Source organism: Cellulomonas sp. Root137 (genome assembly GCF_001426725.1).
Classification (GTDB): Bacteria; Actinomycetota; Actinomycetes; order Actinomycetales; family Cellulomonadaceae; genus Cellulomonas.
Genome location: NZ_LMFG01000002.1, coordinates 280,734 through 338,404 on the forward strand (window position 1 = coordinate 280,734; position 57,671 = coordinate 338,404).

The following is a 57,671-nucleotide window of genomic DNA, read 5'->3' on the forward strand; positions in this document are numbered from 1 at the left end:
GTTCGGGCAGCTGGTCGAGGTCCGCGGAAGCGCGCTCCAGCTCGGCATCAACATCGTGGGCATGGCCCTCGCCGGCTGGCTGACGCTGGTCTTCCAGAAGACCGTGTGGAACCGCTTCGCCGACCGGCGCGAGCGCCTGCGCGCGAGGATCCTGCGCCGCGACTGAGCCCGGGATGTATCAGGGCGAATCGCCCAGGGTCTTGTTCAGGGACTGTTTCCCCGACACCCCTGGGAGATCCCCCCATGAGCAGGATCCTGTTCACCCTCACCCCCGTCACCGGCCATGTGCGCCCTGCGCTGCCGCTCGCCCGTGCGCTCGTCGCCGAAGGCCACGAGGTCGTGGTCTACACGGGCACCAAGTTCGCCGAGGCGGTCCTGGCGACCGGTGCCAAGCACGCACCGATCGTGCAGGGCCGCGACCTCGACGACGCGGAGTTCGACGCGTGGTCGGTCGCGCAGGGCGCACCGCCCCCGGGCATCAAGCGGCTGCAGTGGGACGTGCGGCACCACTTCGTCGGCACGGTCCCGGGCTTCCTGGCCGACCTGGACGGCATCGTCGCCGCCGAGCGGCCCGACGTCCTCGTCATGGACAACGGGTTCATCGCGGGAGCGATCGCCGCGCGCCGCAACGACCTGCCGTCCGTGCTCTTCTCCGTCTCGCCGCTGGCGATCTCGAGCAAGGACACCGCCCCGTTCGGCCTGGGTCTGCAGCCGCCGCGGACCGGGTTCGACGGTCTGCGCTACGCGGCGCTGGGCTGGTTCATCGAGAAGGTGCTGTTCCGGGACTCGCAGAAGGCGGCGGAGCGTGTGGTTGCCGACGCCGGCCTGCCGGTGCCCGACGGGTTCTTCCTCGACTGGGTGCAGACGGCCGCCACGCGGGTGCTGCACACGTCGGTGCCGTCGTTCGAGTACCCCCGCAGCGACCTGCCGGAGAACGTCGAGATGGTCGGACCGTTCCTGCCGGCGGGCGTCGACCGCTTCGCACCGCCCGCCTGGTGGGACAACGTGCGCGAGGCGCGCGCCACGGGTCGTCCCGTCGTGCTCGTCACGCAGGGGACGGTCGCCACCGACCCGGAGCGGCTGCTCTGGCCGGCGATCGACGGACTCGCCGACGAGGACGTCCTGGTGATCGCGACCGCCGAGCCCGCCGACTACCCGGCGAACGTGCGGGCCACCCCGTTCGTACCGTTCGACCGCCTCCTGCCGCTGGTCGACGTGATGATCACCAACGGCGGTTTCGGCGGTGTCCAGCAGGCGCTCGCCTCCGGGGTCCCCGTGCTCGTCGCGGGCCGGTCGGAGGACAAGGCCGAGGTGGGTGCGCGCGTGGCGTGGTCCGGCGTCGGCCTCGCGCTCCCGACCGACAAGGTCACGGACGCGACGACGTCGGAGGCGGTCCGGCACGGTGTGCGGCGGTTGCTGGACAACCCGTCGTTCGCACGGCGGGCCGGCGAGCTCGCGGCCGAGTACGCGGAGCACGACGGCGTGGGCCGCGCGGTGTCGGTCATCACGGAGGTCGCGGGTCTCGCTCGATGACGGGACGACCGGCGTGGGCGGTCCCACAGCCTCTCGGCTTGGGACCGCCGCCCGCCGTGGCGTAAGGTCGAGGGTCGCCAGCGTGCGGTCGTCGGCCCGTTCTCGGGCGTGCGACGGCGCGCGGCCCGAAGCACCGGAGATCGCCGGAGTCGCCGGCGCCCGCCCCGATCAGTTGGAGACCATCGAAGTGAAGAGCGCCGTCGAGACCCTGGAGCCCACCAAGGTCAAGCTGACCGTCGAGGTGACCTACGACGAGCTCAAGCCCAGCATCGAGCACGCGTACGAGCACATCGCTCAGGACGTCGTCGTCCCGGGCTTCCGCAAGGGCAAGGTGCCGCCGCGCATCATCGACCAGCGCGTCGGTCGTCCCGCCGTCCTCGAGCACGCGATCAACGAGGGTCTGTCCGGCTTCTACGCCGAGGCCGTCCGCGAGAACAAGCTGCGCCCGCTGGGCCAGCCCGAGGTCGAGGTCACCAAGATCCCCGGCCTGACCGCCGCGCCCGCCGGCGAGGAGGGCGAGCTGCACTTCACCGCCGAGGTCGAGGTCCGCCCCGAGATCACCGTCCCGGCGCTCGACGGCATCGCCGTCACGGTCGACGACGTCGAGGTCTCCGACGAGGACGTCGCCGCCCGCCTGGACGCCCTGCGCGAGCGCTTCGGCACCCTGGTCGGCGTGGACCGCCCCGCGGCCGAGGGCGACTTCGTCGTCATCGACCTCACCGCCACCATCGGCGACGAGCCGGTCGACACCGTGTCCGGCGTCAGCTACCAGATCGGCTCGGGCAACATGCTCGAGGGCCTGGACGAGGCGCTCACGGGTCTGTCGGGCGGCGAGACCACCACGTTCGAGACGGCCCTCGCGGGCGGCGAGCACGCCGGCGAGACCGCCCAGGTGAGCGTCACCGCCACCACGGTCAAGGAGCGTCAGCTGCCCGACGCCGACGACGACTTCGCCCAGCTGGCCAGCGAGTTCGACACGCTCGAGGAGCTGACGGCGGACCTGCGCACGCAGGCGTCCAGCATCAAGGCGTCCAACCAGGCCGTGCAGGCCCGCGACCTGCTGCTCGAGCAGCTGCTCGCCGCCACCGAGATCCCCGTCCCGTCGGGCGTCGTCGAGGCCGAGGTGCACCGCCACCTCGAGGGTGAGGGCCGGCTCGAGGACGACGAGCACCGCGCCGAGGTCGGCGAGCAGGCCACCACCGCGCTGCGCAACCAGATCCTCCTGGACACCCTCGCCGAGCAGCTGGAGATCAAGGTCAGCCAGAACGAGCTGCTCGACTACCTGGTGAACGCGTCGCGCCAGTACGGCATGGACCCGAACACCTTCATCCAGACCATCGACCAGCAGGGCCAGATCCCGACGATGGTCGCCGAGGTCGCCCGCTCGAAGGCGCTCGCCGTCGCGCTGCGCCGCGTCGCCGTCACCGACGGCTCCGGCCAGGCCGTGGACCTGTCCGAGTTCATCGGGTCCGACGCCGAGGACGCCGCCGAGGCCGCAGAGGTCACCTCGGCCCCGACCGACGCCGCGGCCGACATCTCGGCGTTCGACGTGTTCGACGACGCCGAGCCCACCGAGGACGCCAAGGCCTGACGCCGCGCTCCGGAAGGCCCCGCACCGATGCCCGGTGCGGGGCCTTCGGCGTTCTCCCGGGTCGACGGCGCCGGGCTCTGCCGTCAGCGAAAACGCTCGGTGCGGGGCCATGGACGGGTGCCGCTGCGCGTTAGGGTCACTGCATCGCGCGGGTCCCCGACAGGGAGACCGCGCGGTGCAGGACAGACGTCACCGTCAGATGAGGGAGCCTTCGTGAACGAGCTAGTGCCGATGATGGCCAGGGCGGACGGCCCGGCCTTCGGCCTCAATGACTCCATCTACAACCGACTGCTCCGCGAGCGCATCATCTGGCTCGGTTCCGAGGTGCGCGACGAGAACGCCAACGCCATCTGCGCGCAGATGATGCTGCTGGCCGCGGAGGACCCCGACAAGGACATCTGGCTGTACATCAACTCGCCCGGTGGCTCGATCACCGCGGGCATGGCGATCTACGACACCATGCAGTACATCCAGCCGGACGTCGCCACGATCGCGATGGGCATGGCCGCGTCGATGGGGCAGTTCCTGCTCTCGTCGGGCGCCCAGGGCAAGCGCTACGCCCTGCCGCACGCCCGCGTGATGATGCACCAGCCCTCGGGCGGCATCGGCGGCACCGCGACCGACGTGCGGATCAACGCCCAGCTGATCCTCCACATGAAGAACGTGCTCGCCGAGCTCACCGCCGCCCAGACCGGCAAGACCGTCGACCAGATCAACGCCGACGCCGACCGTGACCGCTGGTTCACCGCCCCCGAGGCGCTCGAGTACGGCTTCGTGGACAAGGTCGTCACGAAGGCCGACTCGGTCGCCGGCGGCGGCGGCACGGCCTGACGGCGTCCGACTTTCAGATCGTTGAGGAGAAGCTCATGAGCATGGAGTCCCAGTTCATGGCGCGCGCCGGGATGCTGGCGGGGCCGGGCGGCCTCGCGCCGTCCTCGCCCGCCGCCCGGTACGTGCTGCCGCAGTTCGAGGAGCGCACGGCCTACGGGTTCAAGCGCCAGGACCCGTACACCAAGCTGTTCGAGGACCGCATCATCTTCCTCGGCGTGCAGGTGGACGACGCCTCGGCCGACGACGTCATGGCCCAGCTGCTGGTGCTGGAGAGCACCGACCCGGACCGCGACATCATCCTGTACATCAACTCGCCCGGCGGATCGTTCACGGCCCTGACGGCGATCTACGACACGATGCAGTACATCAAGCCGCACATCCAGACGGTCTGCCTCGGGCAGGCTGCCTCGGCGGCGGCCGTGCTGCTCGCGGCGGGCTCGCCCGGCAAGCGCCTGGCCCTGCCCAACGCGCGCGTGCTCATCCACCAGCCGGCGATGGAGGGTGGCGGCTACGCGCAGGCGTCCGACATCGAGATCCACGCCAACGAGCTGATCCGGATGCGCGAGTGGCTCGAGCTCACCATCGCGCACCACACGGGCCGCGACATCGAGCTGGTCCGCAAGGACATCGAGCGCGACAAGATCCTCACCGCCCAGGCGGCGCTGGAGTACGGGATCGTCGACCAGGTGCTGGCCAGCCGCAAGGGCGTCATCCCGACGACGGTCCAGCCCAAGTAGTCCTCCGGGGAGCCGGGTCCGCGGCCTGCGGACCCGGCTCTTCTGCTGGGCGACGGGTGACGCCAGTGACAACCGGTGCTGACGCGTGCCGTGTGTTCGGCTGACATCCCGGCCCCGGTGGTGTGCAATGGGGGAGGACGCGCGCCCCGCGGGGCGACGCACGTACGACGCACCGCCCGACGGGCGGAGGGCGACACGAGGAAGGGGATCGACGTGGCTCGTATCGGGGACGGGGCCGATCTCCTCAAGTGTTCCTTCTGCGGCAAGTCGCAGAAGCAGGTCAAGAAGCTGATCGCGGGCCCGGGCGTCTACATCTGCGACGAGTGCATCGAGCTCTGCAACGAGATCATCGAGGAAGAGCTGGCGGAGGCCACCGAGGTCGGCCTGGTCGAGCTGCCCAAGCCGAAGGAGATCTTCGACTTCCTCGAGCAGTACATCATCGGCCAGGAGTCGGCCAAGCGGGCCCTCGCGGTCGCGGTGTACAACCACTACAAGCGTGTCCAGGCCGGTGAGGCGCGGACGTCGACGACCGACGACCACATCGAGATCGCGAAGTCGAACATCCTGCTGGTCGGCCCCACGGGCACCGGCAAGACGTACCTCGCGCAGACCCTGGCCCGCATGCTGAACGTCCCCTTCGCGATCGCGGACGCCACGGCCCTCACCGAGGCGGGCTACGTCGGCGAGGACGTCGAGAACATCCTGCTCAAGCTCATCCAGGCCGCCGACTACGACGTCAAGAAGGCCGAGTCGGGGATCATCTACATCGACGAGATCGACAAGATCGCCCGCAAGAGTGAGAACCCGTCGATCACGCGTGACGTCTCCGGCGAGGGTGTCCAGCAGGCGCTGCTGAAGATCATCGAGGGCACCACGGCCTCGGTCCCGCCGCAGGGCGGCCGCAAGCACCCGCACCAGGAGTTCATCCAGATCGACACCACGAACGTGCTGTTCATCGTGGCCGGCGCGTTCTCGGGCCTCGACGACATCATCGCGGCCCGTGCGCGCAAGCGCGTCGTCGGCTTCGGCGCCCCGCTGCTGGACTCGGTGGACGAGGGCGACCTGTTCGCGGAGGTCCGCCCCGAGGACCTGCAGAAGTACGGCCTGATCCCCGAGTTCATCGGCCGGCTGCCTGTGGTCGCTGCGGTCTCCCGTCTCGACCAGGACGCGCTCGTGCGGATCCTCACGGAGCCCAAGAACGCGCTGGTCAAGCAGTACCAGCGGATGTTCCAGATCGACGGCGTGGAGCTCGAGTTCGACGAGGAGGCCGTGGCCTCGATCGCCGACCAGGCCCTCCTGCGCGGCACCGGGGCACGTGGGCTGCGGGCCATCATGGAGGAGGTCCTCCAGCAGGTGATGTTCGAGGTGCCCAGCCGCGACGACGTGGGCCGCGTGGTCATCACGCGCGAGGTGGTGCTCGAGAACGTCAACCCGACGCTCATCCCGCGGGACACCGAGCAGGAGAAGCGCACACCCCGCGAGAAGAGCGCCTGACCGTCCGGGGTTCCCGCCTAGGATCGCGTCCGTGAGCGACCTGCCGACCCCGATCCCCGCCGACCTGGCCCGCCTGCGCGGGAGCATCGACAACATCGACGCCGCGCTCGTCTACCTGCTCGCGGAGCGGTTCAAGGCGACGCAGCAGGTCGGCGTGCTGAAGGCGACCAGCGGCCTGCCGCCGTCGGACCCGGCGCGTGAGGAGCAGCAGGTCGCGCGCCTGCGTGAGCTCGCGCGCACCGCGGACCTCGACCCCGTGTTCGCGGAGAAGTTCCTCGCGTTCATCGTCGAGGAGGTCATCCGGCACCACGAGGCCATCGCCGAGGACCACGCCCGAGGCGCCTGACTATTCGGGGTGGCGCCGGGCCCTCCGGGGGCGGAGGGTAGGAGGGGTCAGCTCCGGCAAGCCGCGCGGGGGCGGATCACGCGTGCGCGGTCGCCGGGGACGATCGACACCGGAGGTACTTGCCCATGGATCTGCACTGGCTCAAGCCGCTGCTCGGACGCCCGGCACCGTTCACGACCGTCTACCTCGACGCGACGCGCAACGGTGCGACCGGTGACGCCGAGGCGGCTGACCGCTGGAGGGCCGTCCGACGCTCTCTCGAGCGCGACGGCGCACCGGCCTGGGTGCTGGACCAGATCGCCGACGTGGTCTCGGTCCCCACCGGTGTGCGCGCCCCCCACGGGCGGGTGATCGTGGCCGACGCCCAGGGAGTGGTGGTCGACCGAGTGCTCTCCGAGCCTCCGGCCCAGTCCCACGCGGTGTTCGGCCCTGCGCCGGCCCTGCTCCCGGCCGTGCGCGCCGCCGACGAGACGGTGTCGTACCTGCTGGTCGAGGTGGACCGCAACGGAGCGGACCTCACCTGGGCCGCCGGTGGCACCGTGCGCACCGAGGGCGGCCCGGAGACCGAGACCGTCGACGGTGGGCACGACGACGTGCACAAGACGCGCGAGGGCGGTCTCGACCGGCGCAGTCAGACGCGTGCGGAGGACTCCTGGGGTCGCAACGCCGAGGCGGTCGCGGCCGTGCTGGACAAGCGGGTGGCGGAGCGCAAGCCCGACCTCGTGGTGATCACGGGCGACGTGCGGGCCACCAAGCTCGTGTGCGAGGCCGTCGGTCAGCAGGCGCGTGAGCTGGTGGTCGAGGTGCAGGGCGGGTCGCGCGGTGAGGGCGTCAACCAGGGCGCGTTCGCGGCGCGGGTCACCGAGACGCTCGAGGCGTTCCGGACCCGGCGTCGGCAGGCGGTGCTCGACCGGTTCCGGGAGGCGCAGGGCCGCGGCGACGGTGCCGTCACCGCGCTGGGCGACGTGATCGAGGTGCTGCGGCGCGGCCAGGTGGCGGAGCTGGTGCTCCAGGTCAGCGTGCTCACCACCGGACTGGCGGAGCGGACCCTGTGGGTGGGGCCCGAACCCCTGCAGCTGGCGACGAGCGCGGGGGACCTCCAGTCGATCGGCGTCACGGAGAACGCGCGCGAGATGGACGCGAACGTGGCCCTGGTGCGTGCTGCCCTGGCGCAGGACGCGGGCGTCACGTTCGCCGAGGACGGCGCGGTCGACCTGGTGGACGGCATCGGCGCGGTGCTGCGCTGGTCCGACGACTCCACGCCCAGCGAGGCGGTCCCCACCCAGTCCGCCGACCAGGCCCGCCTCCGCACGGTCGTCTAGACACCGCGACGTCCGCACTCGAGCGGGTCTGAGCCCCCTCGAGTGCGGACGTCGCGTGTGGTCAGTCGGTGCTGCGGGTGTCGGTGTAGAGGGTGTCGATGTCCGCGGCGAAGTCCTTGAGCACCAGGGCGCGCTTCACCTTCATCGACGGGGTGAGGTAGCCGTTCGTCTCGGTGAAGTCCGTGGTGAGCACCCGGAGCTTGCGGATGGACTCGGCGCGCGAGACGGCCTCGTTGGCGCGCTCGGAGGCACGGTCCAGCGCCTCGAGGACCGCGGGGTTCGTCGCGGCCTCGTCGACCGACATGGCCGGGAGACCGTGGTTGGACAGCCAGCCGGGGAGCATGTCCGCGTCGAGCGTGACGAGCGCGCCGATGAACGGCCGCTGGTCGCCGACGACGACGACCTGGCTGACCAGCGGGTGCCCGCGCAGGCGGTCCTCCAGCACGGCGGGGGCCACGTTCTTGCCGCCCGCGGTGACGATGATCTCCTTGGTGCGGCCGGTGATCCGCAGGCACCCGGCCTCGTCGATCGTGCCGAGGTCGCCGGTGCGGAACCACCCGTCCACCAGCGCCTCGGCGGTGGCCTCGGGATCGTGCCGGTAGCCCCGGAACACGTGCGGGCCGGAGACGAAGATCTGGCCCTCGTCGTCGACCCGCACGGCCGTGCCGGGGTATGCCGGCCCGACGGTGCCGATCGTCGTGACGCCGGGGCGGCTGACGGTCGTGGCGGCGGTCGTCTCGGTGAGGCCGTAGCCCTCGAGCACCTCGACGCCGATGCCCCGGTAGAAGTGCCCGAGCCGCTCGCCCAGGGGTGCGCCGCCGGAGATCGCGAACTCGGCACGCCCGCCCAGCGCCGCCCGGAGCTTCGAGTGCACCAGCCGTCCCGCGAGGGCGTGCCGGGCTCGCAGGCGAGGGCCCGGGCCGCCGGTCTCCAGCGAGCGGGAGTAGTCCTCGGCGGCCTTGGCGGCCCAGCGGAAGAGCTTCAGCTTGGTCCCCGAGCCGGCCTTCTGCTCCGCCGAGTTGTAGACCTTCTCGAAGACGCGGGGCACGGCCAGGATGAAGGTCGGCTGGAACGTCCCGAGGTCCGCGAGCAGGTTCTTGGCGTCCGGCGTGTGACCCAGGACGGCGCCGGAGGGCACGCAGAGCACCTGGATGAACCGCGCGAACACGTGCGCGAGCGGCATGAACAGCAGGGTGCGCGAGTGCGGCATCGCGACGACGTCGCCCAGCCCGGCGACCCCGTTGCGGGTGATCGCGACGAAGTTCCCGTGCGTGAGCTCGACGCCCTTGGGCCGGCCGGTCGTGCCCGACGTGTAGATGACGGTCGCGAGGTCGTCCGCGCGGGCCAGCGCGCTGCGCCGCCGGATCTCCTCGTCGGGGACCTCGGTCCCGGCCTCGACCAGCGTCGCGACCGCGCCCTCGTCGATGACCAGGACCTCGCGGAGGCCCGGGAGGTCGTCACGGACCTGGGCGACGACGGCGGCGTGCTTCGCGGTCTCCACGAGCGCGAGCCGGACCCCGGCGTCGGCCATGATCCAGCGGACCTGCTCGGCCGACGACGTCTCGTAGACCGGCACGCCGAGCGCGCCCGCCGCCCAGCAGGCGAAGTCGAGCAGCGTCCACTCGTAGCGCGTGCGGGACATGATCGCGACGCGGTCGCCGGGCTGGACGTCGCGCGCGACCAGACCCTTGGCCACCGCGGTGACCTCCGCGTCGAACTCGGCGACCGTCACCGCGGTCCAGGCGTCGCCCACCAGTCGCTCCGCGAACACCCCGGAGGGGTCGCGCAGCAGCCGCGCCGCGAGCATGCCGGGGATGCTGTCGGCGGGGTCCAGCTCCACCAGGGACTCGGACCGTGACTCGCGCACGTCAGGCCTTCGGAGCCGGCGGGACCAGCACGGCGTCGCGTGCCACGCACGTCTCGCCGTCACCGTCCACCAGGGTCAGGGTTCCGGTGACGCGGCCGGCCGCCCGGATGTCGTCGAGCGACGCCTCGATGCCGGGTCGCAGCCCGGCGGGCACGACGAGCTCGACCGAGGTGATCTCGGTGCGCATCGACAGCTTGGCCTCGGACTTCACCTTGCGGAGCGCGGTGAGCGCCGAGCCGGCGGCACCGACGACGGCGGGGTCGGCCGAGGTGCGCAGCGGCTCCGCGGACGGCCATGTGGCCCGGTGCACCGATCCCTCGCGCCACCACGACCAGACCTCCTCCGTGGCGAACGGGAGCACCGGCGCGAACAGGCGCAGCAGCACGTCCAGGGCGATCGCGAGGGCCGCACGTGCGGACTCGGTCTCCGGCGACGGGTCGCCGTACGCGCGGTCCTTGACCAGCTCGAGGTAGTCGTCGCAGAACGTCCAGAAGAACGTCTCGGTCAGCTCCAGCGCGCGCGTGTGGTCGTACGCGACGAGGGCCGCGGTGGACTTGTCGACGACGTCCGCGAGGCCGGCCAGCATCGCGCGGTCGATCTCCACGGTGACCAGCGACGGGTCCAGGGCGAGCGGCTCGTCGGCGGCACCGAACGAGAGCGCGAACTTGGAGGCGTTGAGCACCTTGATGGCCAGGCGGCGGCCGATCTTCATCTGGCCGATCTCGAACGCCGCGTCGGTGCCGAGCCGAGCCGAGGCCGCCCAGTACCGGACCGCGTCGGACCCGTGCTCCTCCAGCAGGCCCATGGGGGTGACCACGTTGCCCTTGGACTTCGACATCTTCTTGCGGTCCGGGTCCAGGATCCAGCCGCTGATCGCCGCGTCCGACCAGGGCAGCGAGCCGTGCTCCAGGTGCGAGCGGACCACCGTGGAGAACAGCCAGGTGCGGATGATGTCTTGGCCCTGGGGGCGCAGGTCCATGGGGAACACGCGGCTGAACAGGTCCGGGTCGGTGCGCCAGCCGCCGACGATCTGCGGGGTCAGGGAGCTGGTGGCCCAGGTGTCCATGATGTCGGGATCGGCCGCGAACCCGCCGGGCACGCCGCGCTGCTCGGCCGTGTAGCCGGCGGGCAGGTCGGAGGACGGGTCGATGGGCAGCTGGTCCTCGGACGGCAGCAGTGGCTTGTCGTGCTGCGGCTCGCCGTGCTCGTCGAGCGGGTACCAGACCGGGAAGGGCACGCCGAAGAACCGCTGGCGGGACACGAGCCAGTCGCCGTTGAGGCCGCTGACCCAGTTCTCGTAGCGGACCTTCATGAAGTCGGGGCTGAACCCCAGCTGGGCGCCGCGGGCGAGCAGCTCGTCGCGCAGGGCCTCGTCGCGCCCGCCGTTGCGGATGTACCACTGGCGGCTGGTGACGATCTCGAGGGGCTTGTCGCCCTTCTCGTAGAAGTTCGCCTTGCGCTGGGTGGTGACGGGCTCCCCGTCCAGGTCCCCGGTCTCGCGGAGCCCGGCGACGACGGCCTCGCGGGCGGAGAACGTGGTCTTGCCGGCCAGCTCCTCGTAACGGGCGCGCGGGCCGTCGCCCACGAGCCAGTCCGGGGTGTCGCGCAGGATGCGGCCGTCGCGGCCCACCACCGAGCGCGTCGGCAGCTGGAGCTCGCGCCACCACTGCACGTCCGTGAGGTCACCGAACGTGCAGCACATCGCGATGCCCGCGCCCTTGTCGGGCTCCGCCAGCGTGTGCGCCAGGACGGGGATCTCCACGTCGAACAGGGGGGAGCGGACCGTGGTGCCGAACAGGTGCTGATAGCGCTCGTCGCCGGGGTGCGCGATGAGGGCCACGCAGGCCGGGAGCAGCTCCGGACGGGTCGTCTCGATGTAGACCGGACCGTCGGCACCGTGGAACGCGACCCGGTGGAACGCACCCGGGTAGTCGCGGGCCTCGAGCTCGGCCTGCGCGACCGCCGTCTGGAACGTCACGTCCCAGAGCCCGGGGGCCTCGGCCTGGTACGCCTCGTCGCGCGCGAGGTTGCGCAGGAACGCCTGCTGCGCGACGGCCCGGGACTCGGCGGACACCGTCTGGTACGTGCGCGACCAGTCGACCGAGAGGCCGAGCCGGCGCCAGAGGGCCTCGAACAGCCGCTCGTCCTCGACGGTCAGGCGCTCGCACAGCTCGACGAAGTTCTTGCGGCTGACCGGCAGCTGGGGACCGGACTTGCCCTCGCCGCCCTCGAACGGGGGAGTGAACTCGGGGTCGTACGGCAGCGACGGGTCGCACCGCACGCCGTAGTAGTTCTGCACGCGACGCTCGGTGGGCAGGCCGTTGTCGTCCCAGCCCATCGGGTAGAACACCTCGCGGCCGCGCATCCGCTGGAACCGGGCGACGACGTCGGTGTGCGTGTACGAGAAGACGTGGCCGACGTGCAGCGAGCCCGACACCGTGGGCGGGGGCGTGTCGATCGAGTAGATCTGCTCGCGCGTGGCCGTGCGGTCGAACGCGTACAGGTCCTGGGCGGTCCATGCCTCGTCCCAGCGGTCCTCGACACCGTCGAGGGAGACCCGGTCCGGTACCTGCCGCGTGCCCGTGAGAGTCGTGGGTGCGTCGGGCAGGGTGAAGGCGTCGGAGCTCATGGTCCGACATCTTCCCAGATCGGCGGGCCTCCACGCTCCGGCGACGATCAGGCGAACAGTCGGTGAACGAGGGCGGTCCGGGTGCGGCGCGCCGCCGCGCCGGTGCGAGGATCGCCACTCGCCGGGTCGTGAGCGCATGATCGGGAGGACACGAGCGGGCGGGGAGGCTGGGCGATGTCTGCCGAGGGGTTCCTCCGGTCCGGCCGGGCACCTGCACCGCGCACGCTGCTGGACGTCCTGGAGGGCACCGTCGCCGTGCACGGGGACGCGCAGGCCGTCGACGACGGCAGCACGGTCCTGACCTATCGGGAGCTGTCCGAGGCTGTCCGGGCGTCCGCGGCCGGTCTCGCGGGCGTGGGCATCGGGCCCGGCGACCGCGTCGGTGTGCGCATCCCGTCGGGCACGGCGGAGCTCTACACGGCGATCCTCGCGGTGCTGGCGGCGGGGGCGGCCTACGTGCCGGTCGACGTCGACGACCCCGACGAGCGCGCCCGGACCGTGTTCCGGGAGGCCGGGGTCGCCCGCGTGCTGACGGAGGGGGACCTGGCGACCCTGCGGACGCGCGCGGAGCGACGCCGTCCGGGGCTCGACGACGACGCGTGGATCATCTTCACCTCGGGCTCGACCGGCGCACCGAAGGGGGTCGCGGTCACGCACCGGTCGGCCGCCGCGTTCGTGGACGCCGAGGCGCGGCTGTTCCTCCAGGAGGCGCCGCTCGGCCCGGGAGACCGCGTGCTGGCGGGGCTGTCCGTGGCGTTCGACGCGAGCTGCGAGGAGATGTGGCTCGCGTGGGCGCACGGCGCCTGCCTCGTCCCGGCGCCGCGGGCGCTGGTGCGCACGGGCATGGACCTCGGCCCGTGGCTGGTGGCGCAGGGCATCACCGTCATCTCGACCGTGCCGACGCTCGCGGGGCTCTGGCGGTCCGAGGAGCTGGCCGGTGTGCGGCTGCTCATCTTCGGCGGCGAGGCCTGCCCGCCCGAGCTCGTGGCGCGGCTGGTGGGGGAGGGTCGCGAGGTCTGGAACACCTACGGGCCGACGGAGGCGACCGTCGTCGCGTGCGCGGCGCTGCTGACCGGCGACGGCCCCGTGCGCATCGGGCACGCGCTCGACGGGTGGGACCTCGCCGTCGTCGCGCCCGACGGGACCCAGGTCGAGGAGGGCGGGCTGGGCGAGCTGATCATCGGCGGCGTCGGGCTCGCGCGGTACCTCGACCCGGTCAAGGACGCGGAGAAGTACGCGCCGGCCGAGCCGCTGGGTTGGGGGCGGGCGTACCGCAGCGGGGACCTGGTGCGGTACGAGGCCGAGGGGCTGCTGTTCGTCGGGCGCGCGGACGACCAGGTGAAGGTGGGTGGCCGCCGGATCGAGCTGGGCGAGGTCGACTCCGCGCTGCTCGGGCTGCCCGGCGTGGCGGGTGCGGCCGCGGCCGTCCGGCGGACCCCCGCAGGCACCTCGGTGCTCGTCGGGTACCTGGTGCCCGAGCCCGGCATCACGCTGGACCTGGCCGACGCCCGGCACCGGCTCGTGGGGTCGCTGCCGGCCGCCCTGGTGCCGCTGCTCGCACCGGTGGAGTCCATCCCGACGCGCGGCTCGGGGAAGGTCGACCGCGACGCGCTGCCGTGGCCGCTGGAACGGGCTGCCACCGGCTCGTCGGCGTCGGCGCCGCCCGTCGGCCTCACCGCGACCGGGGAGTGGGTGGCGGAGCGCTGGACGGCGGCGCTCGGCGTCACGGTCGCCGGCCCGCGCGACGACTTCTTCTCTGCCGGCGGCGGCAGCCTCGTGGCCGCGCAGCTGGTCAGCGCCCTGCGCGAGCGCTTCCCGACGGTCACGGTCGCCGACGTGTACGAGTACCCCCGGATCGGGGACCTGGCGCGCCGGCTCGACGAGTTCGAGCCGACCGCCGCCGCGGAGACGCGCGTGGTCGCGCCGACCCCGCTGCGGGCGCAGGTGCTGCAGACGGTGCTCGGCCTGCCGCTCGCCGCGCTCGTCGGGCTGCGCTGGCTCACCTGGCTGCTGGTCGCGGACGCGGTGCTCGTCGCGACGACGGGCGCCGCGTGGGTGCCGGTCGTGCCCGGGGTGTGGTGGTGGGTGGCGCTCGGCTGGCTGGTGCTCCTGAGCCCGCTCGGGCGGATGGGGACCACCGTGCTCGTCGCCCGGACGCTGCTGCAGGGACTGCGCCCCGGCCGGTACCCCCGGGGCGGGTCGGTGCACCTGCGCCTGTGGTTCACCGAGTCCTGGGCGGCCGCGGCCGGCGCCGAGAACCTCTCGTGCGCCCCCTGGACCGCGACGTACGCGCGGGCGCTCGGGGCGACCGTCGGCAAGAACGTCGACCTGCACGCGCCGCCGCCGGTCACCGGGCTGCTCACGCTCGGCAACGGGTGCTCGGTCGAGCCCGAGGTGGACCTGCGCGGGCACTGGCTCGACGGCGACGTGCTCCGGGTCGGACGCGTGCGGATCGACAAGCGCGCGACGGTCGGCACCCGCAGCACGCTCGCGCCCGGCACCCGCGTCGGCGCCTGGTCCGAGGTCGCCCCCGGCTCCGCGGTCCTGGACTCCGTGCCGCCCGGCGAGCTGTGGGTGGGGTCTCCGGCGGTGTTCGACGGGCCGGCCCGGCGGCACTGGCCGCGCGACCGCGCGCCACGGGCGCGCCGCTGGGTGGCGATCTACGGGGCGACCGCCGCGGCGCTCGCGGCCCTGCCGGTCGTCGCCGTGCTGTGCGGGCTCCTGGTCGTCGGCGTGGCGCTGCGCGGGGCCACCACCCAGGCCGAGGCGGCGGTCGACGCGCTGCGCGCGGTGCCGCTGGCCGCGGTCACGGTGGTCGTGGTGCTCGCGCTCGTCACGCTCGCCGCGGTGCGGCTGCTCGGACTGGGGTTCCGCGAGGGGTACCACCCGGTGCACAGCCGCGCGGGCTGGCAGGTGTGGGCGACGCTGCGGTTGATGGACGACGCCCGCACCACGCTGTTCCCGCTCTACTCCAGCCTCGCGACGCCGGTCTGGTTGCGGCTGCTCGGGGCGGACATCGGCAAGGACGTGGAGGCGTCGACCGCCCTCATGCTCCCCACCCTCACGACGGTCGGCGAGGGCGCGTTCCTCGCCGACGACACCCTGATCGGCTCCTACGAGCTCGGGCACGGCTGGCTGCGGGTCGAGCGGAGCAAGGTGGGCAAGCGTGCGTTCCTGGGCAACTCGGGGATGATCGCCCCCGGCCGCACGGTGCCCAAGCGCGGTCTGGTCGCGGTGCTCTCGGCGACGCCGGAGGACGCCCGGGCGGGCACCAGCTGGCTCGGCTCGCCGCCGGTGCGGCTGCGACGGACCGCCGGCGAGGCCGACGACGCACGGACGTTCGCTCCGCCGACGCGCCTGCGGGTGGCCCGTGCGCTGGTCGAGCTCTGCCGGATCGTGCCCGTGATCTGCACCGTCGGGCTGGGCGTGCTCGTCCTGCTGGCGCTCCAGGCGGTGCTCGACGCCCGCGGGCTCGGGGCGGCCGCCGCGCTCTCCCCGCTGGTCGTGCTGGCCGCCGCCCTCGTCGCGTGCGCGCTGGCGACGGTGACGAAGTGGCTGCTCGTCGGCCGGCTGCGACCGGGCGACCACCCGCTGTGGAGCTCGTTCGTGTGGCGCAACGAGCTGGCCGACACGTTCCTCGAGGTGGTCGCGGTGCCGTGGCTCGGACCGGCCACGATCGGCTCACCGGCGCTCACGGTCTGGTTGCGGACGCTCGGCGCCCGGATCGGCCGCGGGGTCTGGTGCGAGACGTACTGGCTGCCCGAGGCGGACCTGGTCAGGCTCGGCGACGCCGCCACGGTCAACCGCGGCTGCGTGCTGCAGACACATCTGTTCCATGATCGGGTGATGAGCATGGACACGGTGGAGCTGGGACGCGGCGCGAGCCTCGGCCCGCACGGGGTGGTGCTGCCCGCGGCGAGCCTCGACGACGGCGCGCGGGTGGGGCCGGCGTCCCTCGTGCTGCGCGGCGACACCATCCCCGCGGGCTCGCGCTGGACCGGGAACCCGGTGGCCCCGGCGTGACGCAGCCGCCCGAGGACCCCTACCTGCCCGGCAGGCCCGACGGGGGTCTGAACGTGGACCGGTACGAGCTCGACCTCGACTACCGCGTGGCCACCAACCGGCTGGACGCCCGCGCGGTGCTGCACGCCCGCGCCACCCGTCCGCTGGACCGCGTCTCGGTGTCCCTGCACGGGTTGCGCGTCACCGGGGTCCTGGTGGGCGGGAAGCGGCCGGAGCGGTGGACCCATCGCGACGGGCGGATCGCGATCCGGCTGGGTCGGGCGGTCGACGCGGGTACGAGCCTGCCGATCGAGGTGCGCTACAGCGGGCAGCCCGGTCCCGTGCGCGGGCCGTGGGGCGAGGTCGGCTGGGAGGAGCTCGAGGACGGGCTCATCGTGGCGGGCCAGCCCGACGGGGCACCCACCTGGTTCCCGTGCCACGACAGCCCGGCGGACAAGGCGAGCTTCACGGTCACGGTCACGGCGGAGGCCGGCTACGAGGTGCTCGCCAACGGGTCCCTGGTCTCCCGCACGCCGCGCGCCGGACGCACCCGGTGGGTGTACGACCAGCCGGAGCCCATGGCGCCCTACCTCGCCACGCTCCAGGTCGGACGCTACGAGCGGGTGCCGACGAGCCTGTCCACGCAGGTGCTGGTTCCGCCCCGGCTGCGCGCCGCCGCGCTGCACGACCTCGACCGGCAGCCCCAGATGATGGCGCTCTTCGAGCATCGGTTCGGCCCGTACCCGTTCGCGGGGTACACGGTCGTGGTCACCGACGACGACCTCGAGATCCCGCTCGAGGCGCAGGGGCTCGCCGTGTTCGGGGCGAACCACATGGACGGCCGGCGAGGCTCGGAACGGCTGGTGGCGCACGAGCTCGCGCACCAGTGGTTCGGGAACAGCCTGACCGTCGGGCGCTGGCGGGACATCTGGTTGCACGAGGGCTTCGCGTGCTACGCCGAGTGGCTCTGGTCGGAGCAGTCGGGCGGGTGGAGCGCCGACCGTCACGCCCGGTCCGCGCGCGCCCGTCTGGCGGCGCTCCCGCAGGACCTGGTCATCGGCGACCCCGGACCCGACGGCATGTTCGACGACCGGCTCTACAAGCGCGGCGCGCTCACCCTGCACGCCCTGCGGCTCGCGGTCGGGGACGACGCGTTCTTCGCCGTCCTGAGGACGTGGACCGCGCGCCACCGGCACGGGACGGTGAGCACCGAGCTGTTCGTCGCGTGCGCGTCGGAGGTGTCCGGGACCTCGGTGGCCCTGCTCGTGGAGGCCTGGGTCTACCGGCCGGCCCTGCCCGAGCTCAGTGCCGTCCGGCCAGGTGCACCTGCGTCACCCGCACGCTGACCGGGCCGGCTGCCCGCACGGCCAGAGCGCCGATCGCCCCGTCGGTCGGGTCGAGGTCCTGCAGGTGCCACGGTCCGGCCGGTCCTCGCGCGATGCGCGGGGGCTCGCCGCCGGGCCCGAGCACGAGGCTGCGCGGGTCGACGTCGAGCCCGCGGCCGACGGCCTTGAGCACGGCCTCCTTGCGCACCCAGGTGCGCAGTCGTGCCTCGTCGTCGACCCCGCGGGCCTCGTCGGCGGCGAGCACGACCTCGTCGAACCCGTCGAACACGTGGTCGGTCCGGCGTTCGACGTCGATGCCGACCTCGTCCGTGCGAGTCGTCACGACGACGACGGTCCCCGCGGTCCGGGCGAGGCTCAGGTGGGGGACTGCGGTCCAGTGCGCGTCGTCGGGCACGCTGCGCCACGACGCGCTCGGCCGACCGTGCGCGCGGCTCCCGCAGCGGGGGCAGCGCCGGTGCAGCTCGACCGATCCGGCGGTCACCCCGGTCCACGAGCCGACCGCGGTCCGCGCCAGCAGCAGGGACGACGCGATCCCGTCCCGCGCCTCCGCGGTCCGGAGGGTCCCGACGCGGTCGCGCTCGCCGGGCGTCAGGGCGCCGACGAGCTCGTCGACGGGGACGGTGTGCGCCCAGTGCACCTCGATCGGCAGGGCGTCCTCGCTCACGGGCATCATCCTGCCTGGTCCCGCGGTTAGGGTGATCGACGACGAGGGCCCACGAAGGAGCAATGGATGGCAACGGTCACGGCGGACGGCCTCACGGTCGGGTACGCGGCGATGCTCGAGCAGTTCCACCCGACCGAGGCGGTCGCGCTGTCCGCCCACGCGGAGGCCCACGGGTTCTCCGGGGTCATGGCGGCCGACCACTACCAGCCGTGGGTGCCGGCGCAGGGTCAGGCGGCGTTCGTCTGGAACGTGCTGACCGCCCTGGGCGAGCGCACGACGGGCGACATCGGCCCCGGCGTCACCGCACCGACGTTCCGGTGGCACCCCGCGATGGTCGCGCAGGCGTCGGCCACCCTCGCCGCCATGTACCCGGGCCGGCACTGGCTCGGCCTGGGCTCCGGTGAGGCGCTCAACGAGCACATCATCGCCAGCTACTGGCCAGAGGCCCCCGAGCGGATCAACCGCATGTTCGAGGCCATCGACATCATCAAGAAGCTGTTCGCGGCGTCGATCGCGGGCAAGGACGTCAAGCACGCCGGGCAGTTCTACAAGCTGGAGTCCACGCGCCTGTGGACCATGCCCGAGGTCGCCCCCGAGATCCTGGTCGCGACGGCCGGTCCCGTGACCGCCAAGCGCGCGGGCCGGCTGGCCGACGGTCTGATCACGGTCGGTGCACCGCTGGAGAAGATCTCCGGCCTGTTCGGCAAGTTCGACGAGGGCGCGCGCGAGGCCGGCAAGGACCCCGAGTCGATGCCGAAGGTGCTGCAGCTGCACCTGTCGTGGGCCGAGACCGACGAGCTGGCCCTGGCGCACGCGATGCACGAGTGGCCCAACGGCGGCATGAAGTTCCCCAAGGCCGACATCCGCTCGCCGTTCGACTTCGAGCAGATGGCCAAGCTGGTGCGCCCCGAGGACTTCGAGGGCCGGATGGTCATCTCGGCAGACCCCGACAAGCACCGCGCGGAGATCCAGAAGTACGTGGACCTCGGCTTCGACCGCATCTACCTGCACAACGTCGGGCGCAACCAGCGCGAGTGGATCGAGACGTTCGGGGCGGACGTGCTGCCCAACCTGGTGCGATGAGCTCGCGCCTCGAGGTCTGGGCGCCCGACGGCCTGCGGGAGATCGCTCCCGGCGACGACCTGGTCGCGCTGCTGGCGGAGCTGCTCCGCGACGACCCGCCCGTCGACGGCGACGTCCTCGTGCTCACGTCGAAGGTCGTCTCCAAGGCCGAGGGCCGGGTGGTGTCGGCCGACGACCGCGAGCAGGCGATCACCGACGAGACCGTCCGCGTCGTCGCCACCCGCGAGCACGCCTCGGGCGTGACGCGGATCGTCGAGAACCGGCTCGGCCTCGTCATGGCCGCAGCCGGCGTGGACGCGTCGAACACCCCCGAGGGCACCGTGCTGCTGCTCCCGCTCGACCCGGACGCGTCCGCGCGGCGGCTGCGCGCAGGCCTGGCGGCGACGTTCGGCGTCCGGGTGGGCATCGTGATCACGGACACTGCCGGGCGGCCGTGGCGGCAGGGCGTCACCGACATCGCGATCGGCGCGGCGGGGCTCGTCGTGCTCGACGACCTGCGCGGTCAGGTGGACTCGTTCGGCCGGCCGCTGATCATGACGCAGGCCGCGGTGGCCGACGAGATCGCGTCGGCCGGCGAGCTGGTCAAGGGCAAGGCCGAGGGGCGGCCGCTGGCCGTCGTCCGAGGACTCGGGCACCTGGTGACCGACGACGACGGTCCGGGTGCGCGCGTGCTGGTGCGGCTCGGCGACGAGGACATGTTCCAGCAGGGCAGCGCCGAGGCGTACTCGCAGGGCTGGAAGGACGCCCTCAGGGGCCAGCCGTAGCCTTCGCGGCCGCCTTCGCCGCCTGCTTGGTGGCCCTGACCTCGCTCAGCGAGACCGGGTCGGTGACGTCCGCGATGGACCGCCGCGCCCCGGGCTCCCCGTAGGCGCCGGCGGCCTCGGCCCAGCCGGTGGGCTGGACGCCACGCTGCTTGCCGAGCAGCGCCAGGAAGATCCGCGCCTTCTGGTCCCCGAACCCCGGCAGCGCCTTGAGGCGCTTGAGCACGGTCGGACCGTCCGGGTCGCCGTCGGTCCACAGCCGCGTGACGTCGCCGTCGTAGTCGCGCGCGACCGCGGCGGCCACCGCCTGGATCCGGCCGGCCATCGAGCCCGGGTAGCGGTGCACCGCGGGCGGCGTCGCGCAGAGGGCGGCGAACGTCTCGGGGTCGGCCTCCGCGATGCGGTGCACGTCCAGGCCGTCCATGCGGGCCGCGATCTTGGCGGGTCCCGCGAAGGCGGACTCCATGGTGACCTGCTGGTCCAGGAGCATGCCGATGAGCAGCGCGAACGGGTCGTCGGTCAGGAGCTGGTCGGCGGTCGGGTCGCCGGTGAGCCAGAGAGTCATGACGGCATCCTCTCGCGAGTAGGGGAGGATGCGCCGGTGCGATGGGTCGTGGTGGTGCCGGTGAAGCCGGCGGCGGACGGGAAGACGCGGCTGGCGGGCGTGCTGTCCGCGTCCGCCCGGGAGCGGCTGGTGCGGGCGATGGCGCTCGACACGATCGCGGCCGCCGTCGCGACCCCCGGTGTGGTCCGCGTGGTCGTGGTGACGGGCGACGTGCCGCTGCGGACGCTGCTGGCCGGGACGGTCAGCCTCGTCGACGAGCCCGGCAGTGGGCTGAACGGTGCCGTCCGCGCAGGGATCGAGCGCGCGGCAGGCGCCGACGTCGGCATCGCCGTGCTCCTCGGTGACCTGCCGGCCCTGAGGCCCGACGAGCTCGCGGACGCCCTGAGCATGGCGAGCGCCCACGAGCGCGCGTTCGTGGCCGACGCCGACGGGACCGGGACGACGGTGCTCGCCGCGCTGCCCGGCGTGGTGCTCGACCCGCAGTTCGGGTCGGGGTCGGCGGCGGCGCACGAGCTGGCCGGGCACGTCCGCCTGGCGGTCGTCGCGACGTCCTCCGTCCGTCGCGACGTCGACGTCCCGGACGACCTGACCGAGGTGCAGCGGCTCGGCGTGGGTCCCGCCACCCGTGCCGTGCTCTAGCGTCGACGCGTGCGCCTCTTCCGTTGCCCCCGCTGCGGGAACGTGGCATTCATCGAGTCCCTGGCCTGCGACGGCTGCGGGCTCGAGCTGGGCCTGCACCCGCCGACGCTGACGATGCGCGCGGCGCCCGCACAGGGCACCGACGTCGACGGCTCGTGGTGGTTCCCGTGCGCCAACAGGCTCTGGGAGTGCAACTGGCTCGCGGCGGCCGACTCCGGCTCGGGGCAGTGCATCTCCTGTCGGCTCACCCGCACCCGGCCGAGCAACGACGACACCCTCGCGCTCGAGAAGCTCGCGACCGCGTCCGGCGACAAGCGCCGGCTGCTCGTCCAGCTCGCCGACCTCGGGCTGCCGATCACGCCGTGGTACGACCGGACGGGCGGGCTCGGGTTCGACCTGCTCTCGTCGCGGTCGAACGGCGCCCGGGTCACCATCGGGCACGCCAACGGGATCGTCACCATCGACCTGGCGGAGTCCCTCGACGCGCATCGCGAGGCCCTCCGGATCAGCCTCGGCGAGCCGTACCGCACGATGCTCGGGCACTTCCGGCACGAGGTGGGCCACTACTACGAGTGGATCCTCGTCGAGCAGACGGGCTGGATCGACGAGTGCCGGACGATCTTCGGCGACGAGCGCACGTCGTACCGCGACGCGATCGCCCGCCACTACGCCACCGGAGCGCCGCGCGACTGGGCGGAGAGCTTCATCTCCGAGTACGCCACGATGCACCCCTGGGAGGACTTCGCGGAGTGCTTCGCCCACTACCTCCACCTGACCGGCACGCTGCAGACCGCGGCCGGCGGCCGGCTGACCGTGCAGATGGAGGGGGTGCCGCAGATCGCCGACGGTGAGGTGAGCCCGCGGCCGAGCTACGCGGACGCGACGATGGCGGAGATCCTTGCCGACTGGCTCCCCGTCTCGACGTTCCTCAACCGCGTCAACCGTGCGATGGGCAAGAGCGACCTGTACCCGTTCACGATCGCCGAGCCCGTCGCCCGCAAGCTGGACTTCGTGCACCGTGTCGTCACCGCGTCGCGCGTCCAGCAGCCGCTCGGCTAGCGCAGGGCGCCGACCAGGGCGAGCGCGTCCGCGGCGATGCGGGCGGTCGTCGGCACGTCGGTCATGAGGGTGTTCGCCGAGCCCGCCGCCCAGCCCTCGGACTCCAGCGCGTGGGCCGCGTCGGCGTCCCTGTCGTCGACGAGCCACGCGTCCAGCACGCCGTCCGGCCGCCGACCGTAGTGCCGCGCGACGGCGAGCGCGCTGGTCTCGACGCCGATCGCGGTCAGGCAGGCATCGGCCATCCCGCGCACCGGCGCGCCGCCGATCACCGGGCTGATGCCGACCACCGGCGCGGCCGTCGTGCGCAGGGCGTCGCGGATGCCGGGGATCGCGAGGATCGTGCCGACGGAGACCACGGGGTTGGACGGCGGCACGACGACCACGTCGGCGTCGGCGATCGCGGCGAGGACACCGGGGGCGGGGGTGGCCGTCGCGAGATTCGTCTGGACGAAGCGTGCAGCGGGCAGCGCCGCACGGTGGCGGACCCACCACTCCTCGAAGTGCAGGTCGCGGCCGTCCGCGGTGAGGACGTGCGTCTCGACCTCGTCGTCGGTCATCGGCAGGAGCGTCACGCCCGGTGCCCAGCGCTCGGCGAGGCGGGCCGTGACCTGCGACAGCGGCAGCCCGCCGCGGAGCAGCTCGGTCCGGGCCAGGTGGGTGGCCAGGTCGAGGTCCCCGAGCGTGAACCACTCCCAGCCGAGGCCGTACGCGGCCAGGTCGTCGCTGGTCCGGCGGCTCTCGTCGCGCCGACCCCAGCCCTGCTCCTCGTGCACCGCGTCGCCGAGCGTGTACATGAGCGTGTCCAGGTCGGGGCAGACGCGGACCCCGTGCAGCCACATGTCGTCGCCGGTGTTGGCGATCACGGTGATGCCGGCGGTCGGGACGAGGGCGCGCAGGCCGCGGGCGAAGCGTGCGCCGCCGACCCCGCCGGACAGGACGGTGATCTTCATGGGGACCTCGTCGGCTCGTGGAACGCGATCACCGGTCTACCGGTGCGCGGGTGCTCGAGGATGTCGGCCTCGACGCCGTAGACCGCCCGCAGCAGGGCCGGGGTCAGCACCTCGCGCGGGTGCCCGGCCGCGGCGAGGTGCCCGTCGGCGAGCACGAGGACGTGCTCGCAGAACGCGGCGGCGAGGTTGAGGTCGTGCAGCGCGGCGACCGTCGTCGTGCCGAGATCCCGGACGAACGCCAGCAGGCTCAGCTGCGCGCTCACGTCGAGGTGGTTGGTGGGCTCGTCGAGCAGCAGGAGCTCGGGCTCCTGGGCCAGCGCACGGGCGATCTGCACCCGCTGGCGCTCACCGCCGGACAGCGAGGACCAGGGACGCTCGGCCAGGTGGTCCGCCTGCGCGCTGACCAGAGCGCGGTCGATGGCGGCGTCGTCCGGGTCGGTGCCCCACAGGCTGCGGTACGGGATCCGGCCGAGCGAGACGACCTCGCGGACCGTGAGCGGGACGGTGCTGGTCGACTCCTGCTCGAGCACGGCGATCCGGCGCGCGCGCGCCTTGCGCGGCAGCTCGTGCACGGCGGCGTCCTCGACGAGCACCGCGCCCTTCTCCGGCGGCAGGAGGCCCGCGATGAGGCGCAGCAGGGTCGTCTTGCCGGCGCCGTTGGGGCCGAGCAGGCCGGTCAGGTGACCGGCGGGCGGGGTGGCGTCGATGCCGTCCACCACCCAGCGACCGCCGAGCCGGGTGCCGACGCCGTCGAGGGTCAGGTCCATGCCGACCCCTTCCCGCGCCGCAGCAGGTAGGCGAAGACCGGGACGCCGATCAGCGCGGTGACGATGCCGACGGGCAGCTCGCGCGGGTCGAACACCGTGCGAGCGAGGGTGTCCGCCCAGATCAGGAAGACCGCGCCGCTCAGCGCCGCGACCGGGAGGAGCCGGCGGTGCGCGGGACCGGTCAGCGAGGACACGGCGTGCGGGAGGATCAGGCCGACGAAGCCGATGGCGCCGCTGACGGCCACCATCGCGCCGGTGAGCAGGGCGACGACCGTCATCAGGGTCCAGCGCGTGCGGTCGACGTCGATGCCGAGGGCCGCCGCGGAGGTGTCCCCGAAGGCGAACGCGTCGAGCCGCGTGGCACTGACCACGAGCACGCTGCCCACCGCCAGCACCGCGACGCCGGCGATGGCCACGGAGCTCCAGGTCGCGCCGGCCAGCGAGCCCAGCAGCCAGTTGAGGATCTCCCGGTAGGAGTCGCCGGTGGCGGTCCAGAAGATGACGAAGCTGGTGCCGGCGGCGGCCATCTGGGATACCGCCAGGCCCGCCAGGACGGTCCGACCCGGGGACAGGGTGCTCCCGGAGCGGGCGAGCGCCAGGGTCGCGACGAGGGCCAGGAGGGCACCCGCGAAGGCCGCGACGGGCAGGAGCAGGCCCACGCCGACGACGAGCACGGCCACCGCACCCAGCGACGCGCCCGACGACAGACCGAGCAGGTACGGATCAGCCAGCGGGTTGCGCGTCAGGCTCTGCATCACCGCGCCGGCGAGGGCGAGCCCCGCACCCACGGCCGCGGCCGTGAGCACCCGGGGGAGGCGCAGGTCCCAGACGATCGCGTCGTGCAACCGGGGAACGGCCTCGACCGGCAGGCCGAGGTGGCCGGCGACGCTCCGGGCGACCTCCGCGACCCCCAGGTCTGCGGGCCCGATGGTGACCGTGACCAGCACGGTCACGACGAGGGCGGCCAGCCCCGCGAGGACGAGCAGGGCCAGGGGCGTCCGGGCCTTCACCCCAGCTCGGCGAGCTGCTCGTCGAGCGACGCCACGGCCTCCGCGTTGCGCACCCCCGCCTCGCCCGCCGCGAACGGGACGGTGAGGTACCGCTTCTCGCGGACGGCGGTGAGCTGGCTCGTGGCGGGGTTCGCCTCGAGCAGCCCGATCTTCTTCTCGGCGGTGTTCCAGGCGGCGTCGACGAGCACGATGACGTCCGGGTCCGCCGCGACGACCTGCTCCCAGCCGGCGGACGTCCACGTGTCGTGCACGTCCGCGAAGATGTTGGTGAGGCCGGCGGCGTCCATGATCATCTGCGGTGCACCGATGCCGGCGCCGACGTACGGGGTGTCCGAGCCGGAGCTGTACCAGAGGGCGGTCGTCTCCTCGGCGGGCTGCTGCGCACCGTCGAGGGTGGCCTCCTGCTGGGCGATCAGCTCCTCCGCGCGCTCCGGCACCCCAAAGACCGCCGCGACCTCGCGGATCTCGTCGGCGACCTCGTCGAACGTGAGGGGGTCAGGCATGTAGCCCTCCTCCTTGCACGCCGCCGGGGACACGTACGTGCCGATGCCGAGGTCGTGCAGGGCGGTGCGCTCGCCGGCGCCGTCGGCCGAGAAGTTGGACTCCCAGCCGGCGTAGACGAAGTCCGGCTCGAGCGCGAGCAGCGCCTCCTGGCCGGGCACCTTGTCCGAGACCACCGGGATCGCCTCGTACGCGGCCGAGAAGTCCGCCGGGACCGGGCCGTCGGCGAACGCCGTCCCGATGATCAGGTCCTCCAGCCCCAGCGCCAGGAGCATCTCGGTGGCGGTCGACTTGATCGTGACGACCTTCGTCGGCGGGGTCTCGATCGTGACCTCGGTGCCGCAGTTGTCGAGCGTGACCGGCGAGAACGTGGCGCTGGCGCTCGCGGTCTCGGTCGGCACCGACTCCGGGGTGCTCTGGGCCGAGCACGCCGAGAGCGTCAGGGCGACGACGGCGAGGGCGAGGACGGGACGGGTGCTGCGCATCGAGAAGGCTCCGGGGGTCGGCGACGGGCGCGCGGCAGCGGGATGCACGCGAGCGGGGGTGGGGTGCACGTCGCACCTCCGGAGGGCCGCCCACAGCCGGGCGGCGCGACCCGACCACAACCGGTCGGGTTCCGCGCACAGAGTAGGCCTGCGAGGTGGCGTCGGGGCAAGTGTCGTCGATCACGGTCCCGCGGCGAGCGCGAGGGCGCGCCCGACGTCGTCGACCTCGGAGCCGAGGAGGCCGACCGTGACGCGTACGTGGTCGCCGGCCGGGCTGTCGGCGGAGAACGGGGTGCCCGGCGCGACGCGGATGCCCGCGGCCTCGAGGCGCACCAGGGCGGTGCGCTCGTCGTGCACCGGGAGCCACAGGTTGATCCCGTCGCCGGGGTCGAGCGCGATGTCGTGCGTGGCCAGGACCTCGCGCAGGGCCCGGCGGCGGGCGAAGTAGACGCGGCGGGCGTGGGCGACGGCCTCGATGGCGGCGCTGTCGGTGAGCAGGTCGACCAGCACGTGCTGCAGCAGCCGGCTGGTCCAGCCGGGGCCGAGCATGCGGCGGGCGACCAGCCCGTCGAGCACGGCGGCCGGGCCTCCGACGGCGGCGATGCGCAGGTCGGGACCGTGCGACTTGGAGTAGGAGCGCACGTGGACCACGCGATCGGGCAGGAGCGCACCCAGGCTGACATCGCGGGCGGACGCGATCTCCCCGGAGTGGTCGTCCTCCACGACGAGGGCGTCGTGCCGGCGCAGGACCGCGGCCAGCTCGCGGGCGCGGGTCGACGTCATGCTCACGCCGGTCGGGTTGTGCGCGCGGGGCTGCAGGACGACGACGCGGGCACCGCCGTCGAGGGCCTTCCCGAGCTCGTCGGGGCGCATGCCCTGCCGGTCGAGCGTGACCGGGACGCGTTCCAGCCCGAGCTGGTCGAGCAGGTCGAACAGCGGGGGGAACCCGGGGTCCTCCACGGCCACCCGCGAGCCGTAGCCCGCGACCTGCTCGAGGGTGCGGCTGATGGCGTCGAGCGCCCCGTCGACGACGGTCACGCGCTGGGGCGCGAACGGCCAGGAGTCGCGGAGCAGGATCTCGAGGGACGGGACCACCGGCGACGCCACGTAGGCACCGGTGTCCGCGGCGGGTCGCTGGACGGCGACCCGGGAGAGGGCCGGACCGATCTGGGGGAGCAGCTCGGGGTCCGGGGTCCCGGTCGAGAGGTCGAGGCGGGCCGGTGCGCCCCCCGCCAGGTCGCGGTAGCGCGGCGGCAGCCAGCTGGCCGGTGGCGGCAGGACGACGGTTCCCGCTCGTCCCCGCGACGTCACGATGCCGACGGCCGACAGCGCCTGCCACGCGCCGCTCACGGTCGCCGGGCTGACGCCGAGCTCGGCCGCGAGGCCCCGCACCGTCGGCAGGCGGTCGCCGGGGCGCAGGTCACCGCCGCGGACCAGGCGCGCCACGGTGGCGGCGATGCCACGCGGGCTGCGGTCGTCGACGTGGGCGGCCAGGTCCATGCGCGCCAGGATGCCCGCACTCCGGTCCACAGCCGCGCGTCCCCGGACATCGGTCCAGATGTTTACGTGCGCGTCATCGATCTTCGCGCCACGGTAACGCGGGGTAACACCGCAGAAATGTTCAACCCGGACAGTCACATTCCAGGCTACGGTGCCAAGAACGGGCACTCCGGCGCCGGTGAAGGCTCCGAGGCCGTTCTGATACGAAGCGGAGGAGCCCCTATGACGGTCGTACGCGTCGCGTTCACCCAGGCCACCTGGACGGGCGACAAGGAGTCGATGACTGCGCTGCACGAGGCGTGGACCCGAGAGGCGGCCTCGCAGGGTGCGCAGATCATCGCGTTCCAGGAGCTGTTCTACGGCCCGTACTTCGGGATCACGCAGGACACCGCGTACTACGACTACGCCGAGTCCGTGCCGGGCCCGACGACCGAGCGGTTCGCGGCGCTGGCCAAGGAGCTGGGCATCGTCATCGTGCTCCCCGTGTACGAGGAGGAGCAGCCCGGCGTCCTCTACAACACCGCCGCGGTCATCGACGCCGACGGCAGCTACCTCGGCAAGTACCGCAAGCACCACATCCCGAACCTGCCCAAGTTCTGGGAGAAGTTCTACTTCCGCCCCGGCAACCTCGGGTACCCGGTGTTCGAGACCGCGGTCGGCAAGATCGGCGTGAACATCTGCTACGACCGGCACTTCCCCGAGGGCTGGCGGGTGCTGGCGCTCAACGGAGCCGAGATCGTGTTCAACCCCAACGCGACCGCGCCCGGCATCTCCAACAAGCTCTGGGAGATCGAGCAGCCGGCCGCGGCGGTGGCCAACGGCTACTTCGTCGTCGCCAACAACCGCGTGGGCCTCGAGGACAACGAGTACGGCGACGAGGCGGTCAACTTCTACGGCTCGTCGTACGCGGTCGGTCCCGACGGCAACTACGTCGGCGAGGTCGGCTCGTCCAGCGAGAACCAGCTGATCATCCGGGACCTCGACCTCGACCAGATCCGGATCGTGCGGGAGCGGTGGCAGTTCTTCCGCGACCGCCGGCCGGACGCCTACGGCCCGATCGTGGCGCCCTGAGCGAGGAGGGACGGTCATGAAGACGCTCATCAGCGGCGGCACCCTGGTCAGTGCGACGGGGCGGACGGCCGCGGACGTGCTCGTCGACGGCGAGACCGTCGCGGCGGTGCTCACCCCGGGCTCGACCCTGCTCGGCTTCGACCTGGCGGCGAACGTCGACCAGGTCGTCGACGCGACCGGCAAGTACGTGATCCCCGGCGGCATCGACGCGCACACCCACATGGAGCTGCCGTTCGGTGGCACCAACGCCTCGGACACGTTCGAGACCGGCACCCGCGCGGCGGCGTGGGGAGGCACCACGACGATCATCGACTTCGCCGTGCAGCGCACGGGGGAGCGGGTCATGGACGGGCTCGGCGCCTGGCACGACAAGGCTGCCGGCAACTGCGCGATCGACTACGGCTTCCACCAGATCGTCGGCGGGGTCGACGAGGACTCGCTCAAGGCGATGGAGGGCCTGGTCGCCGAGGGCGTGTCCAGCTACAAGCTGTTCATGGCCTACCCGGGCGTCTTCTACTCCGACGACGCGCAGATCCTCAAGGCGATGCAGAAGGCGGCCGACCTCGGGCTGCTCACCATGATGCACGCGGAGAACGGGCCCGCCATCGACGTGCTCGCCGCCCAGCTGGTCGCGCAGGGCAAGACCGACCCGTACTACCACGGCATCGCGCGCGCCTGGCAGCTCGAGGAGGAGGCCACGCACCGCGCGATCATGCTGGCCGACGTCACGAACGCGCCGCTCTACGTGGTGCACGTGAGCGCCAAGCAGGCCGTGGCGCAGCTGGCGTGGGCGCGGGACAACGGCAAGAACGTGTTCGGCGAGACGTGTCCGCAGTACCTGTACCTCAGCCTCGAGGAGCAGCTGGGAGCACCAGGCTTCGAGGGCGCCAAGTGGGTGTGCTCCACGCCCCTGCGCTCGCGGGCCGAGGGTCACCAGGAGCACATGTGGCAGGCGCTGCGGACCAACGACCTGCAGATGGTCTCCACGGACCACTGCCCGTTCTGCATGAAGGGCCAGAAGGACCTGGGAGTCGGTGACTTCCGGGCCATCCCCAACGGGATCGGCTCGATCGAGCACCGGATGGACCTCATGTACCAGGGGGTCGTGACCGGGCAGATCACGCTGGAGCGCTGGGTGGAGCTCACCTCGACGACTCCGGCGCGGATGTTCGGGCTGTACGGGAAGAAGGGCGTCCTCGCGCCCGGGGCCGACGCCGACGTCGTCATCTACGACCCGGCCGGGCACACGTCGATCGGGGTGGGCAAGACGCACCACATGAACATGGACCACTCCGCGTGGGAGGGCTACGAGATCGACGGACACGTCGACGTCGTCCTCTCGCGGGGGTCCGTCGTGGTGGACGAGACCGGCTACCACGGGCGCGCCGGGCACGGGAAGTACGTGCCGCGCGGCCTGTCCCAGTACCTCCTGTAGAAGGGCTCACCACATGGACTTCGGCGTCGTGCTCCAGACGAACCCGCCCGCCTCGCGCACGGTCGAGCTGGCCCGCCTGGCCGAGACCCACGGGTTCAGCCACGTCTGGACCTTCGACTCGCACCTGCTCTGGCAGGAGCCGTTCGTCATCTACTCGGCGATCCTGGCGGCCACCCGCAAGGTGATGGTCGGGCCCATGGTCACCAACCCCGCCACGCGCGACTGGTCCGTGATCGCGTCGCTGTTCGCCACGCTGAACGAGATGTACGGCAACCGGACCATCTGCGGGATCGGGCGGGGCGACTCCGCGGTGCGGACGCTGCACGGCAAGCCGTCCAACCTGGCGACCCTGCGGCAGTCGATCGAGGTGATCCGGGAGCTGGCCAACGACCGGCCCGCGTACCTGCACGGCGCCAAGGTGCAGTTCCCGTGGTCGCGCGGGTCGGCTCTGGACATCTGGGTCGCCGCGTACGGCCCGCTGGCGCTCAAGCTCACCGGCGAGGTGGGCGACGGGTTCATCCTGCAGCTCGCCGACCCCGACATCGCCGCGTGGACCATCAAGGTGGTGCGCGACGCCGCCGAGCAGGCGGGCCGGGACCCCGACGCGATCCAGTTCTGCATCGCCGCCCCCATGTACATCGGCGACGAGGGCTCCCGTGAGCACATGCGCGAGCAGTGCCGCTGGTTCGGCGGGATGGTCGGCAACCACGTGGCCGACATCGTGTCCCGGTACGGCGCGGACTCGTCGGTGCCGAAGGCCCTCACCGACTACATCGAGGGCCGGCAGGGCTACGACTACAACCAGCACGGTCGCGCCGGGAACACGCACGCCGCGTTCGTGCCCGACGACATCGTCGAGCGGTTCTGCATCCTCGGCGACGCGCAGGAGCACATCGAGAAGCTCGAGGCCCTGCGCGCCCTCGGCGTCACGCAGTTCGCCGGCTACCTCCAGCACGACAACAAGGAGGAGACGATGCGCGTGTACGGCGAGCACGTCATCCCCGCTCTCGCGACGCCGGTCGTGGCGACCGCATGACGGATCTCGCGACGACGCTCGCGCCGGAGCGCACCGCCCCGGTGCCCGTGCGTCCGCGCGAGCGGTCCGCCGTCGGGCGCCGGATCCTCGTCGGCGTGCTCGCGATCCTCCTGCTCGCCGCTCTCTGGGAGCTGATCAAGGTCGTGGTCCCCGACGCGGGCGGGCACCTCGGCGAGGCGAGCGTGCTGCCGCGGACCGACGACCTGGCGATGCCGCACGTGTGGACGATCGTCGACCGGGTGCTCGAGCCCGAGACGTCCGCGACCGGCTCGCCCACCGTCCTGAGCGCGATGCTCTCCGCCTGCTGGTTCACCCTGCGGGTCGCGCTCGCGGGCTGGCTCGTGGGGTCGGTCGGTGGGCTGGTGCTCGCCGCGTTCATGCAGCGGTGGCAGCTGGCCGAGTCCGCGCTGGTGCCCTGGGTGGTGCTCAGCCAGACGGTCCCGTTGATCGCGCTGGCGCCCCTGGTGGTCGGCTGGGGCGGTCGCATCCACCTCGGCGAGCTCGAGTGGCAGCGGTGGATGTCGGTGGCGCTCATCGCGAGCTACCTGGCGTTCTTCCCGGTCACCATCGGCGCGCTGCGCGGGTTCCAGTCGCCCCCGGCCGCCCAGGTGGAGCTGTTCCGGGCGCAGGCCGCCAGCTGGACCCGCACGATGCGCTCGCTGCGCCTGCCCGCCAGCGTCCCGTACCTCCTGCCGGCGCTGCGCCTCGGTGCCGCGACCGCGGTGGTCGGCGCGATCGTCGCCGAGGTGTCCACGGGCACCAAGGGCGGGATCGGGCGGCTGATCATCGGCTACGCCCAGTCCGCCAGCGGTGACCCTGCCAAACCGTGGGCGGCGATCATCGCGGCCGCCCTGCTCGGGTTGGTCGCCGCCATGCTCGTCTCCCTGCTCGGGCTCGGCCTGGGTCGCTACCGCTATGCGGAGGTCACGTGAGTGCCGTCGAAGCCCGAGGTATCGGGAAGGTGTTCGCGTCACGGTCCGGGGACGTCAGCGCCCTGGAGGGCATCGACCTCACGGTCGCGGCCGGTGAGTTCGTCTCGCTCATCGGTCCCTCCGGCTGCGGCAAGTCGACGCTCCTGCGCCTGATCGCCGACCTCGACGTCCCCACCTCCGGCGAGCTCACCGTGTTCGGCAAGACCCCGCAGCAGGCCCGCGAGGCCCAGGACTACGGCATCGCGTTCCAGCAGGCCGGGCTCCTGCCGTGGCGGACCGTGACGGCCAACGTCGAGCTGCCCTTGGAGCTGCACGGCATCGGCAAGGCCGAGCGGGCGACCCGCGCGGCCGAGCTGCTGTCGCTCGTGGGCCTCGACGAGTTCGCCGGGCACTTCCCGCACCAGCTGTCCGGCGGCATGCAGCAGCGGGTGGCCATCGCGCGGTCGCTGGCGGAGCGGCCGAGCCTGCTCCTCATGGACGAGCCGTTCGGCGCACTCGACGAGATGACGCGCGAGCGCATGCAGACCGAGCTGGTGCGGATCTGCGCGGAGAGCGGCGCGGCCGTCGTGTTCGTCACGCACTCGATCCCCGAGGCAGTGTTCCTGTCGCAGCGGGTGGTCGTCATGTCGCCCCGGCCCGGCCGCATCAGCGCGGTGATCCCGGTGAACCTCGGCGACGAGCGCGGGGAGGGCCTGCGGGAGGACGCCTCGTTCTTCGCGGCCGTCACCGCGGTGCGCGAGGCGCTGCACGGCACCCCGGTGACCGCGCGAGGGGTGGACCTGCGATGACCGCCGCCTCCGTCCGCCGATGGGCCGCGCCGGTCGTGGTCGGTGTCGTCGCGCTGGCGATCTGGCAGGCGTTCGTCGTCGGCGCCGGCATCAAGCCGTATCTGCTGCCGAGCCCGACCGCGATCGTCGAGCAGCTGCTGCTGGTGGTCCCGCTGGTGTGGTCCGCCGCGCTGGCCACGGGCATGAACGTGCTGGTCGGGCTGGTGGTCGGTGCGGTGGTGGCCATCGGTGCCGCGATCGTCGCCGCGCGCAGCCGGATGGCGGACACGCTGCTGTCGCCGACCGCGGCGGCGCTGTCGGTCATGCCGATCGTGGCGCTGGCTCCCGCGCTGAACACGATGTTCGGGACCACGTCGACCACCCCGCGCCGGGTCGTGGTGTCGGTCGTGGTGTTCGCGCCGGTGTTCGTCAACACGCTCCGCGGCCTGCGCCAGGTCCAGCCGGTGCACCGCGACCTGCTCAAGGCGTATGCCGCGACCCCGCGCCAGATCACGCGCACGGTGACCATCCCCGGGGCGCTGCCGTACCTGTTCACCGGGCTGCGCATCGCGTCGTCGACCGCCGTCATCGCGGCGATCGTCGCGGAGTACTTCGGCGGTCTGCAGAACGGCCTCGGCTCCCGGATCACGTCGGCGGCGTCGAACAGTGCCTACGCCCGGGCTTGGGCGTTCGTGCTCGGCGCCATCCTGCTCGGACTCGTGTTCTACCTCGCGACCCTCGCGCTCGAGCGCGCCGTCGCGAGGCGTCAAGGGGGCTAGAACGTCCGCCTGCCACCGCAGCCAGGCCGGCCGATATCCGCACAGCCAACGAGAGGGAGAACGATGAGACTCACCAGGCGTACTGCGTGGGGCGCGGCCGCGGTCGGCGTGACTGCCGCGCTCGTCCTGTCCGGATGCAGCTCGGACAGCGGCGAGGAGCCCGAGGAGGAGACCTCGATGAGCTCCGAGGTGCTCATCCCCGTCAAGCTCCAGCTCCAGTGGTTCACCCAGGCCCAGTTCGCCGGCTACTACGCGGCGGTCGACCAGGGGTACTACGTGGACGAGGGGCTCGACGTCCAGATCATCGAGGGCGGCACCGACATCGTGCCGCAGTCGGTGCTGGCCGACGGCTCGGTGGACTACGCGATCGCGTGGGTGCCCAAGGCGCTGGCGTCCCGTGAGCAGGGCGCCGGGATCACCGACGTCGCCCAGATCTTCCAGAAGTCCGGCACCCTGCAGGTCTCGTTCGCGGACAAGGGCATCTCCACCGCGGCCGACCTCGAGGGCAAGACGGTGGGCAACTGGGGCTACGGCAACGAGTTCGAGCTGTTCGCCGGCATGACCAAGGCGGGCCTCGACCCGGCCACCGACGTCACGCTGGTCCAGCAGCAGTTCGACATGAACGCGTTCCTGGCCGGCGACATCGACGCGGCCCAGGCCATGACCTACAACGAGTACGCGCAGCTGCTCGAGGCCGAGAACCCCGACACCGGCGAGCTGTACACGGCCGACGACTTCACGGCGATCAACTGGAACGACGAGGGCACGGCGATGCTCCAGGACGCCATCTGGGCGAACTCGGAGAAGCTCGCGTCCGACGAGGAGTACCAGGAGACGACCGTCAAGTTCATCAAGGCGAGCATCAAGGGCTGGATCTACGCGCGGGACAACCCGGAGGAGGCCCGGGACATCGTCGTGGCCCAGGGCTCACAGCTGGGCAACAGCCACCAGCTGTGGCAGACCAACGAGATCAACAAGCTGATCTGGCCGTCCCCGGACGGCATCGGCATGATCGACGAGGACGCGTGGACGCAGACCGTCGACGTGGCCCTCACCACGAAGAACGACCAGGGGGCCACGGTCATCACGACCGAGCCCGATGCCGAGGCGTACACCAACGAGTACGTGGAGAAGGCCCTGGCCGAGCTGGAGGAGGAGGGCGTCGACGTGTCCGGCGAGGGCTTCGAGCCCATCGACGTCACACTCGAGGCCGGCGGCAACTGACCCGTCGCGCGCGGGCGCCTTCGCACGGCGCCCGGAGGAGAAGCACCATGAGCACCGACGACGACGCCACCGCGCTGCGTCTCGACCGCGACCACGTCTTCCACTCGTGGTCGGCGCAGGCGCACCTGAACCCGCTGGTCATCGCGGGCGGGCTCGGGTCGACCGTGTGGGACCACGCGGGGCGGCGGTACCTGGACTTCTCCAGCCAGCTGGTGAACACCAACATCGGGCACCAGCACCCCAGGGTGGTCGCGGCCATCCAGGAGCAGGCGGCGACGCTCACCACCGTGGCGCCGGCGACCGCCAACCTCACGCGCGGGCGGGCCGCCGAGAAGATCCTGGGCCACGCGCCGGCGGGCTTCTCGTCGGTGTTCTTCACCAACGGCGGCGCCGACGCCAACGAGAACGCGATCCGCATGGCGCGGCTGCACACCGGCCGCGACAAGGTCGTGTCGGCCTACCGGTCGTACCACGGCAACACCGGCGCGGCCGTCGTCGCGACAGGGGACTGGCGTCGCGTGCCCAACGAGTACGCCCGCGCGCACGTGCACCACTTCGGTCCGTACCTGTACCGCTCGGAGTTCTGGGCGACCACGCCCGAGCAGGAGAGCGAGCGCGCCCTGCACCACCTGGAGCGCGTGATCCAGGCAGAGGGCCCGACGTCCGTCGCCGCGATCCTGCTGGAGACGATCCCCGGCACCGCCGGTGTGCTCGTGCCGCCGCCGGGGTACCTGGCCGGCGTCCGCGCGATCGCCGACCGGTACGGCATCCTGCTCATCCTCGACGAGGTCATGGCGGGGTTCGGCCGCACCGGGCAGTGGTTCGCGTTCGACTCCTTCGACGTGGTCCCCGACCTCATCACCTTCGCCAAGGGCGTGAACTCCGGCTACGTGCCCGCGGGTGGTGTGATCCTCAGCGAGCCGATCGCGACGACGTTCGACGACCGCGTGTTCCCCGGCGGGCTCACCTACTCGGGGCACCCGCTCGCGATGGGCTCGATCGTGGCCGCGCTCGACGCCATGGCTGAGGAGGGGATCGTCGAGAACGCCGACGCGATCGGCCGCGACGTGCTCGGACCGGGGCTCGCCGAGCTGGCCGAGAAGAACCCGCTGGTGGGAGAGGTGCGCGGGCTGGGGGTGTTCTGGGCCGTCGAGCTGGTCAAGGACCAGGAGACCCGCGAGCCCGTCGACGCCGCCCTCATGGGTCGCATCAAGGCCGGGGCGCTGGCCCGCGGGCTGCTCCCGTTCCTCGCGGACAACCGCGTGCACGTCGTCCCGCCCTGCGTCGTCACCCCCGACGAGGCCGCGTCCGGGCTCGCCCTCCTGACCGAGGTGCTTGCCGAGGTCGCCTAGCCTTCTGCCCAGTCCGCCACCACCACTGGAGTTCCTGCATGAGCACAGCCACGCCCCGACCCCGTCGCGCCCTCGTCACGGGGGCGTCCTCCGGGATCGGCGCCGCGACCGTCCGCCGCCTGCGTGCGGAGGGCTGGGACGTCGTCGCGACCGCCCGCCGCGCCGACCGCCTGGCCGCCCTCGCCCAGGAGACCGGGGCGGACACGATCGTCGCGGACGTCACCGACGACGCGGACGTCGCGCGCCTCGCTGCCCAGGTGGCCGAGGGCGGTCCGCTCGACGTGCTCGTGAACAACGCGGGCGGCGCGTTCGGCCTCGACCCGGTGGAGTCCGCCGACCTCGCGCACTGGCGGCAGATGTACGAGCTGAACGTCCTGGGCACGCTGCGCGTCACGCAGGCCCTGCTCCCGCAGCTGCGCGAGGGCGACGGCGGGGACATCGTGGTGGTGACCTCGACCGCCGCGCACGGCACCTACGAGGGCGGTGCCGGGTACGTGGGGGCCAAGCACGCCGAGCGCATGCTCGCGACGACGCTGCGCTGGGAGATCCTCGGCGAGCCGATCCGGATCATCGAGATCGCGCCGGGCGCCGTGGCCACCGAGGAGTTCTCGATGGTCCGCTTCGACGGGGACAGCGAGCGGGCCGCGGCCGTCTACGCCGGGTACGAGCCGCTGGTCGCGGACGACATCGCCGACGCCATCGCGTGGTCCCTCAGCCGACCCGCGCACGTCAACGTGGACCTCCTGGTGGTCCGTCCGCGCGCGCAGGCGAGCAACAACAAGGTGGCCCGCACCGGCGTGTGAGATGGGCCGGGCAACTGTCGGAGGTCGTCCGTAGGGTGGGGAGGTGCCCTCCCCAGAATCCACCACCCGGGTACTCCTGCGCCTTCGCCGCTGGGCGCGGCCGGCGCTGCCGCGCATCGCGCTCGGTGGGCTGACGGCCCTCGGTGCGAGCCTCCTCGCGCTCGCCGTGCCGCAGGTGCTGCGCGTGATCGTCAACGGTCCGCTGCTCTCCGAGGGGTCGCGGCGCGGCGTGGTCCTCGGCGCCCTGGCGATCCTCGGGCTCGGGGTGCTGGAGGCGTTCCTGGTCTGGTGCCGCCGCGCCCTGATCCTCGCGCCGGGCACGTCGGTGGAGCGCGACATGCGCACCGACCTGTTCCAGCACCTGCTCGACCTGCCGGTGGAGTTCCACGACCGCTGGTCGGGCGGCCAGCTGCTGTCGCGGATCATGTCGGACCTGGGCACCATCCGGCGCTGGACGGTGTTCGGCCTGGTGATGCTGCTGGTCAGCGCCACGACCGTCGTCGTCGGGATCGGGCTGATGCTGGCCACCAGCTGGGTGCTCGGGCTCGTGTACCTGGTGGGCGCGGTGCCCATGATCTGGCTCGGCTTCCGGTTCCGCGAGGACTACAAGGTGGTCGCGCGGCAGGCCCGGGACCAGGCGGGCGACCTGGCGACGACCGTCGAGGAGTCGGTGCACGGCATCCGCGTGCTCAAGGCCTTCGGGCGTGGCGACGACGCGCTGGACGACTTCGCGCGGCAGGCCGACGAGCTGCGCACGACCGAGGTGCACAAGGCCAGGACGCTCTCGCGCGTCTCGTTCGCGCTCGGTGCCATCCCGGAGGCGATCCTCGCGGTCTCGCTCGGCATCGGCGTGGTGCTCTCGTCCCGCGGCGAGCTCAGCGTCGGCGCGCTCGTCGCGTTCTTCGCCACCGCGGCGGTGGTGAACAGCCCCGTGGAGCGGCTCGGCATGCTGCTCGCGATGACCCTCGACGCCAAGGCCGCGACCGACCGGTACCTCCAGGTGATGGACACGGGGTCGACCGTCCAGGACCCGGAGACTCCCGTCGAGCTGCCCGCCCCCGACCCCGCCGGCTCGCGCGTCGAGCTCTCGGGCGTGCACTTCGTCCACCCGCGCGGCGGCGCGGACATCCTCGCGGGCATCGACCTGGTGCTCGAGCCGGGGGAGACCATGGCGCTCGTCGGGCTCACCGGCAGCGGCAAGACGACCCTGCTCCAGCTCGTCCCGCGCCTGTACGACGTCACCGCGGGCAGCGTGCGGATCGACGGCGTGGACGTCCGCGACCTCGCGCGCGCCGACCTGCGCTCGGCCGTGTCGATCGCGTTCGAGGACCCGATCCTGTTCTCGGCGTCCGTGCGGGAGAACGTCCTGCTCGGCTCGGACCGCACCGGCCCGGCGGCCGACGAGCTGGTGCGCGAGGCCCTCGACGTCGCCCGCGCGCGGTTCGCCTACGACCTGCCTGACGGCCTCGACACCGTGATCGGGGAGGAAGGGCTGAGCCTGTCGGGCGGCCAGCGCCAGCGGGTCGCGCTGGCGCGCGCGATCGCCGTCCGACCGCGGGTGCTCCTGCTCGACGACCCGCTCTCGGCTCTCGACGTCACCACGGAGACGGCGGTCACGGTCCGGCTGCGCGAGATGCTCACCGGCACCACGACGCTCGTCGTCGCGCACCGCCCCTCGACCGTCGCGCTCGCGGACCGCGTCGCCGTGCTCGAGGACGGCCGGATCACGGGGGTCGGCCGGCACGCGGACCTGCTGTCGACCCACCCGCACTACCGGTACGTGCTCACGGCCCTGTCGGCGCTGGACGACGCGCAGTCGGACGAGCTCGCGGAGGTGCGGCCGTGAGCGTCCTGACCTCGGAGGCCTTCGGTGTCGAGACCACCCGCGAGGAGTCGCGGCGGATCCGGCGGCGGTCGCTCGGCCTGCTCCGGTCGCTGCTGCGGCCCGTCGCGGGTGCCGCGTGGGCGACCGCGGCACTGGTCGTCGGCTCGCAGCTGGCCGCCGTGGCCGGTCCGGCGCTCGTCGCCTACGGGATCGACCAGGCACTGCCCGCGCTGACGGCCGGCGACGCGCGGCCGATCTCTGTGGCCACCGCTGCCTACGTCGCGGCCGCGCTGCTCGGCGGGCTGCTCACGGCTGCGACCGTCCGCGCGTCGGCACGGGTGAGCCAGACCATGCTGCTGGACCTGCGGCGCCGGGTGTTCCGGCACACCCAGCGGCTCAGCCTGGAGTTCCACGAGAAGTACACGTCGGGGCGGATCATCTCCCGGCAGACCTCGGACGTGGACGCGCTGCGCGAGCTCCTCGACGGAGGCGTCACCACGCTCGCGTCCGGTGTGCTGGCCATGCTGTTCACGGCCGTCTCGCTGGTGCTCCTCGACTGGCGAAGCGGGCTGGTCCTGCTCATCGCGGTCGTGCCCGGCGTCATCCTCACGCGGTGGTTCCAGGTGCGTTCGCAGGTCCAGTACCGCAAGCAGCGGACCGCGGCCGCCCGGCTCATCGTGCGCTTCGTGGAGACCATGACGGGCATCCGCGCGGTCCAGGCGTTCCGCCGGGAGCCCCAGGTCGGCGGCGTCTACGGCGAGCTGGCCGAGGACTATCGGGAGACGAACGCCCGGTCCATCCGGCTCAACGGCGTCTTCGACACGGGCCTGACCCTGATCGGGAACGTCACGGTCGCGGCCGTGCTGCTGGTCGGCGGTCTGCGTGCTCTCGACGGCGGGCTCGAGGTGGGTGTCCTGGTGGCGGCCGTCCTGTACGCGCGGCGCTTCTTCAACCCGCTGCAGCAGATCGGGATGTTCTACAACTCCTTCCAGTCGGCGACGGCGGCGCTCGAGAAGGTCGCGTCGCTGCTCGCCGAGGAGCCGACGGTGCCCGAGCCGGTGCACCCGACGCGGCTCGCCCAGGCGCGCGGCGACGTGCGGTTCGAGGACGTCGAGTTCGGGTACGGCACCGGCCCGACCGTCCTGCCGCACGTCGACCTGCACGTGCCGGCGGGCCAGTCGATCGCCCTGGTGGGGGAGACGGGCGCGGGCAAGTCCACGATCGCCAAGCTGCTCGCGCGGTTCTACGACGTGCGCACGGGAGCGGTCCGGCTCGACGGGCTGGACCTGCGCGAGATCGACCCGGGCGACCTGCGCCGGGCGGTCGTCATGGTGACGCAGGAGGCGTACCTGTTCTCCGGCTCCGTCGGCGCGAACATCGCGCTCGGCAAGCCGGAGGCGACCGCGGCCCAGATCGAGGCGGCCGCCCGCGCGGTGGGCGTGCACGACCTCATCGCGTCCATGCCCGACGGGTACGCCACCGAGGTGGACAAGCGCGGCGTGCGGCTCTCCGCCGGGCAGCGCCAGCTGGTGTCGTTCGCCCGCGCGTTCCTGGCCGACCCCGCGCTGCTGATCCTGGACGAGGCGACCAGCTCGCTGGACGTGCCGGGGGAGGCACTGGTGCAGCGCGGTCTGCAGACCCTGCTCGACGACCGCACGTCGGTCGTCATTGCGCACCGGCTCTCCACCGTCATGGGGTCGGACCGCGTGCTGGTGATCGAGGGCGGCCAGATCGTCGAGGACGGCTCACCGGACGCGCTGGTCGCGGCCGGCGGCCGGTTCGCGGACCTGCACGCCGACTGGCAGCGCTCGCTGCGCCGGTCGACGTAGCGAGCGCTGCCGGGTCTCTACAGGTGGCGCGCCGCGTACTCGTGCAGCGCGTCGCGGACGAACGTCGCCCCCTGCTCACCGCCGTAGTTCTCGGCGAACCTGGGGTCGGCGACGTACATCTCCGCGAGCCCGACCACGTAGTCCTTCACCGGGGTCGACCCGTGCCCCGGGGTCCCCGGGATGCTGCCGAGCCAGGCGACGTGCCGCGCGGCGAGCTCCTGCGCCACGTCGGACGCCGGGTCCGCACCCGCGGCGGCCGCGGCGCCCCACTCGGTGGCGAGCCGTGCGGTCGTCGCCTTCCACTCCGCCCGCTCGGCGTCGGTCATCCCGCGCCACCAGGCGTCGGACGTCGCGTACGCGTCGGCGCCCCAGCGGCGCTCGACCTCCTCCTTGTGCTGGGTGTGGTCGAACCCGTCGAACATGTCCTCGGCCATGAGTGGCCCTCCGTTCTCTCGTGCGGTGATGGTCCGTTCGACCGAGGCGGCCTGCCGCTCCAGCCGGCGCTGCTCGCTGCGCAGCCAGTCGAGGTGGTGACGCAGGGCGACCGTCTCGTCCTGCTCCCGCTCGAGCACGCGCCGGATGTCCGGCAGCCCGAGCCCGAGCCGGCGCAGCAGGAGGATCCGCTGCAGCCGGACCAGTGACTGGTCGTCGTACCAGCGGTACCCGTTGTCGCCGACGCGGCTGGGCTCGAGCAGCCCGATCGCGTCGTAGTGCCGCAGGGTGCGGCTGGTGGTGCCCGTCAGCCGGGCCACCTCCTGGATCGATGCCTCCATGCCGTCCACGGTAGGAGTTGACGCAGCGTCAAGGTCAAGCGGTCGCGGCGACCAGTCTGCGGAGCACCGCGGAGGTCAGCTCGGACGGTGTGTCGACGACCTCCGCGACGCCGGGCTCGACCAGCTCACCCGCGGCGGCGTAGCCCCAGGACACCCCGATCGTCTCGATGCCGTGCACCTGCGCGCCGTGCACGTCGTGCTCCCGGTCGCCCACCATCACGAGCGGGCGAGCGTCGGGGTGCGCGGCCAGCGCCGCCGCGATGACGTCGGCCTTGGTGGAGGTCGACTCGTCGACCGGCGCGCCGAACACTCCGTCCACCAGCGCGGTGAGACCGAACGCGTCGCAGATCGGGCGCGCGTAGATCTCCGGCTTCGAGGTCGCGACGACCAGCCGCAGACCGGCCGCCTTCAGCTGCGTGAGCACCTCGGGTATGCCGTCGTACACGCGGTTGTCGCGGATCATCCCGTCGACGAACACCTCCCGGTACGCCCGGACGGCCTCGCCCACCCGGTCCTGCGGGACCCCGTGCGCGGGGAAGCTCTGCGTGATCGGCGGTCCGACGAACGAGCGGAGCTCCTCCGGCGTCGGCACGGGCAGGCCGAGCGTCCGGTAGGTCGAGGCGATCGACGCGGTGATGCCGGGGGCGGAGTCGGTGAGCGTGCCGTCGAGGTCGAGGAGCACGAGGGGAGTGGTCACGCGTCCGATGATCCCTCGTGAACGCCGGGAGCCCGACCGGTGTCCGCCACCTACGCTGGCGCCCATGGCGACCACCGACACCCGACCGGCCGGCTGACCGCGGTGGGGTGGGTCGAGATCCTCGGGTTCGTCACCGGCGCGGCGTGCGTCTGGCTGGCGGCCCGCGAGAACGTCTGGAACTTCCCCGTGGGGATCGTCAACACCGGGTTGTTCCTGGTCCTGTTCACGTCCGCCGGGCTGTACGCCAACGCCGGGCTCCAGGTGGTCTACCTCGTGCTCAACGGGCTGGGCTGGTACTGGTGGCTGCGCGGCGGGCGGGACCGGGGGGTGCTCGAGGTGCGGCGGACCCCCCGGATCGTCTGGCCGGTGGGTGCGGTCGCGGTCGGTGTCCTCACCGCCGGGCTCACCGTGCTGCTGCGGGACGCGTCCGCCGCCCCCTTCTGGGACTCGCTGACCACCTCGCTCAGCCTCGTCGCGCAGCTCATGCTCGGCCGCAAGTGGGTGGGCAGCTGGGCGGTGTGGATCGTCACGGACGTCCTGCTCGTCGGGCTGTACGCGAGCCAGGGGCTCTACCTCACCGCGGTGCTCTACGCGCTGTTCATCGGGTTGTGCGTCCAGGGGGCGCGGCGCTGGCGACGCGCGCTGACGGTCCCGACCGAGCACCGCGACGTCGTGGCGGTCCTATGAGTCACGGCCTCGTGATCGGCAAGTTCTACCCACCCCACGCCGGCCACCTCGCCCTCGTGCGAGCGGCCCTCGCCCGGTGCGACCGGGTGACCGTGCAGGTGCTGGGCTCCTCGCAGGAGAGCCTGACGCCCGAGCTGCGCGCGTCGTGGCTGCGCGCGGAGCTGCCCGGTGCCCACGTCGTGGCCGCGCTCGACGACGCGCCCGTCGACTACGCCAGCCCGCACGCCTGGGACGCGCACGTCTCGGTGATCCGTGGCCTCCTCGACGCTCCGGTCGACGAAGTCCTCACGTCCGACTCCTACGGTGCCGAGCTGGCGCAACGCTTGGGTGCGACCTGGGTGCAGGTCGACCCGGGTCGACGCTCGACGCCGGTCTCGGGCAGTGCCGTGCGGGCGGATCCCGCGCGCTACTGGTGGGCCCTGCCGGCCGCGGTCCGGGCCTGGTTCGTGCGCCGGGTCGTGGTGCTCGGTGCCGAGTCGACGGGCACCACGACGCTGGCCGAGGACCTGACCGCGCACTTCGGCCTGCCCACGGTCGCCGAGTTCGGTCGCGAGTGGTCCGAGGTCCGACCCGGGGGTCTGGCCGCGCCGTGGCACACCGCCGAGTTCGACCTGGTGGCCCGCGAGCAGGCGCGGCGCGAGGACGACGCGGCGGCAGCCTCCCCGGTCCCGCTTCTCGTGTGCGACACCGACGTGCTCGCCACGACCGTGTGGCACGAGCGCTACGTCGGCCGCCCGAGCCCGAGCGTCACCGCGCTGGCGGCGCAGCGCGTGCCCGACCTGTACCTGCTCACGGGCGACGAGATCCCCTTCGTGCAGGACGGGATGCGCGACGGCGAGCACCTGCGGCACACGATGCAGGACCGCTTCCGGGACGCGCTCGCGGCGCAGCCGGCACCGTGGGTGGAGCTGCGGGGGTCGCGCGCGGAGCGTCTCGAGCGCGCGATCGCCCTCGTCGACCCGCTCCTGGCCACGCCACGTCCCCTGGCGGAGCCCCTCGAGCAGCGGCACGGCGACCCGGAGCACGTCAGCCGTCTGCGAGACTCCGTCGCGTGACCGACACACGCCCCGAGCCGCTCCTGGACCAGGTGTCGCGGGCCCCGACCCGCGCCGGCGCACGCCGTTCCTCGGCCGACCGCCTCGACCTCGACGTCGACCAGCTGTTCGCGGACGCGGACGGCTCGGTCGCGGTCGCCGGTCCGGCCCCGCTGGACGAGAAGCTGCGGCAGGCCTACTTCTGGATGGTCAACCACGCGATCATCAGCCCGCACTACGACGTCGAGTTCCAGGACGTGACGCGGCCGCGCACGCACTTCCGGCTGGGCGACTCGAAGGCCGAGGTCGACCTGCCGACCGACCAGTCGTACTCCTCGTTCGTCCTGCTGCCGCTGCTCACGTTCGCGGTCCGCGGCCGGTGCCTGCTCGTCGGTGGTCCGGGGCGGGGCAAGACGGCCAGCGCGATCCTCATGGGCGTGCTCGCGGGCTACCCGGTGCGGGAGGTCCGCCGGGCCATGCAGCACGGCCACCCGCAGCTGACCGTGCAGGACATGTTCGGCACGCCGCTGCCCCGGGACCTGGTCGCCGCGGAGAGCCTGGCCGACATCGAGGTCGCCTGGCGGTCGTGGCTCGGGCTGCGGGTCAAGATCGTCGACGAGTACAACCGGATCCCCACGCGCACGCAGTCCGCGCTGCTCACCGTGCTCGCGGACGGCTACGTCGAGGTGTTCGACCAGGTCTACGAGACCGGCGCGGCGGCCTGGTACCTCACCGCCAACGACGACGCGGGCGGCGGCACGTTCCAGGTGGTGGATGCCCTGCGCGACCGCATCGACGTGGTCGTCAAGGCGCTGTCGTTCAACTCCCGCTTCGTCGGTGACCTGGTGGAGCGCGCGGAGCGCGGGCTGCGCCCGGAGGAGCACGTGCCGCCGGCGATCGTCTTCGACGCCGACGAGCACGAGCGCCTGCACCGCGAGGTCGTCGCCGTGCCCATCCCGGTGCCCGTGCGCCGCCGGCTCGAGTACTTCGCCGCGCAGCTGGAGCTCCTGGAGCGCGCCGCGCGCCAGCTGGAGTACCGCACCAAGGACACCGCGCGACTGGCCGGTCAGGACCCGCACCTGCTCGCGGCGCTGGACACCGGGCGCGACCATCGCGCGGACATCGGCTCGCAGACGCTCAACGGGCTCTCGGTGCGCGCGCTGCAGTCGCTCGTCGCCTACGCCAAGGCCATGGCCTACTTCCGGGGGAACGCCGAGGTCACGCTCGACGACCTGCGCGCGGTCGTGCCGTTCGTCCTGCACGACAAGCTGCAGCCCGACCTGCAGTCGCCCGCGTTCGACGACCCGGAGCGGGAGGCGCTGCGCACCGACCGCGTGTCCTGGATCCGGGACCTGTTCGACACCGCGTGCCGGCAGTTCGACGCCGAGGGCCTGGACACCGACGACCCGGTCGGGAGCATCCTGGCCGAGCTCGCGGTCGGCCTCGACGGGCTGGCGGAGACCGAGGTGCGTCGCCGCCTGGCGCAGATCGAGGGCGTGCTGTCCGGGTGGGAGGACGCCACCAAGCTGCACGGCAGCCTGTTCGAGGACGCGCTCGCGCTCAAGTACGCGCACCAGCGGTACTCGGCGTACCTGTCCTGGCTGCGGTGGAGCGGCGCGTGACCGACGGCGTCGACCGGGGTTCCGCCTTCGGGCGGTGGCTGGTCGCGGACCGGTCCGCGGTGGACGCGGTCCTTCAGGGTGCGGTCGCGCGCGGCGGTGACCGGGACGTCGTCCGTGCCGCGGTGGTCGACCTGGCCGCGTCGGCCGAGGCGTTCGCCACCGGGGGAGCGCTCGACCCGGTGCTCGCCGGGGCGCTCCTGGGCCGGGTCGTGGACCTCGCGGCGCGCGGTCGGTGGGCCGTCGGCGGAGCTGACCGCACGGCGGTGACCGACGTCCTGCCCCGCCTCACGGGCCTGCTGCGCAGCCAGCCGGTGGCGACCGTCGACGCCGTGTGCGCCGCGTCCCGCGCGGTGGCGCGCGCCGGTGACCTCCGACTCTTCGGTTCCCTGCTCGCGGCGGTGCCCGAGGTCGCCGAGCCGGCCACGGTCCGCTCGGTGGTGCTCGTGGCGGCGTGGCGCTCGGGCGCAGCCCGGTTCCGCGCGGCCGCGCTGCGCGAGGCGAGGTCGCTGCCGGCATCCGTCGCGGTCCCCGTCCTCGGGATGCCCGCGGGGACGGACCCCTCCGTGGCGCTCGCGCGGCACGCGCTCGACCCGTGGTGGTGGCCGGGCTACCGGTCGGAGCCGGGGGTCCTGCGGCGCGTCGGTGGCTTCCGCGGGTTCGGCGGACCCTGGGTGACGGCTCCGCGGGTGGTGCCCGGCGGTCCGACGGGATGTGCGGTCACGGCCGACGGGGCCACCTGGGCGGTCGTCGCGGACGTGCACGGGGCCGCCGTGGTGCGGCTCGGGGACGAGCAGACGGGAACCGCGCCGGCAGCAGCACCGGCCCGGCTGCCCGTGCCGTGGGCGGACCGGATCACGGGGACCGCCCCCGCGAGCGCTGACGGTGCGGTCCTCCTGGTCAGCCGCCTGCACTCGTACTGGGTGGACGCCGTCCGGGTGGCCGCATGACGGCAGACCTCGACGCGCTGCGCGACCGGTGGCTGGCGGCGTGGCCGCAGGCGCTCGCGGCGTGGGGTCGCACGTCGCGGATGCACGCCCCGGTGCTGCACACCGAGCCGTGCCACATGGGGTCCTGGGCCTGGTACACCACGGACGACCCGGAGGTGCACGTCGACCTGACCGTCGTCGCCGAGCGGGGCATCGAGGACCACGCGCTCGCCGTGCTCGCCCACGAGGTCGGTCACCACCTGCTCGCCCCCGTCGACCGGCTGACGAGCCTGAAGATCGCGTCGCGCATCAAGGTCGGGCTCGTCGACATGGACCATCTCGTCGGGCTCGTCGACAACCTGTGGTGCGACCTGCTGATCAACGACCGCCTGCAGCGCCAGGCGGGGATCGACCGTGCCGCGCTCGCGCAGACCGTGGGTGCGGCGCAGGCCGACAACCCCCTGGGCGTGCTGGTGGGCCGCACGTACGAGATCCTCTGGGGGCTGCCGCGCGGGCAGCTCGCCGCGGAGGGGGCGGCGGCCGAGGACCACGCCATGCTCTGCTCCCGGCTGGTGCGGGCGTACGCGCGCGACCCGGTCGGCGGTGCCGCGGGCTTCGCGCGGCTGGTCCGGACGCACATCGACCCGGCCTGGCTCCGGGATCCCGACAACGGCGCCGACGTCGGTGGTCTCGCGTGCGGCGGCGACCACGGCGGGGACGACAGCATCCCGTTCGGGCTGGCATCCGACCCCACGCTCGGCGCGCCCGCGACGCACCCCGCCCTGGACCCGCGCGTGGTGGGGACCACCGACGTGCCCGAGGCGACGCCGATCGAGCTGACCCCCGGGGGTGCGGGCGGCGCCGGGAACGCGCTCCAGCCGGCGGCCCTGCACGCGCTGCTCACCGCGATGGGCAGCCCCACGACCGCACAGCAGGTGGCCGCCGCCTGGTACCGCGAGCGCGCTGCCCCGCACCTCGTGCCGTTCCCGGTGCGTGAGGGCCCGACGACGTCCGAGCAGCTGCTGGGCGGGCTCGACCCGTGGGAGGTCGGTGACGACCTGTCCACCATCGACTGGTCGGGCACGATGACCGCGTCGCCCGTGGTGGTGCCGGGCATGACCACGGTGCAGCGCGCGTACCTCGAGGACGAGTCGGTGCAGGAGCGGCCGCGACCGGTCGACCTCGACCTCTACCTGGACTCGTCGGGCTCGATGCCCGACCCCTCCGCGTCCTACGCACCGATCGCGCTCGCCGGGGCGGTGCTCGCGCTGTCCGCGCTGCGGGCCGGCGCCCGGGTGCAGGCGACGACGTGGAGCGGCCCCGGCCTGACCATCGGCACCGACGGGTTCACCCGCGACGTCGATGCCGTCCTGCAGGCGGTCGTCGCGCACATCGGCGGCGGCACCTCGTTCCCGCTGGCCCTGCTCGAGCGCACCCACCTGGGCAACCCGCCCACCGCGACCGGGCCGACGCACGTCGCCGTGATCTCGGACTCGGGCGTCACGACGATGTTCCGGCCCTGGTCGGCCGAGGGCGAGACGTCGAGCGACGTGGCGGCGCGCGCGCTGGAGTCGGCGGGTGGCGGGGGCAGTCTCGTCCTGCAGATCCCGGAGTCGTACCGGCACGGGATCGAGGCGCTCGCCGGCGACTACGACGTGTACCCGGTGACCACCGACGACGACCTGGTCACCTTCGCGCGGGACTTCTCGCGTGCGACCTGGGGGAGGCAGTCCCGTGCCCGCACCTGAGACCCCGGCCGGGCCCGCGCTCGCGACGGTCCGCCACCGGCTCGGCGTCGCGCCCCCCGACCTGTTCGAGCCAGGCGTGGTCGTGCCGGCGCTCGTCGCCGACCTCGCGATCGAGCTGGACGGCACCCTCCTCGACGCCGACTCGCTGGTCCGGCTCGACGACGACCTCTCGCACGGTCCGGCGACCCCCCACGACGTGATCGTGACGCGGCGCGTGCTGGTCGGGCTCGTCTGCTGGCTGGTGCTCGACCCGGACGTGCGCACCGACCCCGGGGTGCGCGAGGCGATCGCTCAGGTCGGCGGACCGACGCGGTGGATGCTCCGCATCGTCACCGACGTCCAGCGCGAGCTGGTCGGGCTGCGTGCGGACAAGGACTGGGTGCTGCGGGACGAGGGCCGCGAGGAGCTGGCCCGGGCGTTCCTGCGGTTCGCCGGGGTGCTGCCGGCAGGAGAGGCTGCTGCGGCGGCCCAGGACCGGTGGCTGGCGGTGAGCACGGCGTACCAGCGAGACCTCGTGCGGGCGATGGCCGTCGAGCAGGCGCGGGCCGAGGAGCTCGAGCGCGCCCTCGCGGCGCAGAAGGCGAAGGAGGCGGCGGCGCAGTATGCGAACTACTGAGCAGCCCGCGGTCCCCGACCCCGTCCTGGGCGAGTACGCGCCGATGGGCGCGGCGACGCTCACCGACGCCGAGCGCTGGCCCACCCTCGACGACGACGGGCACGCACGGCTCGCGGCCCTGCGCGGGCACGCCGACGCGCCCCCGTGGGTGCACGCGACGGGCGACCGGCTCACCGCGGCCGACGAACCCGTGCTGGCGGCGGCCGAGCGCGGCCCGACCGACACCGACTGGGTCGAGGCGCTGATCGCCCGGGCGCACGCCGACGTGCCTGCGTACCGGCGGGCGCAGCGGGAGGGCCGCAGCGGTCCGGGTTCGGCGCTGTCCGAGCTCCCGCCCGTCACGCGCCGGCACCTGGTGGACGACCTGGCGTCGTACGTCCCCGTCGACGTGCCGCTCGACCGCGTGCTCGAGGGGTCGAGCTCGGGAAGCACCGGGGCGGCGCTGCGGGTGCCGCTGCACCCGGCGAGCGTGGCCGCGGACCTGGTGCTCCTGCAGCGGCTGGTCGCGTCGACGGGTGCCGTGTGGGAGCCGGACCCCCGGCGCCTCGGGCTGGCCAACGTGGTGGACCAGCGCGTCGCGTTCACGTACGCGTCGGCGATGACGGCCTTCCGTCGCGCGGCCGGACTGCCTGCGCCCCTGATGGCCCGGCTCAACCTCAGCGGCTGGCCCGACCCGGCCAGCCGCGACCGGTTCCTCACCGGGCTGGACCCCCAGGTGCTCAGCACCTCGACCTTGCCGCTGATGCGCCTCCTCGGGCTCGACCTCGACCTGCACCCGGTGGCGGTCGTCAGCGGCGCGACCGACCTGCCGGCGTCCGTGCGGGCGGCCGCCGCGGCCCGGTGGGGCTGCCCGGTGATCGACCTCTACGGGCTGCGCGAGACCGGACCGGTGGCCGCGTCCCTCGACGGTGGTGGCCACGTCCTCGTCCCGCGGCGCGTGCACGTCGAGATCCTCGACGCGTCGGGACAGACCGTGCCCGACGGGAGCCGCGGCGAGGTCGTCGTGACGGTCGACGAGAACCCGTACCTGCCGCTGCTGCGCTACCGCACGGGCGACCACGCCGCGCTCGTCCGCGACGCCCGGGGCGCGGTGCTCGTCGGGCTGGAGGGACGCGCACCCGTGCTGTTCCGCGCGGCCGACGGGACGCTCCGACCCTCGATCGACGCGACCCAGCTGCTCCAGGCCTACGGGCTCGCGGCGTACCACCTGCACCAGGGCGCCGACGGGTCCGTGCACCTGCGGGCGCTCCCGCTGCGCGGCCTCGGCCTCGACCCGCGTGCGGCCGCGGACGCCGTCGCCCGCTGGCTCGGCCGGCCCGTCGGGCTGACGGTCCTGGACGACGTCGGGGGGCTCGGCCCGGGCAAGCCGCGCCGGTTCTCGGTCGACGGCTGAGCAGGGCCGTGCGTTACCCTGGGCCGCACAGGCGTCGACCCGGCCATCACCGGTGAGCCTCCGGAAGAACGGGTGCGCGAGCATCTCAGTAGAACCGGACGGGTAGGCCCGTCACAGCCCTCATCAAGTGGTCGACGCCCCGGTGACGGGGAGCCGGCAAGCGAGGTGGTACCGCGGTAGAGCCCGGCCGGTCCGGGTCCGATCGTCCTCGCAGCCGAGAGCGACGCACCCCACCGGGTGCCGACCACAGGAGAGCCGCACGGTGGCCTACCCGCTGCACCGCCAGAACGATGTCCCCGCGTCCCCGGACCTGCCGTCCCTCGAGAAGGACGTCCTGGCCTACTGGGACGCAGACGGCACCTTCCAGGCGTCCATCGATGCCCGCGAGGCCGGCGAGAACGGCAGCAACGAGTACGTCTTCTACGACGGCCCGCCGTTCGCCAACGGCCTGCCGCACTACGGCCACCTGCTCACCGGGTACGCCAAGGACGTCGTGCCGCGCTACCAGACCATGCGCGGCCACCGCGTCGAGCGCCGGTTCGGCTGGGACACCCACGGGCTGCCCGCCGAGCTCGAGGCGCAGCGCCTGCTCGGCATCACGGACACCGCCCAGATCGAGGAGATGGGCCTGGCCGCGTTCAACCAGGCGTGCCGCGAGTCCGTGCTGCGGTACACCGGCGAGTGGCGCGAGTACGTGACGCGCCAGGCGCGCTGGGTGGACTTCGACCACGACTACAAGACGCTCGACGTGACGTTCATGGAGTCGGTCATCTGGGCGTTCAAGCGCCTCTACGACCAGGACATGGCGTACGAGGGCTACCGCGTGCTGCCGTACTGCTGGCGCGACGAGACGCCGCTGTCCAACCACGAGCTGCGGATGGACGACGACGTCTACCAGTCGCGCCAGGACCCGGCGCTGACCGTCGGGCTGCGGCTCGAGACCGGCGAGCTGGCCCTCATCTGGACCACGACGCCGTGGACCCTGCCGAGCAACCTGGCGATCGCGGTCGGTCCGGACGTCGACTACGTGACCGTCGAGCCGGGACCCGGCTCGGCCCTCGCGGGGGAGCTCGTGGTGCTCGCGGCCGCGCGCTTGGGCGCCTACGCCAAGGAGCTCGGGGAGGCCACGGTCGTGGCCACCGTCAAGGGACGGGAGCTCGCGGGCCGCCGCTACACGCCGGCGTTCGACTACTTCGTCGGCCGCGAGAACGCCCACCAGGTGCTCCTCGGTGACTTCGTCACCACCGAGGACGGCTCGGGCATCGTGCACATGGCCCCCGCGTTCGGTGAGGACGACATGGTCGCGTGCGAGGCCGTCGGCATCGCGCCCGTCGTGCCCGTCGACTCCAAGGGCCTGTTCACCACCGAGGTGCCGGACTACGTCGGGCAGCTGGTGTTCGACGCCAACAAGCCGATCATCGCGGACCTCAAGGCCGGCACCGGACCGCTTGCGCGCGTCCCCGCGGACCAGCGCTCCGTCCTGGTGCGCCACGAGACCTACGAGCACTCCTACCCGCACTGCTGGCGCTGCCGGAACCCGCTGATCTACAAGGCCGTGACCAGCTGGTTCGTGCGTGTCAGCGACTTCCGCGACCGCATGGTGGAGCTCAACCAGGACATCTCCTGGACCCCGGAGCACATCAAGGACGGCCAGTTCGGCAAGTGGCTGTCCAACGCGCGCGACTGGTCGATCAGCCGCAACCGCTACTGGGGCACGCCGATCCCCGTGTGGGTGTCGGACGACCCGTCCTACCCGCGCGTGGACGTGTACGGCTCGCTGGCCGAGCTGGAGGCGGACTTCGGCCGCGTGCCGACGAACGAGGCGGGCGAGCCGGACCTGCACCGGCCGTTCATCGACGAGCTGACGCGCCCGAACCCGGACGACCCGACGGGCGCCTCGACCATGCGCCGGATCCCGGACGTCCTCGACGTCTGGTTCGACTCGGGCTCGATGCCGTTCGCCCAGGTGCACTACCCGTTCGAGAACGCCGACTGGTTCGAGCACCACTACCCGGGCGACTTCATCGTCGAGTACATCGGCCAGACCCGCGGCTGGTTCTACACGCTGCACGTGCTGGCCACCGCGCTGTTCGACCGGCCCGCGTTCCGCAACTGCATGTGCCACGGGATCGTGCTCGGCGACGACGGCCGCAAGGCCAGCAAGTCGCTGCGCAACTTCCCCGACCCGGTCGAGATGTGGGACGTGTACGGCTCCGACGCCGTGCGCTGGTTCCTCATGTCCAGCTCGATCCTGCGCGGCGGCAACCTCATCGTCGGCGAGGAGGGCATCCGCGACGGCGTGCGCCAGGTGCTGCTGCCGCTGTGGAGCACGTACTACTTCTTCGCCCTGTACGCCGGCGCGGCGGACAACGGCGCCGGGTACACGGCCACGCCGGTCGACGCGGCGCGTGCCGCCTCGCTCGCGCCCATGGACCGGTACGTCCTGGCGCGCACGCGGGACCTGGTGGAGCGCACCACGGAGCAGTTGGATGCCTACGACATCGCGGCCGCGTGCGAGACCGTGCGCGAGCACCTCGACGTGCTGACCAACTGGTACGTCCGCACGCAGCGGGACCGGTTCTGGGCCGAGGACGACGACGCGTTCGACACCCTCTGGACCTCGCTCGAGGCGCTCACGCGCGTCATGGCGCCCCTCGCGCCGCTGGTGTCGGAGGAGGTCTGGCGGGGGCTCACCGGCGGGCGCAGCGTGCACCTGACGGACTGGCCGACGGTGGACGACGACGCCGCGGACGACTCGCTCGTCGCCGCGATGGACCAGGTGCGCGCCGTCACGTCGACCGCGCTGGGCCTGCGCAAGGCCGCCGGCGTGCGCGTCCGGCAGCCGCTGCACACGCTCACGGTGGCGGTCGACGACGCGGACGCCCTCGCGCCGTACGCCGACCTGCTGGCGGCCGAGCTCAACGTCAAGCGCGTCGACCTGGTCACGGCCGACGCCGGCACCGCCGAGCGCTTCGGCATCACGCAGCGCCTCGCGGTGAACGCCCGCGCGGCCGGCCCCCGGCTCGGTCGGGGGGTGCAGGCCGTCATCCAGGCCGCGCGCTCCGGGGCGTGGCGCGTGGACGGCGACACGGTCGTGGTCACCACCGGCGACGGTGACGTGGCGCTCGAGGCCGCGGAGTACGAGCTGACGACCGTGGTGGGCGCCGAGGGTGGAGCCGCGGCGGTGCTGCCGGGCGGCGGGTTCGTCGTGCTCGACCTCACCCTGGACGACGACCTGCGCGCCGAGGGCTACGCCCGCGACGTGGTGCGCGCCGTCCAGGACGCGCGCAAGGCCGCCGGCCTGCAGGTGGGGGACCGGATCCTGCTCACGCTCGGCGTCCCGGCCGAGCACCTGGCCGCGGTCGAGCGGCACCAGGACACCATCGGGCGCGAGACCCTGGCCGTCTCGGTCACGGTCCAGGACGCCGTCGAGCAGCTCGAGGTCACGGTGGAAGCCGTCGACGCCGGAGGGTACGAGGCATGAGCCCACGCGAGCACGGCACCGGAGGCGCGGACCACCTGCGCACGCAGGCCGAGAAGGAGGCGCGGGACGCCGCGGACGAGGTGTACCGCGGCATCCTGGCGCGTGCCCCCGAGCACGAGATCGACCCGTCGTTCGACCGCACGCTCGCCGTCATGGAGCTGCTGGGGGATCCCCAGAAGGCCTACCGCGTCGTGCACATCACGGGCACCAACGGGAAGACGTCGACCGCGCGCATGGTCGAGCGGCTGGTCCGCGAGCACGGTCTGCGCACCGGCCGGTTCACCAGCCCGCACCTGTCGCGCGTCACCGAGCGGATCGTCATCGACGGTGAGCCCATCAGCGACGAGCAGTTCGTCGAGGTGTGGCAGGACGTCGCGCCGTACGTGCACCTGGTCGACCAGCGGTCGGCGCAGGAGGGCAAGCCGCAGCTCTCGTTCTTCGAGGTGTTCACCGTGATGGCGTTCGCGGCGTTCGCGGACGCCCCGGTGGACGTCGCCGTGATCGAGGTCGGCATGGGCGGGCTGTGGGACTCCACCAACGTCGCCGACGGCGAGGTCGCGATCATCACGCCGATCTCGATGGACCACGAGCGGTACCTCGGCGACACGTTGCTCGACATCGCGTCCGTCAAGGCGGGGATCGTCAAGGAGGGCGCGACCCTCGTCCTGGCGAGCCAGCAGGAGGACGTCGAGGGCGTCGTGCTGGCGGCCGCGGCCGAGAAGGGCGCGCGCGTCGTGCGCGAGGGCGTGGACATCGAGGTCGGCGAGCGCCAGGTGGCCGTGGGCGGTCAGCTCATCACCCTGCAGACGCTCGGCGGCACCTACACGGAGATCTTCCTGCCGCTGCACGGGGAGTTCCAGGCGCACAACGCCCTGCTGGCGCTGACCGCCGCGGAGGCTCTCCTGACCGGTGGGCGCGCCCTCGACCCGGGCATCGTCGAGGTCGCGTTCGCGGACGTGGACTCGCCCGGCAGGCTCGAGGTGGTGCGGTCCAGCCCCACGATCATCGTCGACGGCGCGCACAACCCGGCGGGCGTCGAGGCGCTGGTCACCGCGATCGAGGAGGCGTTCGAGTTCCACCGCCTCGTCGGCATCGTCGGGGTGATGGCGGACAAGGACCCCGAGGGGATGCTCTCGCTGCTCGAGCCCGTGCTCGCCGAGGTGGTGATCACGCGTGCATCGAACACCCGCGCGCTGGACGTCGAGGACCTCGCCGAGGTGGCGATCGACATCTTCGGGGAGGACCGGGTGCACGTGGCCGAGCGGCTCAACGACGCCCTCGACCTCGCCGTGTCGCGCGCGGAGAGCGAGGTCGAACGAGGATCGGGAGTGCTCGTCACCGGCTCGATCCTGCTCGTCGCGGAGGCCCGCCGGCTGCTGGGTCGCCCCTGACTCCTGGTCGCCCGTCCGGGTGGGACGGGCATGGTCGGACGCCGCTCTGCACGAACGTGCACCGACGGCGCACGTCCTCCCCTTGACGCCCGCATTGCCCGACAACAAGGTGAGGTTTGTCGGGACGCCGGAGTCCACGACGGACGTGCGGGCCCCGCCGTGGGTGCCCGGTGGAAGGGATGGCTGCAGTGAAGAAGCTCATCAACGACCCGCAGACCGTCGTGGCCGAGTCCCTGGAGGGCTTCGGCGCCGCGCACCCGGACGTCGTGACGATCCACTCCGACCCGTGGTTCGTCGCGCGAGCGGGCGGGGCGAGCGCCGGCAAGGTCGGGCTCGTGAGCGGGGGCGGCTCGGGCCACGAGCCGCTGCACGGCGGCTTCGTCGGCGTCGGCATGCTCGACGCGGCCGTCCCCGGAGCGATGTTCACGTCGCCGACCCCGGACCAGATCGCCCCGGCCATCCAGGCGGCCGACTCCGGCGCCGGTGTCCTGGCGATCGTGAAGAACTACACGGGCGACGTGCTCAACTTCGAGACCGCCGCGGAGCTCGCGGACGCCGAGGGCGTGACCGTCCGCACCGTCGTGGTCAACGACGACGTCGCCGTCGAGGACTCGCTCTACACGGCCGGGCGTCGCGGCGTGGCCGGCACGGTCGCCGTCGAGAAGATCGCGGGCGCCGCCGCCGAGCGCGGCGACGACCTGGACGCGGTCGCCGCCGTGGCCGAGAAGGTCATCGCGAACGTCCGGTCCATGGGGGTCGCGCTCACCGCGTGCACGGTCCCGCACGCGGGGAAGCCGAGCTTCGACCTGCCCGACGACGAGATCGAGATCGGTATCGGCATCCACGGCGAGCCGGGCCGGCGTCGCATCCCGCTGGCGGGCGCGGACGAGATCACGGAGATGCTGCTGACGCCGGTCGCGGACGACCTGAACCTGGCCGGCGGCGAGAAGGTGCTGCTCTTCGTCAACGGCATGGGCGGCACCCCCGCGTCGGAGCTCTACGTCGTCTATCGTCGGGCTCGCGCGTTGCTGGAGGAGCGGGGGGTCGAGGTGACCCGCTCGCTCGTCGGCAACTACGTGACATCGCTGGAGATGCAGGGTGCGTCGGTGACCGTGCTCCGTCTGGACGACGAGCTGACCGCCCTGTGGGACGCCCCCGTGCACACCACCGCCCTGCGCTGGTGACCGGACGAGGACCGTCGGCAGAAGCGTGGAACTCATCTGACTTGCTCGAGGGAGCGTGGGCATGACGCTGGACGTGGCATGGGCGGTCGACTGGGTGCGCCGCTCGGCGCAGACCGTCATCGAGCACCGGGACGAGCTGATCGAGCTCGACCGTCAGATCGGCGACGGTGACCACGGCGAGAACATGACCCGCGGCTTCACGGCGGTCGTGGCCAAGCTCGACGCGCTCGACGCGGCGCCCGCGGACATCGGCGAGGTGCTCAAGCTCGTTGCCACCACGCTCATGTCGACGGTCGGTGGTGCGGCCGGTCCGCTCTACGGCACCGCGTACCTGCGGGCGGCGAAAGCGACCGGGGTCCCCGAGCTCGACAGCCAGGGGGTCGTCGCGCTCCTGGAGGCGGCGCTCGAGGGGATCGTGGCGCGCGGCAAGGCGACGACGGGCGAGAAGACGATGGTCGACGCGTGGACGCCGGCCACCGAGGCCGCCGTCGCCGCCGCCGACTCCGGCGCCTCGCCCGCCGACGTGCTCAGTGCGGCGGCGGACGCCGCCCACGAGGGCGCGGAGGCGACCATCCCGCTCGTCGCCACCAAGGGCCGGGCCAGCTACCTGGGCGAACGGTCGGCGGGTCACCTCGATCCCGGGGCGCGTTCCACCGAGCTCATCCTGCGCGCCGCCGCCCAGGCCGCCGAGTGAGCGGCGGGACCGTCGAGCGCGAGCCGGCACCGGTCGCGCTCGTCCTGGTCTCGCACTCGCGCGCGCTCGCCGAGGGCGCCGTGGAGCTGGCGGAGCAGATGGCCCCGGGGGTGCTGCTCATCGCGGCGGGCGGCATGCAGGACGGCGGCCTCGGCACCAGCTACGACACCGTGGAGGCGGCGCTCACGCACGCGACGCAGGACGGCCGGTCGGCGGTCGTGCTCACCGACCTCGGCTCGGCCGTGCTCACCGCGGAGTCGGTCCTGGACCTGCTGGACGAGGACCTCGCCGCGCGGGTGCGGCTCGCGGACGCGCCGTTCGTCGAGGGGGCGGTGGCCGCGGCCGTCACGGCGCACGGGGGAGCGGACCTCGCGGGCGTGCTCGCGTCCGCCGAGCACGCCGGGTCGACGTTCGCGTCCGCCGCGGCACCGACGGAGGCCGCAGCGGCGTCGGACGACGGGGTGCTGCGGGCCACCACGGTGCTGCGCAACCCGCTCGGTCTGCACGCCCGGCCCGCGGCCGTCGTCGCGCGCATGCTCGCCGCGTACGACGCCAAGGTCCGCGTGAACGGCGCCAACGCCGCCAGCGTTCTCGAGCTGATGAAGCTGGGCGCCAAGCAGGGCGTGGAGCTCCGGATCGAGGCGGAGGGCGCCCAGGCGGCCGAGGCCCGGGACGCGCTCGTCGCGG

General features: G+C 73.0%; 48 protein-coding genes (2 of these 48 cut by a window edge). 37 read left to right on the forward strand and 11 right to left on the reverse strand.

The window, feature by feature from the left end; translation table 11 throughout:
• The 8 genes from ASD18_RS13790 to ASD18_RS13825 form a co-directional block, all read left to right on the forward strand.
• A protein-coding gene (locus tag ASD18_RS13790) for a DUF389 domain-containing protein (protein WP_056092916.1) crosses the window boundary here: on the forward strand, positions 1-166 show its end. It extends 797 nt beyond the left edge of the window; 166 of the gene's 963 nt are visible here — the last part of the coding sequence; the start codon falls outside the window, past its left edge; the stop codon is at positions 164-166.
• 77 nt (positions 167-243) lie between these two features.
• On the forward strand, positions 244-1,533 hold the full coding sequence (locus tag ASD18_RS13795; protein ID WP_056092919.1) for a glycosyltransferase: 1,290 nt from the start codon (positions 244-246) through the stop codon (positions 1,531-1,533).
• 187 nt (positions 1,534-1,720) lie between these two features.
• The gene (gene tig / locus ASD18_RS13800; protein ID WP_056092922.1) at positions 1,721-3,124 is read left to right on the forward strand and encodes a trigger factor; all 1,404 of its coding nucleotides are present in this window, start codon (positions 1,721-1,723) and stop codon (positions 3,122-3,124) included.
• 213 nt (positions 3,125-3,337) lie between these two features.
• Positions 3,338-3,955, forward strand: a complete 618-nt coding sequence (locus ASD18_RS13805; protein ID WP_056092925.1) for an ATP-dependent Clp protease proteolytic subunit — start codon at positions 3,338-3,340, stop codon at positions 3,953-3,955.
• Between the two features lie 35 nt (positions 3,956-3,990).
• Positions 3,991-4,692, forward strand: a complete 702-nt coding sequence (locus tag ASD18_RS13810; RefSeq protein WP_056092930.1) for an ATP-dependent Clp protease proteolytic subunit — start codon at positions 3,991-3,993, stop codon at positions 4,690-4,692.
• Positions 4,693-4,905: 213 nt separating this feature from the next.
• Positions 4,906-6,186, forward strand: a complete 1,281-nt coding sequence (clpX, locus tag ASD18_RS13815) for an ATP-dependent Clp protease ATP-binding subunit ClpX (RefSeq protein ID WP_056092933.1) — start codon at positions 4,906-4,908, stop codon at positions 6,184-6,186.
• 31 nt (positions 6,187-6,217) lie between these two features.
• Complete coding sequence (locus tag ASD18_RS13820) at positions 6,218-6,532, forward strand: chorismate mutase (protein WP_056092936.1); 315 nt, start codon at positions 6,218-6,220, stop codon at positions 6,530-6,532.
• Positions 6,533-6,657: 125 nt separating this feature from the next.
• Positions 6,658-7,854 (forward strand): hypothetical protein, encoded by a 1,197-nt coding sequence (locus ASD18_RS13825; RefSeq protein ID WP_056092939.1) that lies wholly within the window; start codon positions 6,658-6,660, stop codon positions 7,852-7,854.
• Positions 7,855-7,915: 61 nt separating this feature from the next.
• Here the strand turns inward: ASD18_RS13825 and ASD18_RS13830 are convergent, their stop codons facing one another.
• Together ASD18_RS13830 and valS are read right to left on the reverse strand one after the other, a co-directional pair.
• On the reverse strand, positions 7,916-9,661 hold the full coding sequence (locus ASD18_RS13830) for a long-chain fatty acid--CoA ligase (protein WP_369817300.1): 1,746 nt from the start codon (positions 9,659-9,661) through the stop codon (positions 7,916-7,918).
• Positions 9,662-9,722: 61 nt separating this feature from the next.
• Entirely contained in the window at positions 9,723-12,350 is a 2,628-nt protein-coding gene (valS, locus tag ASD18_RS13835; protein ID WP_056092945.1) for a valine--tRNA ligase, read from the reverse strand.
• A 174-nt stretch (positions 12,351-12,524) separates the two neighbouring features.
• On the opposite strand from valS, the gene ASD18_RS13840 reads away from it, so the two are divergent.
• Positions 12,525-16,373, forward strand: coding sequence for a Pls/PosA family non-ribosomal peptide synthetase (locus ASD18_RS13840; RefSeq protein WP_056092947.1), 3,849 nt, complete (start codon positions 12,525-12,527; stop codon positions 16,371-16,373).
• Positions 16,370-17,698, forward strand: a complete 1,329-nt coding sequence (locus ASD18_RS13845) for a M1 family metallopeptidase (protein WP_200938615.1) — start codon at positions 16,370-16,372, stop codon at positions 17,696-17,698. Before ASD18_RS13840 ends, ASD18_RS13845 begins: the two co-directional genes overlap by 4 nt.
• Here ASD18_RS13845 and ASD18_RS13850 read toward each other — a convergent pair.
• The gene (locus ASD18_RS13850; protein WP_162251751.1) at positions 17,655-18,362 is read right to left on the reverse strand and encodes a 4'-phosphopantetheinyl transferase superfamily protein; all 708 of its coding nucleotides are present in this window, start codon (positions 18,360-18,362) and stop codon (positions 17,655-17,657) included. The genes ASD18_RS13845 and ASD18_RS13850 overlap by 44 nt on opposite strands.
• Before the next feature lie 66 nt (positions 18,363-18,428).
• Between ASD18_RS13850 and ASD18_RS13855 the strand changes: the two genes are divergently transcribed.
• Both ASD18_RS13855 and ASD18_RS13860 read left to right on the forward strand, forming a co-directional pair.
• The gene (locus ASD18_RS13855) at positions 18,429-19,445 is read left to right on the forward strand and encodes a TIGR03557 family F420-dependent LLM class oxidoreductase (RefSeq protein WP_056092955.1); all 1,017 of its coding nucleotides are present in this window, start codon (positions 18,429-18,431) and stop codon (positions 19,443-19,445) included.
• On the forward strand, positions 19,442-20,209 hold the full coding sequence (locus tag ASD18_RS13860) for a coenzyme F420-0:L-glutamate ligase (RefSeq protein ID WP_056092958.1): 768 nt from the start codon (positions 19,442-19,444) through the stop codon (positions 20,207-20,209). The genes ASD18_RS13855 and ASD18_RS13860 overlap by 4 nt, the downstream gene beginning before the upstream one ends.
• Here ASD18_RS13860 and ASD18_RS13865 read toward each other — a convergent pair.
• On the reverse strand, positions 20,193-20,771 hold the full coding sequence (locus ASD18_RS13865; RefSeq protein WP_056092961.1) for an HhH-GPD-type base excision DNA repair protein: 579 nt from the start codon (positions 20,769-20,771) through the stop codon (positions 20,193-20,195). The two genes, ASD18_RS13860 and ASD18_RS13865, sit on opposite strands and share 17 nt — an antisense overlap.
• A gap of 36 nt (positions 20,772-20,807) precedes the next feature.
• Between ASD18_RS13865 and cofC the strand changes: the two genes are divergently transcribed.
• Together cofC and ASD18_RS13875 are read left to right on the forward strand one after the other, a co-directional pair.
• Positions 20,808-21,410 carry a 2-phospho-L-lactate guanylyltransferase gene (gene cofC / locus ASD18_RS13870; RefSeq protein ID WP_082574059.1) on the forward strand — a complete coding sequence of 201 codons (603 nt, stop codon included), beginning with the start codon at positions 20,808-20,810 and terminating at the stop codon, positions 21,408-21,410.
• A gap of 9 nt (positions 21,411-21,419) precedes the next feature.
• Positions 21,420-22,469: a putative zinc-binding metallopeptidase gene (locus ASD18_RS13875; protein ID WP_056092964.1), complete on the forward strand. Its 1,050-nt coding sequence runs from the start codon at positions 21,420-21,422 to the stop codon at positions 22,467-22,469.
• Here the strand turns inward: ASD18_RS13875 and cofD are convergent.
• The 5 genes from cofD to ASD18_RS13900 form a co-directional block, all read right to left on the reverse strand.
• Entirely contained in the window at positions 22,466-23,419 is a 954-nt protein-coding gene (gene cofD / locus ASD18_RS13880; RefSeq protein ID WP_056092969.1) for a 2-phospho-L-lactate transferase, read from the reverse strand. The genes ASD18_RS13875 and cofD overlap by 4 nt on opposite strands.
• On the reverse strand, positions 23,416-24,186 hold the full coding sequence (locus tag ASD18_RS13885) for a putative F420-0 ABC transporter ATP-binding protein (protein ID WP_056092972.1): 771 nt from the start codon (positions 24,184-24,186) through the stop codon (positions 23,416-23,418). The genes cofD and ASD18_RS13885 overlap by 4 nt, the downstream gene beginning before the upstream one ends.
• Positions 24,177-25,196 carry a putative F420-0 ABC transporter permease subunit gene (locus tag ASD18_RS13890; RefSeq protein WP_200938616.1) on the reverse strand — a complete coding sequence of 340 codons (1,020 nt, stop codon included), beginning with the start codon at positions 25,194-25,196 and terminating at the stop codon, positions 24,177-24,179. The genes ASD18_RS13885 and ASD18_RS13890 overlap by 10 nt, the downstream gene beginning before the upstream one ends.
• The gene (locus ASD18_RS13895; protein WP_056092973.1) at positions 25,193-26,182 is read right to left on the reverse strand and encodes a putative F420-0 ABC transporter substrate-binding protein; all 990 of its coding nucleotides are present in this window, start codon (positions 26,180-26,182) and stop codon (positions 25,193-25,195) included. Before ASD18_RS13895 ends, ASD18_RS13890 begins: the two co-directional genes overlap by 4 nt.
• A 180-nt stretch (positions 26,183-26,362) precedes the next feature.
• Complete coding sequence (locus tag ASD18_RS13900) at positions 26,363-27,682, reverse strand: PLP-dependent aminotransferase family protein (protein WP_056093672.1); 1,320 nt, start codon at positions 27,680-27,682, stop codon at positions 26,363-26,365.
• A 222-nt stretch (positions 27,683-27,904) separates the two neighbouring features.
• Between ASD18_RS13900 and ASD18_RS13905 the strand changes: the two genes are divergently transcribed.
• From ASD18_RS13905 to ASD18_RS13955, 11 genes are all read left to right on the forward strand, one after another.
• Entirely contained in the window at positions 27,905-28,753 is an 849-nt protein-coding gene (locus tag ASD18_RS13905) for a nitrilase-related carbon-nitrogen hydrolase (RefSeq protein ID WP_056092976.1), read from the forward strand.
• A 16-nt stretch (positions 28,754-28,769) separates the two neighbouring features.
• Entirely contained in the window at positions 28,770-30,188 is a 1,419-nt protein-coding gene (gene hydA / locus ASD18_RS13910) for a dihydropyrimidinase (RefSeq protein WP_056092979.1), read from the forward strand.
• A 13-nt stretch (positions 30,189-30,201) separates the two neighbouring features.
• Complete coding sequence (locus ASD18_RS13915; protein WP_056092982.1) at positions 30,202-31,224, forward strand: TIGR03842 family LLM class F420-dependent oxidoreductase; 1,023 nt, start codon at positions 30,202-30,204, stop codon at positions 31,222-31,224.
• The gene (locus ASD18_RS13920) at positions 31,221-32,156 is read left to right on the forward strand and encodes an ABC transporter permease (RefSeq protein ID WP_056092985.1); all 936 of its coding nucleotides are present in this window, start codon (positions 31,221-31,223) and stop codon (positions 32,154-32,156) included. The genes ASD18_RS13915 and ASD18_RS13920 overlap by 4 nt, the downstream gene beginning before the upstream one ends.
• Complete coding sequence (locus ASD18_RS13925; protein WP_056092989.1) at positions 32,153-32,944, forward strand: ABC transporter ATP-binding protein; 792 nt, start codon at positions 32,153-32,155, stop codon at positions 32,942-32,944. The genes ASD18_RS13920 and ASD18_RS13925 overlap by 4 nt, the downstream gene beginning before the upstream one ends.
• Positions 32,941-33,702 carry an ABC transporter permease gene (locus tag ASD18_RS13930; protein WP_056092991.1) on the forward strand — a complete coding sequence of 254 codons (762 nt, stop codon included), beginning with the start codon at positions 32,941-32,943 and terminating at the stop codon, positions 33,700-33,702. Before ASD18_RS13925 ends, ASD18_RS13930 begins: the two co-directional genes overlap by 4 nt.
• A 63-nt stretch (positions 33,703-33,765) precedes the next feature.
• Positions 33,766-34,926, forward strand: a complete 1,161-nt coding sequence (locus ASD18_RS13935; RefSeq protein WP_056092995.1) for an ABC transporter substrate-binding protein — start codon at positions 33,766-33,768, stop codon at positions 34,924-34,926.
• Between the two features lie 47 nt (positions 34,927-34,973).
• Positions 34,974-36,278: an aspartate aminotransferase family protein gene (locus tag ASD18_RS13940; protein ID WP_056092997.1), complete on the forward strand. Its 1,305-nt coding sequence runs from the start codon at positions 34,974-34,976 to the stop codon at positions 36,276-36,278.
• Between the two features lie 38 nt (positions 36,279-36,316).
• Positions 36,317-37,081, forward strand: coding sequence for an SDR family oxidoreductase (locus tag ASD18_RS13945; RefSeq protein WP_056093000.1), 765 nt, complete (start codon positions 36,317-36,319; stop codon positions 37,079-37,081).
• A 43-nt stretch (positions 37,082-37,124) separates the two neighbouring features.
• Entirely contained in the window at positions 37,125-38,927 is a 1,803-nt protein-coding gene (locus ASD18_RS13950; RefSeq protein ID WP_056093003.1) for an ABC transporter ATP-binding protein, read from the forward strand.
• A complete protein-coding gene (locus ASD18_RS13955) occupies positions 38,924-40,735 on the forward strand; it encodes an ABC transporter ATP-binding protein (RefSeq protein WP_156388017.1) in 1,812 nt (603 codons plus the stop codon). The genes ASD18_RS13950 and ASD18_RS13955 overlap by 4 nt, the downstream gene beginning before the upstream one ends.
• 17 nt (positions 40,736-40,752) lie before the next feature.
• Here the strand turns inward: ASD18_RS13955 and ASD18_RS13960 are convergent, their stop codons facing one another.
• Positions 40,753-41,508: a MerR family transcriptional regulator gene (locus ASD18_RS13960; protein ID WP_200938617.1), complete on the reverse strand. Its 756-nt coding sequence runs from the start codon at positions 41,506-41,508 to the stop codon at positions 40,753-40,755.
• Positions 41,509-41,542: 34 nt separating this feature from the next.
• Positions 41,543-42,205: an HAD hydrolase-like protein gene (locus ASD18_RS13965; RefSeq protein ID WP_056093009.1), complete on the reverse strand. Its 663-nt coding sequence runs from the start codon at positions 42,203-42,205 to the stop codon at positions 41,543-41,545.
• 39 nt (positions 42,206-42,244) lie between these two features.
• On the opposite strand from ASD18_RS13965, the gene pnuC reads away from it, so the two are divergent.
• The 12 genes from pnuC to dhaM form a co-directional block, all read left to right on the forward strand.
• Positions 42,245-42,892 carry a nicotinamide riboside transporter PnuC gene (gene pnuC, locus ASD18_RS13970; protein WP_056093011.1) on the forward strand — a complete coding sequence of 216 codons (648 nt, stop codon included), beginning with the start codon at positions 42,245-42,247 and terminating at the stop codon, positions 42,890-42,892.
• Positions 42,889-43,947 (forward strand): AAA family ATPase, encoded by a 1,059-nt coding sequence (locus tag ASD18_RS13975; protein WP_056093014.1) that lies wholly within the window; start codon positions 42,889-42,891, stop codon positions 43,945-43,947. The genes pnuC and ASD18_RS13975 overlap by 4 nt, the downstream gene beginning before the upstream one ends.
• Positions 43,944-45,548 carry an AAA family ATPase gene (locus ASD18_RS13980; protein ID WP_235522400.1) on the forward strand — a complete coding sequence of 535 codons (1,605 nt, stop codon included), beginning with the start codon at positions 43,944-43,946 and terminating at the stop codon, positions 45,546-45,548. The genes ASD18_RS13975 and ASD18_RS13980 overlap by 4 nt, the downstream gene beginning before the upstream one ends.
• Positions 45,545-46,495 (forward strand): hypothetical protein, encoded by a 951-nt coding sequence (locus ASD18_RS13985; RefSeq protein WP_056093017.1) that lies wholly within the window; start codon positions 45,545-45,547, stop codon positions 46,493-46,495. The genes ASD18_RS13980 and ASD18_RS13985 overlap by 4 nt, the downstream gene beginning before the upstream one ends.
• A complete protein-coding gene (locus tag ASD18_RS13990; RefSeq protein WP_056093020.1) occupies positions 46,492-48,222 on the forward strand; it encodes a hypothetical protein in 1,731 nt (576 codons plus the stop codon). The genes ASD18_RS13985 and ASD18_RS13990 overlap by 4 nt, the downstream gene beginning before the upstream one ends.
• Complete coding sequence (locus ASD18_RS13995) at positions 48,209-48,838, forward strand: hypothetical protein (protein ID WP_056093024.1); 630 nt, start codon at positions 48,209-48,211, stop codon at positions 48,836-48,838. The genes ASD18_RS13990 and ASD18_RS13995 overlap by 14 nt, the downstream gene beginning before the upstream one ends.
• The gene (locus ASD18_RS14000) at positions 48,825-50,231 is read left to right on the forward strand and encodes an AMP-binding protein (RefSeq protein WP_156388018.1); all 1,407 of its coding nucleotides are present in this window, start codon (positions 48,825-48,827) and stop codon (positions 50,229-50,231) included. Before ASD18_RS13995 ends, ASD18_RS14000 begins: the two co-directional genes overlap by 14 nt.
• A 262-nt stretch (positions 50,232-50,493) precedes the next feature.
• The gene (ileS, locus tag ASD18_RS14005) at positions 50,494-53,715 is read left to right on the forward strand and encodes an isoleucine--tRNA ligase (protein WP_056093033.1); all 3,222 of its coding nucleotides are present in this window, start codon (positions 50,494-50,496) and stop codon (positions 53,713-53,715) included.
• A complete protein-coding gene (locus ASD18_RS14010) occupies positions 53,712-55,106 on the forward strand; it encodes a folylpolyglutamate synthase/dihydrofolate synthase family protein (protein ID WP_056093036.1) in 1,395 nt (464 codons plus the stop codon). Before ileS ends, ASD18_RS14010 begins: the two co-directional genes overlap by 4 nt.
• A 188-nt stretch (positions 55,107-55,294) precedes the next feature.
• On the forward strand, positions 55,295-56,290 hold the full coding sequence (dhaK, locus tag ASD18_RS14015; RefSeq protein WP_056093041.1) for a dihydroxyacetone kinase subunit DhaK: 996 nt from the start codon (positions 55,295-55,297) through the stop codon (positions 56,288-56,290).
• A 61-nt stretch (positions 56,291-56,351) separates the two neighbouring features.
• Positions 56,352-56,984 (forward strand): dihydroxyacetone kinase subunit DhaL, encoded by a 633-nt coding sequence (dhaL, locus tag ASD18_RS14020; protein WP_056093045.1) that lies wholly within the window; start codon positions 56,352-56,354, stop codon positions 56,982-56,984.
• Positions 56,981-57,671 carry the 5' portion of a dihydroxyacetone kinase phosphoryl donor subunit DhaM gene (gene dhaM, locus ASD18_RS14025; protein ID WP_056093048.1) on the forward strand. Its footprint extends 29 nt past the window's final position, so 691 of the gene's 720 nt are visible here — the first part of the coding sequence; its start codon is at positions 56,981-56,983; its stop codon lies off the right edge, out of view. The genes dhaL and dhaM overlap by 4 nt, the downstream gene beginning before the upstream one ends.

Bases quoted from the DNA above. Each gene is read 5' to 3' on its own strand.
- dhaL (WP_056093045.1), top strand. From the start codon at position 56,352: ATGACGCTGGACGTGGCATGGGCGGTCGACTGGGTGCGCCGCTCGGCG.
- ASD18_RS13860 (WP_056092958.1), top strand. From the start codon at position 19,442: ATGAGCTCGCGCCTCGAGGTCTGGGCGCCCGACGGCCTGCGGGAGATC.
- ASD18_RS13930 (WP_056092991.1), top strand. From the start codon at position 32,941: ATGACCGCCGCCTCCGTCCGCCGATGGGCCGCGCCGGTCGTGGTCGGT.
- hydA (WP_056092979.1), top strand. From the start codon at position 28,770: ATGAAGACGCTCATCAGCGGCGGCACCCTGGTCAGTGCGACGGGGCGG.
- ASD18_RS13830 (WP_369817300.1), bottom strand. From the start codon at position 9,661: ATGCTCGCGGCGCGGCTGCTGCGCGACCCCTCCGGGGTGTTCGCGGAG.
- ASD18_RS13990 (WP_056093020.1), top strand. From the start codon at position 46,492: ATGACGGCAGACCTCGACGCGCTGCGCGACCGGTGGCTGGCGGCGTGG.
- ASD18_RS13855 (WP_056092955.1), top strand. From the start codon at position 18,429: ATGGCAACGGTCACGGCGGACGGCCTCACGGTCGGGTACGCGGCGATG.
- ASD18_RS13915 (WP_056092982.1), top strand. From the start codon at position 30,202: ATGGACTTCGGCGTCGTGCTCCAGACGAACCCGCCCGCCTCGCGCACG.
- ASD18_RS13825 (WP_056092939.1), top strand. From the start codon at position 6,658: ATGGATCTGCACTGGCTCAAGCCGCTGCTCGGACGCCCGGCACCGTTC.
- ASD18_RS13895 (WP_056092973.1), bottom strand. From the start codon at position 26,182: ATGCGCAGCACCCGTCCCGTCCTCGCCCTCGCCGTCGTCGCCCTGACG.
- ASD18_RS13945 (WP_056093000.1), top strand. From the start codon at position 36,317: ATGAGCACAGCCACGCCCCGACCCCGTCGCGCCCTCGTCACGGGGGCG.
- ASD18_RS13940 (WP_056092997.1), top strand. From the start codon at position 34,974: ATGAGCACCGACGACGACGCCACCGCGCTGCGTCTCGACCGCGACCAC.
- ASD18_RS13960 (WP_200938617.1), bottom strand. From the start codon at position 41,508: ATGGAGGCATCGATCCAGGAGGTGGCCCGGCTGACGGGCACCACCAGC.
- ASD18_RS13810 (WP_056092930.1), top strand. From the start codon at position 3,991: ATGAGCATGGAGTCCCAGTTCATGGCGCGCGCCGGGATGCTGGCGGGG.
- ASD18_RS14000 (WP_156388018.1), top strand. From the start codon at position 48,825: ATGCGAACTACTGAGCAGCCCGCGGTCCCCGACCCCGTCCTGGGCGAG.
- valS (WP_056092945.1), bottom strand. From the start codon at position 12,350: ATGAGCTCCGACGCCTTCACCCTGCCCGACGCACCCACGACTCTCACG.
- ASD18_RS13840 (WP_056092947.1), top strand. From the start codon at position 12,525: ATGTCTGCCGAGGGGTTCCTCCGGTCCGGCCGGGCACCTGCACCGCGC.
- cofD (WP_056092969.1), bottom strand. From the start codon at position 23,419: ATGAAGATCACCGTCCTGTCCGGCGGGGTCGGCGGCGCACGCTTCGCC.
- ASD18_RS13905 (WP_056092976.1), top strand. From the start codon at position 27,905: ATGACGGTCGTACGCGTCGCGTTCACCCAGGCCACCTGGACGGGCGAC.
- ASD18_RS13795 (WP_056092919.1), top strand. From the start codon at position 244: ATGAGCAGGATCCTGTTCACCCTCACCCCCGTCACCGGCCATGTGCGC.
- ASD18_RS13900 (WP_056093672.1), bottom strand. From the start codon at position 27,682: ATGGACCTGGCCGCCCACGTCGACGACCGCAGCCCGCGTGGCATCGCC.
- ASD18_RS13885 (WP_056092972.1), bottom strand. From the start codon at position 24,186: ATGGACCTGACCCTCGACGGCGTCGGCACCCGGCTCGGCGGTCGCTGG.
- ASD18_RS14010 (WP_056093036.1), top strand. From the start codon at position 53,712: ATGAGCCCACGCGAGCACGGCACCGGAGGCGCGGACCACCTGCGCACG.
- ASD18_RS13920 (WP_056092985.1), top strand. From the start codon at position 31,221: ATGACGGATCTCGCGACGACGCTCGCGCCGGAGCGCACCGCCCCGGTG.
- ASD18_RS13935 (WP_056092995.1), top strand. From the start codon at position 33,766: ATGAGACTCACCAGGCGTACTGCGTGGGGCGCGGCCGCGGTCGGCGTG.
- ASD18_RS13865 (WP_056092961.1), bottom strand. From the start codon at position 20,771: ATGACTCTCTGGCTCACCGGCGACCCGACCGCCGACCAGCTCCTGACC.
- ASD18_RS13975 (WP_056093014.1), top strand. From the start codon at position 42,889: ATGAGTCACGGCCTCGTGATCGGCAAGTTCTACCCACCCCACGCCGGC.